At 42.4% G+C, this 57,671-nt stretch carries 57 protein-coding genes, 1 pseudogene and 2 riboswitches (2 of these 60 cut by a window edge); of the genes and pseudogenes, 13 read left to right on the top strand and 45 right to left on the bottom strand.

The window, feature by feature from the left end:
- Together pcrA and pcrB are read right to left on the bottom strand one after the other, a co-directional pair.
- Positions 1 to 1,239, bottom strand: the 5' portion of a protein-coding gene (gene pcrA, locus C6348_RS16675; RefSeq protein WP_106031393.1) for a DNA helicase PcrA. Its footprint begins 984 nt before the window's first position; only the first 1,239 of its 2,223 coding nucleotides appear in the window; its start codon is at positions 1,237 to 1,239; the stop codon falls past the left edge of the window.
- A 57-nt stretch (positions 1,240 to 1,296) separates the two neighbouring features.
- The gene (gene pcrB / locus C6348_RS16680) at positions 1,297 to 1,989 is read right to left on the bottom strand and encodes a heptaprenylglyceryl phosphate synthase (protein ID WP_106038388.1); all 693 of its coding nucleotides are present in this window, start codon (positions 1,987 to 1,989) and stop codon (positions 1,297 to 1,299) included.
- 270 nt (positions 1,990 to 2,259) lie between these two features.
- Here pcrB and C6348_RS16685 point away from each other — a divergent pair, with 270 nt between their 5' ends.
- A complete protein-coding gene (locus C6348_RS16685; protein WP_223251591.1) occupies positions 2,260 to 2,682 on the top strand; it encodes a DUF2283 domain-containing protein in 423 nt (140 codons plus the stop codon).
- On the opposite strand, the gene C6348_RS16690 is transcribed toward C6348_RS16685, so the two are convergent.
- Entirely contained in the window at positions 2,663 to 2,893 is a 231-nt protein-coding gene (locus C6348_RS16690) for a hypothetical protein (protein ID WP_003214314.1), read from the bottom strand. The genes C6348_RS16685 and C6348_RS16690 overlap by 20 nt on opposite strands.
- A 139-nt stretch (positions 2,894 to 3,032) precedes the next feature.
- On the opposite strand from C6348_RS16690, the gene C6348_RS16695 reads away from it, so the two are divergent.
- Positions 3,033 to 4,613, top strand: a complete 1,581-nt coding sequence (locus tag C6348_RS16695) for an FMN-binding glutamate synthase family protein (protein WP_106038386.1) — start codon at positions 3,033 to 3,035, stop codon at positions 4,611 to 4,613.
- 236 nt (positions 4,614 to 4,849) lie between these two features.
- Here C6348_RS16695 and C6348_RS16700 read toward each other — a convergent pair whose 3' ends face one another.
- Together C6348_RS16700 and C6348_RS16705 are read right to left on the bottom strand one after the other, a co-directional pair.
- The gene (locus C6348_RS16700) at positions 4,850 to 5,164 is read right to left on the bottom strand and encodes a YerC/YecD family TrpR-related protein (RefSeq protein ID WP_003214053.1); all 315 of its coding nucleotides are present in this window, start codon (positions 5,162 to 5,164) and stop codon (positions 4,850 to 4,852) included.
- A gap of 551 nt (positions 5,165 to 5,715) precedes the next feature.
- Positions 5,716 to 7,458 carry an adenine deaminase C-terminal domain-containing protein gene (locus tag C6348_RS16705; protein ID WP_106043780.1) on the bottom strand — a complete coding sequence of 581 codons (1,743 nt, stop codon included), beginning with the start codon at positions 7,456 to 7,458 and terminating at the stop codon, positions 5,716 to 5,718.
- Between the two features lie 124 nt (positions 7,459 to 7,582).
- On the opposite strand from C6348_RS16705, the gene C6348_RS16710 reads away from it, so the two are divergent.
- The gene (locus C6348_RS16710) at positions 7,583 to 7,804 is read left to right on the top strand and encodes a YgaP family membrane protein (RefSeq protein WP_060595694.1); all 222 of its coding nucleotides are present in this window, start codon (positions 7,583 to 7,585) and stop codon (positions 7,802 to 7,804) included.
- 40 nt (positions 7,805 to 7,844) lie between these two features.
- On the opposite strand, the gene C6348_RS16715 is transcribed toward C6348_RS16710, so the two are convergent.
- Genes C6348_RS16715 through C6348_RS16730 form a run of 4 tightly spaced genes read right to left on the bottom strand, consistent with a single transcriptional unit; the run spans position 7,845 to position 11,829 of the window.
- Positions 7,845 to 9,110: a peptidase gene (locus tag C6348_RS16715; RefSeq protein ID WP_106043781.1), complete on the bottom strand. Its 1,266-nt coding sequence runs from the start codon at positions 9,108 to 9,110 to the stop codon at positions 7,845 to 7,847.
- A 14-nt stretch (positions 9,111 to 9,124) separates the two neighbouring features.
- Positions 9,125 to 9,790: a 3-oxoacid CoA-transferase subunit B gene (locus tag C6348_RS16720; RefSeq protein WP_066031218.1), complete on the bottom strand. Its 666-nt coding sequence runs from the start codon at positions 9,788 to 9,790 to the stop codon at positions 9,125 to 9,127.
- Entirely contained in the window at positions 9,766 to 10,452 is a 687-nt protein-coding gene (locus tag C6348_RS16725) for a CoA transferase subunit A (protein WP_081311440.1), read from the bottom strand. The genes C6348_RS16720 and C6348_RS16725 overlap by 25 nt, the downstream gene beginning before the upstream one ends.
- Positions 10,453 to 10,464: 12 nt before the next feature.
- Positions 10,465 to 11,829 (bottom strand): aspartate aminotransferase family protein, encoded by a 1,365-nt coding sequence (locus C6348_RS16730; protein WP_066031219.1) that lies wholly within the window; start codon positions 11,827 to 11,829, stop codon positions 10,465 to 10,467.
- Positions 11,830 to 12,020: 191 nt separating this feature from the next.
- On the opposite strand from C6348_RS16730, the gene C6348_RS16735 reads away from it, so the two are divergent.
- The gene (locus C6348_RS16735) at positions 12,021 to 13,679 is read left to right on the top strand and encodes a PucR family transcriptional regulator (protein ID WP_034664756.1); all 1,659 of its coding nucleotides are present in this window, start codon (positions 12,021 to 12,023) and stop codon (positions 13,677 to 13,679) included.
- On the opposite strand, the gene ablB is transcribed toward C6348_RS16735, so the two are convergent.
- From ablB to C6348_RS16830, 19 genes are all read right to left on the bottom strand, one after another.
- Complete coding sequence (gene ablB / locus C6348_RS16740) at positions 13,674 to 14,519, bottom strand: putative beta-lysine N-acetyltransferase (protein ID WP_106043782.1); 846 nt, start codon at positions 14,517 to 14,519, stop codon at positions 13,674 to 13,676. The genes C6348_RS16735 and ablB overlap by 6 nt on opposite strands.
- A 22-nt stretch (positions 14,520 to 14,541) precedes the next feature.
- On the bottom strand, positions 14,542 to 14,733 hold the full coding sequence (locus tag C6348_RS16745; RefSeq protein ID WP_066031222.1) for a hypothetical protein: 192 nt from the start codon (positions 14,731 to 14,733) through the stop codon (positions 14,542 to 14,544).
- A 111-nt stretch (positions 14,734 to 14,844) separates the two neighbouring features.
- Positions 14,845 to 16,119, bottom strand: coding sequence for a phosphoribosylamine--glycine ligase (gene purD / locus C6348_RS16750; RefSeq protein WP_106043783.1), 1,275 nt, complete (start codon positions 16,117 to 16,119; stop codon positions 14,845 to 14,847).
- Between the two features lie 12 nt (positions 16,120 to 16,131).
- Positions 16,132 to 17,670, bottom strand: coding sequence for a bifunctional phosphoribosylaminoimidazolecarboxamide formyltransferase/IMP cyclohydrolase (gene purH, locus C6348_RS16755; protein ID WP_106043784.1), 1,539 nt, complete (start codon positions 17,668 to 17,670; stop codon positions 16,132 to 16,134).
- Between the two features lie 15 nt (positions 17,671 to 17,685).
- The gene (purN, locus tag C6348_RS16760) at positions 17,686 to 18,255 is read right to left on the bottom strand and encodes a phosphoribosylglycinamide formyltransferase (protein WP_106043785.1); all 570 of its coding nucleotides are present in this window, start codon (positions 18,253 to 18,255) and stop codon (positions 17,686 to 17,688) included.
- Positions 18,252 to 19,292 carry a phosphoribosylformylglycinamidine cyclo-ligase gene (purM, locus tag C6348_RS16765; RefSeq protein ID WP_106039488.1) on the bottom strand — a complete coding sequence of 347 codons (1,041 nt, stop codon included), beginning with the start codon at positions 19,290 to 19,292 and terminating at the stop codon, positions 18,252 to 18,254. Before purM ends, purN begins: the two co-directional genes overlap by 4 nt.
- Positions 19,293 to 19,387: 95 nt before the next feature.
- Complete coding sequence (gene purF / locus C6348_RS16770) at positions 19,388 to 20,818, bottom strand: amidophosphoribosyltransferase (RefSeq protein ID WP_095286036.1); 1,431 nt, start codon at positions 20,816 to 20,818, stop codon at positions 19,388 to 19,390.
- On the bottom strand, positions 20,794 to 23,025 hold the full coding sequence (gene purL, locus C6348_RS16775; protein WP_106043786.1) for a phosphoribosylformylglycinamidine synthase subunit PurL: 2,232 nt from the start codon (positions 23,023 to 23,025) through the stop codon (positions 20,794 to 20,796). The genes purF and purL overlap by 25 nt, the downstream gene beginning before the upstream one ends.
- On the bottom strand, positions 23,009 to 23,692 hold the full coding sequence (purQ, locus tag C6348_RS16780; protein ID WP_106038376.1) for a phosphoribosylformylglycinamidine synthase subunit PurQ: 684 nt from the start codon (positions 23,690 to 23,692) through the stop codon (positions 23,009 to 23,011). The genes purL and purQ overlap by 17 nt, the downstream gene beginning before the upstream one ends.
- Positions 23,689 to 23,943 (bottom strand): phosphoribosylformylglycinamidine synthase subunit PurS, encoded by a 255-nt coding sequence (purS, locus tag C6348_RS16785; protein ID WP_003214349.1) that lies wholly within the window; start codon positions 23,941 to 23,943, stop codon positions 23,689 to 23,691. The genes purQ and purS overlap by 4 nt, the downstream gene beginning before the upstream one ends.
- Positions 23,936 to 24,658 carry a phosphoribosylaminoimidazolesuccinocarboxamide synthase gene (gene purC / locus C6348_RS16790; RefSeq protein WP_106038375.1) on the bottom strand — a complete coding sequence of 241 codons (723 nt, stop codon included), beginning with the start codon at positions 24,656 to 24,658 and terminating at the stop codon, positions 23,936 to 23,938. Before purC ends, purS begins: the two co-directional genes overlap by 8 nt.
- A gap of 72 nt (positions 24,659 to 24,730) precedes the next feature.
- Positions 24,731 to 26,026 (bottom strand): adenylosuccinate lyase, encoded by a 1,296-nt coding sequence (purB, locus tag C6348_RS16795; RefSeq protein WP_034664786.1) that lies wholly within the window; start codon positions 26,024 to 26,026, stop codon positions 24,731 to 24,733.
- Positions 26,023 to 27,165 carry a 5-(carboxyamino)imidazole ribonucleotide synthase gene (gene purK, locus C6348_RS16800; RefSeq protein WP_106043787.1) on the bottom strand — a complete coding sequence of 381 codons (1,143 nt, stop codon included), beginning with the start codon at positions 27,163 to 27,165 and terminating at the stop codon, positions 26,023 to 26,025. The genes purB and purK overlap by 4 nt, the downstream gene beginning before the upstream one ends.
- Positions 27,158 to 27,646 (bottom strand): 5-(carboxyamino)imidazole ribonucleotide mutase, encoded by a 489-nt coding sequence (gene purE, locus C6348_RS16805; RefSeq protein WP_058015578.1) that lies wholly within the window; start codon positions 27,644 to 27,646, stop codon positions 27,158 to 27,160. The genes purK and purE overlap by 8 nt, the downstream gene beginning before the upstream one ends.
- Before the next feature lie 169 nt (positions 27,647 to 27,815).
- Positions 27,816 to 27,917, bottom strand: a riboswitch (purine riboswitch).
- A 79-nt stretch (positions 27,918 to 27,996) separates the two neighbouring features.
- Positions 27,997 to 28,197, bottom strand: coding sequence for an NETI motif-containing protein (locus C6348_RS16810; protein WP_060595676.1), 201 nt, complete (start codon positions 28,195 to 28,197; stop codon positions 27,997 to 27,999).
- Positions 28,194 to 28,748, bottom strand: a complete 555-nt coding sequence (locus tag C6348_RS16815; RefSeq protein WP_024424505.1) for a DUF2179 domain-containing protein — start codon at positions 28,746 to 28,748, stop codon at positions 28,194 to 28,196. The genes C6348_RS16810 and C6348_RS16815 overlap by 4 nt, the downstream gene beginning before the upstream one ends.
- Before the next feature lie 202 nt (positions 28,749 to 28,950).
- Positions 28,951 to 29,751, bottom strand: coding sequence for a hypothetical protein (locus tag C6348_RS16820; RefSeq protein ID WP_106043788.1), 801 nt, complete (start codon positions 29,749 to 29,751; stop codon positions 28,951 to 28,953).
- 219 nt (positions 29,752 to 29,970) lie between these two features.
- On the bottom strand, positions 29,971 to 31,296 hold the full coding sequence (locus C6348_RS16825) for an NCS2 family permease (protein ID WP_034664933.1): 1,326 nt from the start codon (positions 31,294 to 31,296) through the stop codon (positions 29,971 to 29,973).
- 145 nt (positions 31,297 to 31,441) lie between these two features.
- A riboswitch (purine riboswitch) is annotated at positions 31,442 to 31,543 on the bottom strand.
- Between the two features lie 115 nt (positions 31,544 to 31,658).
- The gene (locus tag C6348_RS16830; protein WP_106043789.1) at positions 31,659 to 32,555 is read right to left on the bottom strand and encodes a LysR family transcriptional regulator; all 897 of its coding nucleotides are present in this window, start codon (positions 32,553 to 32,555) and stop codon (positions 31,659 to 31,661) included.
- A gap of 101 nt (positions 32,556 to 32,656) precedes the next feature.
- Here C6348_RS16830 and C6348_RS16835 point away from each other — a divergent pair, with 101 nt between their 5' ends.
- Entirely contained in the window at positions 32,657 to 33,844 is a 1,188-nt protein-coding gene (locus C6348_RS16835; RefSeq protein WP_106043790.1) for an MFS transporter, read from the top strand.
- A gap of 18 nt (positions 33,845 to 33,862) precedes the next feature.
- Here C6348_RS16835 and C6348_RS16840 read toward each other — a convergent pair whose 3' ends face one another.
- A complete protein-coding gene (locus C6348_RS16840; protein WP_106043791.1) occupies positions 33,863 to 35,308 on the bottom strand; it encodes a DUF4179 domain-containing protein in 1,446 nt (481 codons plus the stop codon).
- Complete coding sequence (locus tag C6348_RS16845) at positions 35,277 to 35,822, bottom strand: sigma-70 family RNA polymerase sigma factor (protein ID WP_106043792.1); 546 nt, start codon at positions 35,820 to 35,822, stop codon at positions 35,277 to 35,279. The genes C6348_RS16840 and C6348_RS16845 overlap by 32 nt, the downstream gene beginning before the upstream one ends.
- A gap of 179 nt (positions 35,823 to 36,001) precedes the next feature.
- Here C6348_RS16845 and C6348_RS16850 point away from each other — a divergent pair, with 179 nt between their 5' ends.
- Together C6348_RS16850 and C6348_RS16855 are read left to right on the top strand one after the other, a co-directional pair.
- The gene (locus tag C6348_RS16850; protein WP_106043793.1) at positions 36,002 to 36,187 is read left to right on the top strand and encodes a Fe3+ hydroxamate ABC transporter substrate-binding protein; all 186 of its coding nucleotides are present in this window, start codon (positions 36,002 to 36,004) and stop codon (positions 36,185 to 36,187) included.
- Positions 36,188 to 36,191: 4 nt separating this feature from the next.
- Entirely contained in the window at positions 36,192 to 36,758 is a 567-nt protein-coding gene (locus C6348_RS16855) for a GNAT family N-acetyltransferase (RefSeq protein ID WP_106043794.1), read from the top strand.
- Positions 36,759 to 37,255: 497 nt separating this feature from the next.
- On the opposite strand, the gene C6348_RS16860 is transcribed toward C6348_RS16855, so the two are convergent.
- On the bottom strand, positions 37,256 to 38,494 hold the full coding sequence (locus C6348_RS16860) for a hypothetical protein (RefSeq protein ID WP_106043795.1): 1,239 nt from the start codon (positions 38,492 to 38,494) through the stop codon (positions 37,256 to 37,258).
- 109 nt (positions 38,495 to 38,603) lie between these two features.
- A pseudogene (locus tag C6348_RS19330) lies at positions 38,604 to 38,681 on the bottom strand (hypothetical protein); the annotation flags it as partial.
- A 104-nt stretch (positions 38,682 to 38,785) separates the two neighbouring features.
- Here C6348_RS19330 and C6348_RS16865 point away from each other — a divergent pair.
- Positions 38,786 to 39,673 carry a helix-turn-helix domain-containing protein gene (locus C6348_RS16865; RefSeq protein WP_106043796.1) on the top strand — a complete coding sequence of 296 codons (888 nt, stop codon included), beginning with the start codon at positions 38,786 to 38,788 and terminating at the stop codon, positions 39,671 to 39,673.
- Between the two features lie 464 nt (positions 39,674 to 40,137).
- On the opposite strand, the gene C6348_RS16870 is transcribed toward C6348_RS16865, so the two are convergent.
- From C6348_RS16870 to C6348_RS16900, 7 genes are all read right to left on the bottom strand, one after another.
- On the bottom strand, positions 40,138 to 40,635 hold the full coding sequence (locus tag C6348_RS16870) for a hypothetical protein (RefSeq protein WP_106043797.1): 498 nt from the start codon (positions 40,633 to 40,635) through the stop codon (positions 40,138 to 40,140).
- Positions 40,636 to 40,659: 24 nt separating this feature from the next.
- On the bottom strand, positions 40,660 to 41,619 hold the full coding sequence (locus C6348_RS16875) for a DUF6731 family protein (protein ID WP_106043798.1): 960 nt from the start codon (positions 41,617 to 41,619) through the stop codon (positions 40,660 to 40,662).
- Positions 41,620 to 41,962: 343 nt separating this feature from the next.
- Entirely contained in the window at positions 41,963 to 43,504 is a 1,542-nt protein-coding gene (gene guaA, locus C6348_RS16880) for a glutamine-hydrolyzing GMP synthase (protein WP_060595666.1), read from the bottom strand.
- A gap of 186 nt (positions 43,505 to 43,690) precedes the next feature.
- Entirely contained in the window at positions 43,691 to 45,895 is a 2,205-nt protein-coding gene (locus tag C6348_RS16885; RefSeq protein ID WP_106043799.1) for a DUF4129 domain-containing transglutaminase family protein, read from the bottom strand.
- Between the two features lie 9 nt (positions 45,896 to 45,904).
- Positions 45,905 to 47,095 carry a DUF58 domain-containing protein gene (locus tag C6348_RS16890; RefSeq protein WP_106043800.1) on the bottom strand — a complete coding sequence of 397 codons (1,191 nt, stop codon included), beginning with the start codon at positions 47,093 to 47,095 and terminating at the stop codon, positions 45,905 to 45,907.
- Positions 47,092 to 48,054 carry an AAA family ATPase gene (locus tag C6348_RS16895; protein ID WP_060595663.1) on the bottom strand — a complete coding sequence of 321 codons (963 nt, stop codon included), beginning with the start codon at positions 48,052 to 48,054 and terminating at the stop codon, positions 47,092 to 47,094. The genes C6348_RS16890 and C6348_RS16895 overlap by 4 nt, the downstream gene beginning before the upstream one ends.
- A 103-nt stretch (positions 48,055 to 48,157) precedes the next feature.
- Entirely contained in the window at positions 48,158 to 49,057 is a 900-nt protein-coding gene (locus C6348_RS16900) for a cation diffusion facilitator family transporter (protein WP_106038364.1), read from the bottom strand.
- Between the two features lie 481 nt (positions 49,058 to 49,538).
- On the opposite strand from C6348_RS16900, the gene gabP reads away from it, so the two are divergent.
- The 3 genes from gabP to C6348_RS16915 all read left to right on the top strand — a co-directional run bounded on the left by gabP (position 49,539) and on the right by C6348_RS16915 (position 53,194).
- Positions 49,539 to 50,927 carry a GABA permease gene (gene gabP / locus C6348_RS16905; protein WP_106043801.1) on the top strand — a complete coding sequence of 463 codons (1,389 nt, stop codon included), beginning with the start codon at positions 49,539 to 49,541 and terminating at the stop codon, positions 50,925 to 50,927.
- Positions 50,928 to 51,024: 97 nt separating this feature from the next.
- Positions 51,025 to 52,554 carry a multicopper oxidase family protein gene (locus C6348_RS16910; RefSeq protein ID WP_106043802.1) on the top strand — a complete coding sequence of 510 codons (1,530 nt, stop codon included), beginning with the start codon at positions 51,025 to 51,027 and terminating at the stop codon, positions 52,552 to 52,554.
- Between the two features lie 265 nt (positions 52,555 to 52,819).
- Positions 52,820 to 53,194: a carboxymuconolactone decarboxylase family protein gene (locus C6348_RS16915; RefSeq protein ID WP_034664837.1), complete on the top strand. Its 375-nt coding sequence runs from the start codon at positions 52,820 to 52,822 to the stop codon at positions 53,192 to 53,194.
- On the opposite strand, the gene C6348_RS16920 is transcribed toward C6348_RS16915, so the two are convergent.
- The 3 genes from C6348_RS16920 to C6348_RS16930 form a co-directional block, all read right to left on the bottom strand.
- On the bottom strand, positions 53,174 to 53,437 hold the full coding sequence (locus C6348_RS16920; protein WP_106043803.1) for a hypothetical protein: 264 nt from the start codon (positions 53,435 to 53,437) through the stop codon (positions 53,174 to 53,176). The genes C6348_RS16915 and C6348_RS16920 overlap by 21 nt on opposite strands.
- Entirely contained in the window at positions 53,409 to 54,458 is a 1,050-nt protein-coding gene (locus C6348_RS16925) for a hypothetical protein (RefSeq protein ID WP_106043804.1), read from the bottom strand. The genes C6348_RS16920 and C6348_RS16925 overlap by 29 nt, the downstream gene beginning before the upstream one ends.
- A gap of 73 nt (positions 54,459 to 54,531) precedes the next feature.
- A complete protein-coding gene (locus tag C6348_RS16930) occupies positions 54,532 to 54,900 on the bottom strand; it encodes an RlpA-like double-psi beta-barrel domain-containing protein (protein ID WP_003213878.1) in 369 nt (122 codons plus the stop codon).
- A 209-nt stretch (positions 54,901 to 55,109) separates the two neighbouring features.
- Between C6348_RS16930 and C6348_RS16935 the strand changes: the two genes are divergently transcribed.
- The gene (locus tag C6348_RS16935) at positions 55,110 to 55,784 is read left to right on the top strand and encodes a hypothetical protein (RefSeq protein ID WP_106043805.1); all 675 of its coding nucleotides are present in this window, start codon (positions 55,110 to 55,112) and stop codon (positions 55,782 to 55,784) included.
- Positions 55,785 to 55,908: 124 nt separating this feature from the next.
- On the top strand, positions 55,909 to 56,376 hold the full coding sequence (locus C6348_RS16940) for a hypothetical protein (protein WP_106043806.1): 468 nt from the start codon (positions 55,909 to 55,911) through the stop codon (positions 56,374 to 56,376).
- A gap of 62 nt (positions 56,377 to 56,438) precedes the next feature.
- On the opposite strand, the gene C6348_RS16945 is transcribed toward C6348_RS16940, so the two are convergent.
- From C6348_RS16945 to paiA, 3 genes are all read right to left on the bottom strand, one after another.
- Positions 56,439 to 56,855, bottom strand: coding sequence for a hypothetical protein (locus tag C6348_RS16945; RefSeq protein WP_106043807.1), 417 nt, complete (start codon positions 56,853 to 56,855; stop codon positions 56,439 to 56,441).
- Positions 56,856 to 57,020: 165 nt separating this feature from the next.
- Positions 57,021 to 57,632: an FMN-binding negative transcriptional regulator gene (locus C6348_RS16950; RefSeq protein ID WP_106043808.1), complete on the bottom strand. Its 612-nt coding sequence runs from the start codon at positions 57,630 to 57,632 to the stop codon at positions 57,021 to 57,023.
- 21 nt (positions 57,633 to 57,653) lie between these two features.
- Positions 57,654 to 57,671, bottom strand: partial view of a spermidine/spermine N(1)-acetyltransferase gene (gene paiA / locus C6348_RS16955; RefSeq protein ID WP_106043809.1) — the final stretch only. The gene runs 501 nt beyond the window's last position; only the last 18 of its 519 coding nucleotides appear in the window; the start codon falls outside the window, past its right edge; its stop codon occupies positions 57,654 to 57,656.

The raw sequence follows: 57,671 nt of genomic DNA on the forward strand, positions 1-57,671 counted from the left end.
ACGTGCAAAGCTAATGTCGTCATCTGGGTTAGCTACTAGGCGTAAGTAAGCCAAAATGTCCTTGATCTCTTTTCTGTCATAGAACTTCGTGCCGCCGACAATGTTGTATTGAATGTTTGACTTCAATAATGTTTCCTCTATGACACGAGACTGGGCATTGGTTCGATAAAGAATCGCAAAATCGGATAATTTACGCTTACCGCTCTGATGAAGCTGATGAATCTTTCCAGCAACAAATTGACCTTCACCGAATTCATTATCTGCACGGTAATAGGCTATCTTCGCTCCTTCATCATTTTCTGTCCAAAGATTTTTCGGCTTACGGTTCGCATTGTTTTGGATGACTGTATTTGCGGCATGCAGAATACGTTTAGTCGATCTGTAATTTTGCTCAAGCAGAATCACTTCACTGGACGGATAATCTTTTTCAAAGGAGAGAATGTTTGTAATATCCGCTCCGCGCCAGCGGTAAATGGACTGATCCGAGTCACCCACCACACATATATTTTGAAAACGCTGAGCGAGCAGTTTCACAAGCATGTACTGTGCTCTGTTCGTATCCTGATACTCATCGACATGAATGTATTGGAATTTCCGCTGATAGTGTTCTAATACTTCAGGGATCCGTTCAAACAGACGAATCGTCATCATAATAAGATCATCAAAATCGAGTGACTGGTTTTTGAGTAATCGTTTTTGATAATCTGTATAGACGTCGCTGACCACTTGATCATAGAAATCACCGGCTGTTTTGGCATATTCCTCTGCGTCTATGAGTTCGTTTTTTGCACTGCTGATTGAACCTAAAATGCTGCGTGGATCAAACTTTTTAGGATCGATATTTCGTTCTTTTAGAATATTTTTTATGACTGAAAGCTGATCAGATGTGTCTAATATAGAGAAGTTGCGATTTACACCAATACGGTCAATATCGCGTCGTAAAATGCGCACACACATGCTGTGGAACGTAGAGATCCAAATGTCATCGGCACCAGGCCCTAAAATGGCTTGTACACGCTCACGCATTTCACGTGCTGCTTTATTTGTAAACGTAATCGCTAAAATGTTCCACGGAGCCACATGCTTTTCGGCCATTAAGTAGGCAATTCGATGTGTGAGCACCCGTGTCTTTCCGCTTCCTGCTCCTGCCATCAATAATAAAGGTCCATCTGTTGCTTTGACCGCTTCTTTCTGCGCGTCATTCAGCCCTTCTAATAGATGATTCGATATTTCATTCATTCCATTCACCGCCAATTCGAACTTATGTTCTATTTTAACCCGTTTCGTCTTGTTTGACTATGATGACTTTTTGACTGCGTCAACTGTCTTTAATGCTTCTTTGAAATTGTCATAAATGACGTTTCCTACAACAACCACGTCCGCATACTGCGCAAAGTCTTCTGCCTGCTTCGCGTTTTCAATGCCCCCGCCATAAAAAAGGACCGTTTCATGAAGCACTGCTTTTGTTTCTTTCACAAGCTCTATGTCTCCAAGCGTTCCGCTGTATTCTAGATAAAAAATGGGCAGCTTCATCAAATGCTCTGCCACTCTTGCATATGCCCTTACGTCATCGATGTCCAGCGCTGTATTTGCCTCTGTGAGCTTGGCCGCTTTACACTCTTCATTTAAAATAACATAGCCTTCAGGCACGATCTCTTCCATTGACATCAAATCACCGAATTCCTTCATCGCGTCCTTATGAAGCCCAACAATCCAATCAGGATGAGAGCTGTTTAAGACGGTCGGGATGAAATACAGATCGAAGCCCGGCACAATCATCTCATGTGTTGAGATTTCGAGCACACATGGCACAAGAAATCGGCGGACCTTTGACATCAATTGGAGCACATTGTCCTCTGTCACATTGTCACTGCCGCCAATCAATATGGCATCCGTACCAGATTCACAAATCGCCTCCAGCTGTTCATCGGATATTTCTTTATTTGGATCGAGTTTAAAGACATGCTTCCACTCGGTAACATCATACATGAAAAACGTTCCTCCATTCGTTTCATTCCATTTAAATATTATAACAAAATCAGTGACCGCAAAAAATGGGTAACCTCCTTCAGCTAAAAGTTTCATTCTTTTGAAAATGGACGATTTTAACTCTAGATGAGGCTAATGGAGACTATGTGAAGATCCACTTCAAGAGGACTGAGGGAGATAAATATATTAATACTGAACTGAAATGCGAGCTGCTTCGTCTCATCACATGATATTATACAATAAAGGAACATTTTACTATCTAATAAGCAGGTGAATGATTTGAAAAGAACCATCACATATGATCAAACGATCGACATCGGTTACATCTATCTCATCCCGCCTAGAATCGGGACAATCAAAGAAACCATTGAATTAGACGTAAATGAATGTGTGAATGCAGATATTGATAAAGAGGGCCGAGTGACTGGTCTGGAGTTATTTGCAGAAGAAGCCGAGGTTTTGAAGCTTGCACCCGTTTATGAGGACGAGCTTTCGTTACGTTTTACGGATCAGGAAGTTCTCTCAACCTATCATTTGTCAGGCATTGAATTTCAATTCTCGACGCCTGATCACAAAGGGCTGATCGGTTTTACGATTGTCAATCCTCTTCGATATAACGTCAAAAGGAAGACAAGAAAAAACCGTTTTGAATGGTCAAAACGGTTTTTCCAAACTATTGTCTCACTTCATTGAAATAATGGACGGATGTCATGGCCCCTTCATCGACCATCTTGTTGTCTTGAATATCTAACGGATCAGGGTGTCCAGCTTTTTCAGGAATCTTTTCATCTGAGCGGAACATGCTTGCCCATTTTTTGAGATGCTGTTTATTTTTTACTGCTAATAACACAGCACCACCAACCCCTAATCCTGCAAGTACATACGCATTCGGACGCTTATTCATGTATGTTCCCTCCCCTTATGATCTTATTTGTAAGTTACCCCGCCTTTTCATTTCTAAACGTCACCATATGTTGAAGTGGTTTCTCTTTCAATGAAAAGTGGAATAACAACAGCAATGAAAGAGAAAAGAGGGGATCTTCGTGACAACAACTTTCATTGTCATTGGCGCACTATTAGTGATTTGTTTCATCATACCAATCATTTTATTCATCTGGATTTGGATGCGAGATGAAAAACAGGAAGAGCATTCTGTCCTGCGAAATTATCCGGTCATTGGAAAACTGCGGTTTATTTTTGAAAAAATAGGACCTGAGCTTCGTCAATATCTGTTTCTGAATGATCGAGAGGAGCTTCCTTTCTCGAGAAGAGAATACGAGCAAGCTGTCATGTCTGGGAAGTACAAAAACCGGACGATGGGCTTTGGATCAAAACGTGATTTTGACAAGCCTGGTTATTATATCCGCAACGTCCTGTTTCCAAAACAGCGAGATGAATTACGGATCGATCAATCTGAAAAAATCCATACAAAAGTGTATCAGATTGATCAAGACAATTTACTGCGAAGAAGTGAACATATCAAAGAGGTCGAAGCAAAACCTTACTATCTCCATCAAGACGATGTACAAGTGATTGGCGAACACACATGTCAAAAGCCTTTCCGTGTAAAAGGCCTGATTGGTCAGTCTGCCATGAGCTACGGCTCTTTAGGCGACAGGGCCATTACAGCACTATCCTCCGGATTAAAAATGGCCGGCGGTACGTGGATGAACACAGGTGAAGGCGGGCTTTCCCCATATCACCTCAAAGGCGGAGCCGATATCATTTGCCAGATTGGGCCCGGTCTATTTGGCGTGAGAACAGAGGATGGTGCTTTCTCCTTTGACGAATTTAAGAAAAAAAGCGAGCACGAGGAAGTCAAAGCCTTTGAGCTGAAGCTGGCACAAGGAGCAAAAACACGCGGCGGTCATATTGACGGCGAAAAGGTCACCGAAGAAATTGCGAATATCCGTAAATTGCCGCCCCATCAATCCATTGACAGCCCAAACCGATTTGAGATGTTCCACTCCATTCCTGATATGTTTGATTTCATTGAACAGCTGCGAAGTATAGGCGGAAAGCCTGTCGGCATCAAGCTTGTTGTCGGACATAAAGAAAACATTGAAGAGCTTGCAGCGTATATGAAAAAAAGCGGAAAGCATCCTGATTTCATTACAGTGGATGGCGGAGAAGGCGGCACTGGGGCGTCCTTTCATGAATTGGCAGATTCCGCAGGGCTGCCCATTTTCACGGCGCTCCCAATGGTTCATCAAATATTGAAAGAATACGGTGTCAGAGATCAGGTAAAACTCTTTGCTTCCGGCAAACTTCTCTCACCTGATAAAATTGCGATTGCCCTTTCCATGGGTGCTGACTTTGTAAATATCGCACGGGGACTCATGTTTTCAGTCGGATGCATTCGCGCACAAGTGTGCCACACGAATAAATGCCCAGTCGGGGTCGCCACAACGGATCCAAAGCTGCAAAAGGGTTTATCAATTGAAGAAAAGAAATACCGAGTCTGCAATTATATCCTTTCTCTAAGAGAAGGCTTGTTTAATTTATCCGCAGCCGCTGGAATTGAATCTCCCATTCATTTTAATGAGAAACATATTATCTACAGACAAGAAAATGGTCAGACAAGTGAAGTGCCGATGTTTTCAGAGACACAGCCATCTGTCTAGTTTGAGAAAAGGTGCGTTTTCGCACCTTTTTTTCGTTGACATTTTGGCTCAATCGCGTTTAAAGAACTTAGACAAATGATAGGAGATGGAGGATGCGTGAGGTTATAGGCGAGCTAAAATAAAAAACAGGACCGCTTGATTCAGCCAGTCCTTGCTTGTCTTTTCAGCGCTCTTCATAAAAAAACTGTAAACAACTCCATTCTTGTTGAAAAGGATTGTTTACAGTGAAGGCTGTTTTATTTTGTTTCGTCATTTGCCTGCTGTTCTGCTACGCGGTCAAGTGCCATCGTATAGGCATCATTTCCGTAGTTCAAGCAGCGTTTGACACGTGAGATGGTTGCGGTGCTCGCACCTGTTTCCGTCTCAATTTTATGATACGTGTTCCCCTCGCGAAGCATACGCGCTACTTCAAGACGCTGTGATAAAGATTGGATTTCATTGATGGTACACAAATCATCAAAGAATCGATAGCATTCTTCCAGGTCTTTAAGGGATAAGATGGAGTTGAATAACTGATCTAAGCTTTTGCCCCTTAATTTATCAATTTGCATCTTTATACATCTTCTCCTTTACTATTGGCACACCGCTTCGCACGACATTCTATGAAGAAAAGCGGTATCTTTCCTGACTAATTTTTTTCAACCTCAGCAATGAGCTTTGAACGAATCATGACAGGTTTGGTTCTACGCTGGAAATGCCGTCAGTTCTTTCGTAAGCCGAAGCTTCTTTATCGTATACAAATTCGACAAGTTCTGTCATTTTCCTTGTACGACAATCTGACAAACTTGTTTGCTTCCGATATCAAGATCACTTCTGCTTGATTAGGTATGCCCTAAAATACAGGTTGTGCGGAAAGCTCGGCGAGACCACAAACATGCGCCCCGCCTCGCTCAATTATTCAAAATATGTTGGTCGGCCAGCGTAACCGACAGATTCATTTTTCAATTAGGGCATTTCACTCGTCATGTCAAAGCCCTCTGCTTCAACAACTCCACATAAGCATTTTCACTTACATGGCAGCGAAGAGATCCATTGCTCACTTCTGCCCTATAACAGCTGTCAGAAATGTGGCAAAGATGATACAGCTCCACTCTGTTATATTTTAACGCATTATAGACGGAAAGAGTACAGTTTTTTTCATGACATCAAATATTCCTCTTGGTGTCACTCGAATATACGGCAAATGTGTACTTTGGAAAAAGACAAGTGTATCAATTGGGCAATCAAATGGATAGCCTCGCTCAATGAGCAGCTCGCGTAATGTTTGTATCTGCTGAAGAACAGTCTCAAACGGTTCAGCCGATGCACAGCCTGATAATTGCAGCGGGATTTCGTGCAAAATTTTCCCGTTCTCTGTGAGGACGATCCCCCCGCCGATTTCTTTCATTCTCTTATGTGCCAGCATCATGTCCTCTTTATTTTTCCCAATCACTAAAATGTCACCCGTGAGCGAAAATGAGCTGACAAAGCCCTGCACTTTATTTGCAAAACCTTTAAGCATCGTATTCACACGCCACTCGCCTTTTCGGTCAATCAGGCTAAAGAAACTTTGATCATGGTCACAGGACAGCTGGTTCACCGAGTTATCAATCTCCACTGTATAAGGCTCCATGATGACAGCATTTCTCATTTTGACACCTAGCGGCATGGAAAATTGCAAATCACTCATCGTCAGATCATAGCCTAAATCTAATGGAACAAGCCCGCCATTTTTCCATTTAGTTTCTTGAAATTGATGCTGGTTCTCGCCATCTAATTTGAGAATAACCCCTTTAGATATCACCGTTTCAGGATTTGGGTTCATCGGATCATCTAAAATATTCAAAGAAGCCAGCCGGCCGGGACCGACAACACCTAATAGGTCATCAATTTGATAGTATTTTGCAATGTTAAATGTCGCCATATTATACGCATCAATGATAGGCACGCCTTCTTCAAGGGCAATTGAAATCAAACGATTAATCATACCTTCCTCATAAAAATGAGGCGCAGCTCCGTCTGTTGTATAGAAAAAGTGATCATAGTGTCTAAAATCACGCTCGTGCAGTTCTCTTAAAATGTTCACTAAATCTGGGCGGATGGAAGAATGACGAAGTGAGACATGGTAGCCAAGGGACAAGCGTTTTAGCACATCGTCCGCATTCATCGCTTCATGATCACTGTCCGCGCCAAACAGCTTCATTTTTGTTAGCGTTTTCTCGGAAGCTCCGGGGAAATGCCCTTCAATTCGTTTTCTCTGCTTCTTCGTTTCTTGCATGCAATATAAAATGAGATCATCACCGTCCATCAATCTTGGCCAGCTTGTTAATTCGCCGCCTTGAAGGACATCAGGATGATCAATCCATTCCTTGCGATAGTTGATAGGAAGCATCTCATCTTCATATCTGACTTCAGTCTGAAGATCGTATCTAGACCACCAGAAATACTGAAATGGCTGCTGTTTTAATTCACACAGAGTGGAAAGCGCTTTCTTTTCATTGCTCTGCAAAAGAAGAAATAAGTTATCGCTGACCATCGTTGTTGTGCCAAATTGAGACACATATTCTGCAAGTGATTGGGGATTATAAATATGGAACGGATGCGCGTGAGGCTCTATATACCCAGGCACAATGTATTTCCCTTCACAATCAATCACACGTTTAGCTGATTTATTTTGAGGAAGCTCTGCTCCGACATAAACAATTCGATCATCATGTATCCAAATATTTGCCTTCACCCATTGTTTCAAAAATGGGTTTAGCACGAGTCCATTCATTAAAAGGAGTGTTGGAACTATTTTTGAGTCGACTACATCGATTTGTGTGCGGATGTCATTGTTTCTCCAATTAAAAGTACGTTCGGACATTCACATACTCTCCTTCATTTGTATTAGCACTATCGTAACATAACGAACCACGTTACGCATTAATGAAACGTTACAATTTCTTGAAATCACACTTAAAATATTTAAAAAAGGAGATTCACCTTCAATGAAACCTAATCTCGGCTTAATGGAAGCGCTCATTCGAATTGCCTGCGGAATGACAATATGTACTGTGGCTGGTTCTTTATATGCTAGAAAACCATGGAGTAAAATGCTGCTTTTCAGCATCATGTGTGGCGGGATGAAACTGGCATCTGGCATTCTTCGTTTTTGTCCAGTGACGTATATGTGTGAGCAGCAGGACACACATAAAGAGAAGGCTGAGTGAGACAGCCTTCTTTTTTTGTAATTATTTTCCGCCTCTTTCATCACTCCGCTGCTTCACACCATTCCACCATCGTACCTGCGATAATTTCTGCTGCTTCAATCACATGCTCAATGTCGATGGATTCATTCGGAAAATGGGCAAGTTCCGTTGTTCCAGGTCCGAATACAATGATCGGGATACCTGCCGCCTGTGACAGTAATCCGCCGTCTGTTCCCCAAGGAGCGGCTTCGATCTTTGGCGGCTCCTTCTTGACTGCTTCATATTGTTCCTTCAATAGACCTAAAAGTGGATGGTCCGTATCGATTGAGCCTGGAAGCCATCTAGCACCAAACCATTCAACCTCGACAGGATGCTCTTTGAACCATTCATCCTTTTCCCCAAGTCCCATCATCCAATTTTCTAGTTCCTTCTCTGCCTGCTCAACCGTCTCACCTGGCATCACACCAAGTCTTCCCTCCATTGTGACCAGATCTGCTACAGAGGACGGCCAATCACCGCCTTGAATTTTCCCTATATTGATGGGGATCGGAATTGGGATATGCTGAAATAACGGCTCGGTGATGCGCTGATTTCGTTCTTCTTCAAGTGCCGCTATATGCGTAAGAACGATCATACTTTTTTCAATAGCGGAAACGCCGTGATATCTTGTTCCGCCATGAGCTGCCCTTCCTTTAATATGCAGTCTAAACCACTTAGATCCCTGCTGAATCGGAAAGATTTTCATATGACTTGGTTCTGGAATGATGGCCGCATCTGCTGTATACCCTCTCATTATGGCTGCAAGGGTGCCTGCACCGCCGCTTTCTTCTTCGACGACACTATGAAACACAACATCTCCTTTCAGCGGAATCTGAAGCGCATGCAGTGCCTCTAGTGCGAAGAGTAAAGAAACATTTCCGCCTTTCATATCTGTTGCCCCGCGTCCATAAAGTCTCCCGTTTATGATATGCCCGCTGTAGGGCGGATATGTCCATTGTTTCGTATCTCCTGCTGGAACAACATCCACGTGCCCATTTAATAAAATGGATTTGCCGCCGCCTTTCCCCTTCAATCGTCCGGCGACATTGGGACTTCCTTTAAAGGAACGCCTCGGGGAATAGAAATACGGATGTTCCAGCAGGTCTTCTCCGCCAATGTCCCATACATCTACATCAAAACCAATTGCGGAAAGCTTATTTGCTACAATTTGCTGCACATCTTGTTCATTCCCTTGGGTGCTTTCACATTGCACCATTTGCTGAAGAAGCGCAATCGCTTCATCTTGGTGCTCTCTCATCCAGCTTCTGATCCGTGTAATTGGCTGCAAGTCAGTCATCCTTTCTACACAACAGATTTGACATCAGGCGCTAAAATTAATGGGGCCTCTGTCGCCCTTATGACATCTTCCGGCTGAAACGGCGGCATGACTTCACGTAAAATGAGCAGCTGTGATTTGACCTCAATGACTGCCATATCCGTAATAATCAGATCCACACAAGACTTAGCGGTTAAGGGCAGTGTACAGGCAGATTTCACCTTTGACTCACCGTGTTTATCAAGGTGGCTCATCACCACCACAACCTTTTTCGCCTTTTGCGCAAGCTCAATCGCTCCGCCCATCCCCGGTACTCGTTTGCCCGGCACAATCCAATTCGCAAGATCACCCTGACTGCTTACTTCAAGTGCACCTAAAATGGTCATATCAAGCATACCTTTCCGAATGATGCCAAAAGCTGTCGTGCTGTCCATGTATGAACCGCCTTTTGTTAATGTAATGGGAAAACCGCCTGCATTGCACAAATTCGGATCTTCTTCTCCTTGTGCTGGTGAGGCTCCTGCCCCCATAATGCCGTTTTCTGCATGCAGCCACACCCTGTAATGCGCTGGGATGTATTCAGCTGCAAGTGTCGGGATGCCGATCCCTAGATTGACGATCATACCATCTTCAATTTCCTGCGCCGCGCGTTTGGCTATGCGGTGTCTTAAATCGATGTCTCCCATGCCCATGTCCAGTTCACTCCTTTTGATTGCACGATCTGGTTCACAAATACCCCTGGTGTCACGATTTCTTCTGGATGAAGACTGCCCACAGGCACAATCTCTTCCACTTCCGCAATGGTCCAGTCTCCTGCCATCGCCACAATCGGGTTTGTATTCCGTGCACTTTTATCAAAAATCAGATTTCCTGCTTCGTCTGCTTTGAGGGCATTCACAATGGCAATATCCGCTGTTAGCGCAGGCTCAAGGATATATGTGTTCCCGTTTAGCGGAACGAGCTGCTTCTCATCGAGATTGAGGCTATCCATGCCGACATCTGTCACAATGCCTGCCAAGCCCATCCCGCCTGCTCGAATTTTTTCTGCTAGAATGCCTTGCGGGTAAAAATGAACGTCTAGTGTACCTGCCTGCATTTTCTGTCCGGCTATTGGATTTGAGCCAATATGAGAAGCAATGATCTTCTTGACTCTTCCTTCTGTGATCAGCCGGCCAACACCTATTTGCGGGAAGCCTGCATCGTTTCCGATCAATGTCAGATCTTTAATATTGGCTTCTAGGATGGCGTCGATCAATGATGGCGGGGACCCTACGCCGCCAAACCCGCCAAACATGATGGTCATGCCGTCCCTAAAATGCGTGATCACTTCATCAACATTCGCTGTTTTGTTCATCATCTTTCCTCCCTACATCGCAGATGGGAAAAACCCTCGGTTGATGACTTCTTGTTCGACCTGCGTGATTGTCTGCTCAAATAATTGAATGAGTTCATCCATCTCCTGCTGCGTGATGGAAAGCGGCGGTGCAATCATGACCGCTGCACCTCCCACTCCATCCTCTCCAGCGCTTGCTGGGTAAACAAGCAAGCCATTTTGCTTGGCCGTCTCAACGACTAAATGCGTCATTTGAGCATGGGCAGGAAATGGTGTTTTCGATAAGCGGTCTGCGACAAACTCAATGCCAATGAGCAGTCCCTTTCCTCTCACATCTCCTATGATGAAATGGTTTGTTTGCAAATCCTTTAAAGCATTCATTAAATATCGGCCAGACAGATCCGCTCGTTCAGGAAGCTGATGTTTTTTCATATATCGTATGACGGCTAGTGAGACGGCTGCTGAAAGCGGATTGCCGCTATAGGTGTGACCTGCCATCACAGAACCTGAACCGCTCAGAATCGGTGCGATAACATGATCTGCTGAGACGGCTGCCGCAATCGGTGAATAGCCGGCACTCATGCCTTTGCCGAGAACCATAATATCTGGTACGACGCCCCAATGTTCCATCGCAAACATTTTCCCAGTTCGTCCAAAGCCTGTCATGACTTCGTCTGCAATCATTAAAATATCGTTTTCCTCACAGACACGCTTCATCGCTTCAAAATATCCGTCTGGCGGTACAAGCGCCGCTCCCGATGCTCCAACAATCGGCTCTGCAATAAAAGCGGCAATCCTCTCTTTTCCTATACGCTGAATGACGGTTTTAAATTCCTGGACATACCATTCGACCTGCTTGACCTCTTCCTTTGGCAGCCATGAACGATAGCTATATGGCGGAGACAGCACCGGGTGCTTTTCGAGCAATGGTTCAAAGCGCTCTCTCCTTGCAATATGTCCTGACATCGACAGCGCACCGAGTGTGATGCCGTGATAACTCATCCATCTTGAGATAATGTGATTTTTCTCAGCCTTCCCCTGCTCCTGCCAATGCTGAATAGCAATTTTCATAGCAGTTTCCGTTGCCTCTGATCCGCTTCCGACAAAAAAAGACCAGTTCAGGTTACCTGGGCAAAGCGTACTCAATTCATAGGCAAGTTCTTCTGCTGGTTCATTTGTGAATTGCGATCTGTACGTAAAGCTCACTTTTTCCGCTTGCTCTGTCATGGCATCAATGATCTCACGTATGCCATGTCCAATACTTGCCGTGACAGCCCCCGAAGAGCCGTCTAAATATTTTTTCCCGTCCCGATCATATAAATAAATCCCCTCTCCTTTCACAGCCACAGGATAATGCTGATTCAACATCGGTTTGATTAAGTAATCCCGGGTCTCCACTTTGCCATTCCTCCCTCTCTTGTCAGCAGCTGCATCTTTCTTTTTTCATGAATCGCAAGAAAATTTTGTATACTTGTTATAAGATTAGCTTAATCAAGAGGGCAGTCATCCTCCATTCGCCACATGCCCGAATTTCACACGCATTTTTTATACATCGTGTATAAGAGTGTTCAAAAGGAGGTCATGAGTCTATGGCGATTCTCGTCAAAGATGCACTCTCGCTCGATATCATGAAGGGAACAAAGCTGCTCGCTGGAGAAAATGGACTGGACCGACTCATTCAATGGGTGACCATCGTCGAAATCATCGAAGACACGTCAAGACTTTCCGAAGGGGAATTGCTCGTCACAACAGGCTTTGGACTTGCAGACAATCAAGAAAGACGCGCCCGGCTTGAGGAATTGATTCAATCTCACAGGCTTTCAGCCATTGCCATTTATAAAGGCGTATACTTAACGGAAATTCCAACATCACTCATTCAAGCGGCGAAAAATAGCGGCATTCCGCTCATCGAAATTCCGCCGCACATCAATTTCTCAGACATTACAAAAGCCGTCCTAGAACAAATCGTGAGCAGTCAGCTCCATCAGCTTAAATATTCATCAGCGATTCATCAAAGACTCACCCAATTAAATGTAAGGAATAAAAATGTGACGCAAATTACAGATGAACTGGCACATCTCACTGCAGCGAACATCGTCGTGCTTGATGTCTTTTTACATCAAACAGCGGCTCATCTCATCAAAGATGAAGTGACGTACTCTCCTGCCTTTGGCTTTCTGACAGATCGTGAACCAATTGAAACCATGCCCCTTCTTAAGCAGGCAGAGGAGAAAGGCCGGCTCGTCTATGACACGTGCGGAGCGTTTGTCCTCGCCGCATGTCCGGTGATTGCGATGGGGGATATTTTCGGATTTATTGTGTCTTTAAAGAAAAAGGATACGTGGCATCATCTCGACGCGATTGCCATTGAGCATGCCGGGGCAGTGTATGCGATTGAATGGCTGAAGCAAAAGGCCATTCAAGATACAGAAAACCAAATGCAGGGACATTTGTTAGATGATATTTTGCAGCAGCAATATACAGAAGAAAGCTACGTGGTCGAACAAGCAACAAAGCTGCAATATGATATGAGCGAGGAGCAGGTGGTGATCTACTTTCAATTCCAGCATCAGCACACACAGCTCGATCATCAAATGATGCAGCGCCTCTCTCAATTACTCACATCGATATTTGAACGCAGACATATTCCCTTTTTACTAAAGGCAAGGCTCGATTCCATTTTTGTCCTGACACCCGCAGGAAAAAAAGCGTTTCAAGAAGCGGAGTGGTATCGCGCAGCAGAGGAGTGCCGGAGCACTTGGTCGTATTTTTTTCCCGTCCATCCGATTGTCATTGGTATCGGGAGAGCCTATGACCAGATCAGTCTCTTTGCAAAAAGCGCGAAGGAAGCGCAGTATGCAGCAAGGCTCCTTCCGCTTTTAAAAACAGACGAAAGCATCATTCATTATCAAAAGCTCGGCTTATATGGCATGCTTCTTGAAATGAATGAAGCGGGTATGAATTTGCATGATTTTTATGTGGAGCTGTTAAGTCCTTTGCTTTATACGAAAAAACAAGGGGCTGACCTGATCCATACACTCGAAGTGTATTTGGCACACAATGAAAATATTCAAAAATCTGCGGGAGAATTGTTTATTCATAGACATACATTAAGCTACCGGCTGAAACAAATTGAAACGAGAACAGGCTGCAGCCTCAAATCCACTGATGATCGGATGAAGCTGCAGCTCAGTATCATGGCGTACCGTCTATCTGGTCTGCTTGATCAGATGAGAACCATTTCATGATTCATTCGGCGTTTTGACCCATAGATTCATATCTTCAATTTTGTCAAAAATATAGCAGTTGTTTTGGAAGCGCCCGGTATACGTATACCCGAGCTGATAAAACACTTGATTCATCCCATAGGACAGTGCACGTGCAAGAGAATAAAAGACATAGATATGCATCGACTGGAGTTCTTTTTCAAGTGCTAGAATCAAATGATGCATGAATCCTAGTTTTCTGTATGATGGAAGGGTCGCACAATCTGTTAATTCCGCATGGCCATACGGCGCATTGATTTCAGCGGATGCTGCACTCACAATGTGTCCGTCATGTTCAACAACATAAAAGACAGTCCCTTCCGCCATTACCTTTTGGATATAATCTGGCTCGTTCATTGGCGTAGGATACGTTTCAAAGACCGTATCATAGAGCTTTGCCAGCTTGTGAATATCCTTCGGATCGGCTTTCCTCATCACATACTCATCCTGCCATGTGCCTTGGTCTTTTTTCATCTCCTTCGCTTGAATGGATGCGACGATCTTATCTTCCTCCAGCCAATACGAACTGTTCATTCGATCCTCAGTGAGAAAAAGCGACATGCCGTACGCATCACTTCCGAGGAAATAATGAGAAAACACCCCTTCAAGCCGAAAGCCTTTTTCTAAAAAAAGAGGTACATGCTCACGTCTTACTTTCACAATGACCTTAGAAGCCTTGCAGTCCGCCGCTTCCTGAAGAACTGACTGAATGACATCCCGCACCCTTCCGCTATAATCATCTAAACGGATTCGCTCATTAAATGAATCAATACAGATCAAGGCAGAAAAACGCTCGTTTGCAAGTTTCTTCAATTGCACCATACACTCATTCCTCTCTTATGAATCAGTTAATAAAGAACTTCCAAATGGATGAGACAATCGCCATACTCACCAATATAGACATGCTCATATACATCATGGCTGATCTCTTTTTGACTTTGTTTTGCTTTCTTGCTTCATTCATGATGAGATTTGAGAACACGACAAATAAAATAAGTAATACGATTGCAAATAGAATGATTCCTTGAATGACCATACTGCCTCCTCATCAACTCGTGATCCCATACTACTTCTTCATATTCTATCGGCATCCCTTCTCATGAACAAAAAACACCTTTCCATCTCGACAGATAGAAAGGTGTTTTGATTAAATCGATTTCCCCGCAGCCTTCAGTGCACGGGCGCCAATGTCACGGCGGTAAAATAGACCTGGCTGCATGATTTCTTCAACGGCTTCATACACTCTTGATCTTGCCGCTTCAAATGTATCGTCAAATGCGGTTACATTAACTACACGGCCGCCATTTGTGACGAATTGATCGTTTTCTTTTTTTGTTCCTGCGTGGAAGGTCACGACATCAGACACCGTTGTTTGCAAAGCACCGATTGGTGTGCCTTTTGCGTAGTCCTCCGGGTATCCTTCTGAAGCAAGAACGACACTGACAGCGGCAGTGTCTTTCCACTGTAAGTCCACATCTTTTCCGTCCAGAATGTCGAGGAAGACTTGAACTAGATCTGATTCAAGACGAGGGAGAACCACCTGCGTTTCAGGATCACCAAAGCGTGCGTTGAACTCAATGACTTTTGAGCCTTCTGGTGTCAGCATTAAGCCTGCATATAAAATGCCTGTAAACGGACGCTCTTCCTGCACCATTGCGCGAGCCGCCGGTTTGACGACATCTTCCACCGCTTTTTGGACGACTTCTTCTGAAATTTGCGGAACTGGCGAATAAGCCCCCATCCCGCCGGTATTCGGCCCTTTGTCATCTTCAAATGCCCGTTTGTGATCCTGCGCGATCACCATTGGATACACCTTTTCTCCATTGACAAAGGCCATCAGAGAAAATTCTTCCCCTGTTAAAAATTCTTCAATCACAACAGATGCACTCGCATCACCAAACTTTTCATCCTCTAAAAAGTCATGCAGGCAATCGATCGCCTCTTCAAGTGTCATAGCGACTGTCACGCCTTTTCCTGCTGCAAGACCGTCTGCTTTAATGACAATTGGCGCACCCTTTTCTTCCACATAAGCCTTCGCTTCTTCAAACGATGTGAAGGTAGCGTAAGCGGCGGTCGGGATATCATAGTTTTTCATTAAGTCTTTTGCAAATTCCTTTGAGCCCTCAATCACCGCAGCTTTTGCATTTGGTCCAAATACCTTTAGATCTGCCTCTTCAAATGCATCCACTACACCTGCAATTAAAGGAACCTCTGGACCGACAATCGTTAAGTCTATTTCATTATCTTTTGCAAAACGAATTAATGCCTCATGATTACCTTCATCGATTGGGACAAGCTTCGCAGCATCTGTCATTCCATCATTGCCGGGTGCGACAAATACTTGGCTGACAAGTTCACTTTGCTTCACTTTCCATGCGATGGTATGCTCTCTTCCGCCTCTGCCGATAATTAATACGTTCACACTGTCATCCCCTTAATGTTTGAAATGTCTAACGCCAGTGAAGACCATGGCGATGCCGTATTCATCTGCCTTTTGAATCGATTCTTCATCACGAATGGAACCGCCTGGCTGGATGATCGCTGTGACGCCTGCCTTCGCAGCAGCTTCCACTGTATCGCCCATTGGGAAGAATGCATCAGAGCCTAGTGCGCTTCCTTTCGCTTTTTCACCTGCTTGTTCAATCGCAATGTTCGCTGAGCCCACACGGTTCATCTGACCAGCGCCGATACCTGCTGTCATTTGATCCTTGGCGAGGACAATGGCATTTGATTTCACATGCTTGACGACTTTCCATGCAAGCTTTAAATCTTTCCATTCGTCTTCTGTTGGTTCTCTTTTCGTTGGAATAGAGATGGTTGCTTCCTCTAAGCCGTACGTGTCAATATCCTGCACGAGCAGTCCGCCATGGACACTTGTCAGCTGCTTTTCTTTTTTCTCAAGATTCGCTTCTACATCTAGTGTTAATAGACGAAGATTCTTTTTCGCTGTTAACACGTCAAGTGCTTCTTGGCTAAAGGATGGGGCGATAACAATTTCTAAGAAAATCGTATGCAGCACGTCAGCCGTTTGTTTGTCTACTTCACGGTTAAGCGCCACAATGCCGCCAAAAATAGAGGTTTCATCTGCTTTGAATGCACGGTCAAAGGCTTCAGCAATCGTTTCTCCTGTACCAACGCCGCACGGATTCATATGTTTTACAGCCACAGCCGCTGGCTCCGTAAATTCACGTACGATTTGAAGAGCTGCATCTGCATCTTTGATATTGTTATAAGAAAGTTCTTTTCCATGTAATTGCGTTGCAGTAGCCAAAGAGCCTTTGCTTGGAAGAGCATTTTCATAGAAAGTCGCCGCTTGGTGCGGGTTTTCTCCATAACGAAGGGATTGTTTTTTCTCAAACGTGACGGTGAACTGCTCTGGCTCTGTTTCGCCAACATAGTTCGTTAAATAATCTGCAATGAGGGCATCGTAAGCAGCCGTATGACGGAATACCTTCGCCGCAAGCTCACGTTTTTTCTCTAGCGGCACGCCGCCTTCTTTGATCTGCTGAACGACTGTACCATAATCACGAGGATCGACAATCACTGTGACGTCTTGGTGGTTTTTCGATGCCGCACGAAGCATTCCCGGTCCGCCAATATCAATGTTTTCAATCGCTTCTTCATACGTCACATCGTCTTTTGAGATCGTCTCTTTGAATGGATAGAGATTCACGACAACAAGATCAATCGGCTGAATGCCATGCTTTTCAATCTGTGCCATATGCTCATCGTTTTCTCTCACTGCCAATAATCCACCATGAATGTTCGGGTGAAGCGTTTTGAGTCGTCCGTCCATGATTTCAGGGAATCCAGTGACTTCAGAAATCCCAATGACATCAATGCCGTTCTCTTGAAGAAGCTTATGTGTACCTCCAGTTGAAATGACTTCAACACCAAGTTCTGTTAATTCTTTCACAAAAGGTACAAGATTTGTTTTATCGGAAACACTGATTAATGCGCGTTTGATCGTCATGCTTTCGTCACCTCATTAAGATAATTCTAAAAGTGATTTGATCACTTTTGGATATAGTGTGTGTTCTAGTTCATGCATTCTTTTTTCAATCGATTCAAGCTCTTCGCCTTGTTCAATATAAATCGCGGCTTGATCAATAATCGGACCTGTATCCATCCCTTCATCGACAAAATGAACAGTGATGCCTGCCACTTTGACGCCTGCTTGATAGGCTTGTCCGATGGCATCAAGACCTGGGAAGGCTGGCAGCAAAGATGGGTGAATATTCACGATTTTCCCTCTATACGCTTCAAGTAATGTCGGACCGATCAGTCTCATATACCCAGCAAGGAAAACCCATTCTACTTCATGAAGCCTAAGCTGTTCGATGATCGTTTGTTCAAAAGCGGCTTTATTCTGAAAAGCCTTCGGGGTAAAAGCAAAGGAGGCAATGCCCTCTTTCTCAGCACGCTCCAGCACCTTCGCACCCGGTTTATCACAAATCACAATGGCGGCCTCTGCCTGCCACTGTTCTTCTTTTAACGTATCTATAATGGCTTGAAAGTTCGTTCCGCTTCCAGAGGCGAAGATCGCAAACTTCTTCATGAGAGGCTTCCACCGCCGAATGTGACACCTTCTCCTTTTTGAACACGTCCGATGAGAAATGCTTTCTCTCCATCCTGTTCAAGCTCACTAATCACATCCACAAGATCGTCCTCTTTGACAGCTAAGACAAAGCCAATGCCCATATTAAACACGTTGAACATCTCTTCTGCCTTCAACTGACCCTTTTCTTGAATAAAGGAGAAAATTGGTGGCACTGGCCATGAGCCGTTATCAATCTCAACGCCAAGACCTTCAGGCAGCATACGTGGTAAATTTTCAATAAAACCGCCGCCTGTCACATGTGCCATGCCGTCAACTTTGCCGGCTTTCACTTGTTTGAGAACGGGCTTCACATAAATTTTTGTCGGTTCAAGAAGCTCTTCTCCGAGCGGTCTTGTAAAAGGTTCATACGTTTGATGCAGGTCAAGACCAGCGTCTTCCAGCAAGACTTTACGAACGAGAGAGTAGCCATTGCTATGAATTCCGCTTGAGCTGAGTCCAATGAGCAAATGTCCCTCTTTGATGCTGTTTCCTGTCACGATTTCGTCCTTTTCAACGACACCTACCGAAAAACCAGCAATATCATATTCTTCTTCTGTGTAAAGACCTGGCATTTCGGCTGTCTCACCGCCGACAAGTGCTGAACCAGACTGCTCACATCCGTCAGCCACACCTTTGACAATGGATTCAATTTTTAGCGGATCTGCTTTTCCAACGGCTAAGTAATCTAAGAAAAAGAGCGGTTCTGCCCCTTGTGCAAGCACATCGTTGACACACATGGCCACGGCATCGACGCCGATCGTATCGTGTTTATCCATTAAAAAGGCAAGCTTTAATTTCGTTCCGACACCATCTGTTCCTGAAACAAGAACGGGCTTTTTGTATGGCAGCTCAGATAGATCAAACATACCGCCAAATCCACCTAGAGCGCCCATAACACCTGCTCGTTTTGTACGTTCTACGTGTGTTTTCATTCGTTTGACGGCTTCGTACCCTGCTTCGATGTCGACACCGGCGTTTTTATATGCTTCTGACATCCCATTCACTCCTTTTAGCTGCTGCTTTCCATGTATTTTCGGCAGAATGAAAGAGCAGCATATCAACTCATCTTGACTGCTGCTCCTTTATTCGATTATTTCGTCAGGACCGTTTCCTTCACATGCGGAAGAACTGTATCTTCATAAATTTCAGTCGGGTATTTACCAGTAAAGCATGCTAAACACTGACCGCGCTGCGGATCATCATACTTCCTGCCAATCCCGTCCATTAAACCGTCTACAGATAAAAATGCAATGGAGTCTGCACCGATTTCCTGTCTAATTTCTTCCACTGAATGAGAAGAAGCAATCAGCTCTTCGTGTGTGGACGTATCAATTCCATAAAAACATGGATGCGCGATTGGCGGTGAACTAATGCGTACATGGACTTCCGTCGCACCCGCTTCTCTTAGCATCGTGACAATTCTGCGGCTCGTTGTACCGCGTACGATGGAATCATCCACCATCACGACACGTTTTCCTTCGACAACCCCGCGCACAGCAGACAGCTTCATACGTACGCCCTGCTCACGCAATGCTTGAGACGGCTGGATAAACGTCCGGCCGACATAACGGTTCTTAATCAAACCGAGCTCATACGGAATACCTGTTGCTTCGGCATATCCAATCGCTGCAGAAATACTGGAATCTGGTACACCTGTCACAACATCTGCTTCGACATGCGCTTCCTCAGCTAGCTTTTTGCCAAGACTCTTTCTCGCACTATGCACATTGATGCCGTTGATATTGCTGTCAGGTCTTGAGAAATAAATGTATTCCATGCTGCACATGCTGCGGTTAATGTTCATCGAGAAGCGCTCAGATTTCAAGCCTTCATCATTAATGATCAGCATTTCGCCAGGCTCCACATCACGTAAATACGTAGCGCCGACGACATCAAATGCACATGTTTCAGAAGCGACAACATAAGCATCTCCAAGCATACCAAGTGAAAGCGGGCGTAAGCCGTTCGGATCAAGAGCCACGATCATTTCTGTTTCCGTCATGATTAAGAAAGCATATGCTCCTTTCAGCATGGACAGCGCATTTTTGATCTGCTCTTTTAATTCAATATGCCCGCTGCGCTTAATTAAATGAGCCAGCACTTCGGTATCAGAAGAGGTCTGGAAAATGCTCCCTTGGTTCTCTAGCTGCTGCTTTAACTGCGTTGCATTCACTAAGTTTCCATTATGAGCAAGGGCAAGACTGCCGTTGTTTTGCGAGCGGAAGAAGAGGGGCTGCACATTTTCAAAGCCGCCTCCGCCTGCTGTCGCATACCGAACGTGTCCGATCGCCCCTTTTCCTTTCAAATCCTTTAGCTCACCGTTTTGAAAGACTTCCGTAATCAGTCCAAGGCCTTTGTGTGATGTCAGGTTCTCACCATCTGTTGCAATGATTCCCGCACCTTCTTGTCCTCGGTGCTGAAGGCTATGCAATCCGTAATATGTGATTTGCGGGGCTTCTTCGTGTCCCCAAACCCCAAAGACACCACACTCTTCATTTAAGCCTCTGATTTCAGCAAGCATGGGATCGCTCCTTTCCATGCACGTTCAAGCTCGTTGACCGCTGCATGAATCCATTGTTGTCCTTCTTGATTTTTGACGGTAAATACACCATCATTTGTGACCGTTCCGACTTCTTTCGCATCTTTGACAGTCGCAGCAAACGCTTCGCGGTGCTCTGGTCTGACTGTGACAACAAAGCGTGACTGTGTTTCACTGAATAAGGAAGCTTCGCTGTTTAAATCGATTTGGATATCAGCGCCAAGACCGTCTGTTCCAAATGTACTTTCAGCAAGTGCTACACCAAGTCCGCCTTCAGACACATCGTGTGCTGATTGAACGAGACCGTTTTGAATCGCGGCTAGCAGAGCTTCTTGACGCGTGAGCTCTACATCCAAATCAATGTCTGGTGCTTTTCCGTAAATACGGCCTTCTGTCATCTTTTGAAGCTCACTGCCTGCGAATTCTTCCTTCGTCTCACCAATGACGAAAATCACATCGCCAGCCTGCTGGAACGATTGAGTCGTAATATGAGCAGTATCTTCAACCAAACCAACCATTCCAATGACTGGTGTTGGGTAAATCGCTGTTCCATTTGATTCGTTATATAAAGAGACGTTCCCACCGATAACTGGTGTGCTTAGCGTGCGGCATGCTTCGCTAATCCCGTCAGCTGACTTTTCTATTTGCCAGAAAATTTCTGGTTTCTCCGGGTTACCGAAGTTCAGGTTATCTGTCACTGCAAGCGGACGAGCGCCTGAGCAGACAATGTTACGTGCTGCTTCAGCGACTGCGATTTTCCCGCCAACCTCTGGATCAAGGTAGAGATAGCGTGCGTTACAATCTGTTGTCATCGCTAGGGCTTTTTTCGTTCCGCGGATTCTTAGTACGCCCGCATCAGAGCCCGGTGCAACAACCGTATTTGTCCGAACCATGTAGTCGTATTGATCATAAACCCATTCTTTACTTGCAATTGTTGGCTGCTGAAGGAGCTGCTTTAACGTTTCGGCTGCATCTGTGATGGCTGGAGCTTCAACTTTTGTTTCTAAAAACTCACGATAGTATGCAGGCTCACTTGATGGCTTGTGATAAACCGGCGCTTCTTCTGCAAGAGCGTCAACAGGAAGCTCACATACGACTTCACCTTGATGGAGTAAACGAAGCATTTTATCGTCTGTCACATGACCGACTGATACCGCTTCAAGATCGTATTTTTCGAAAATATCAATGATTTCTTGTTCGCGGCCTTTTTCAATGACCAGCAGCATTCTCTCTTGCGATTCAGACAGCATCATTTCGTATGCCGACATACCTGTTTCACGCTGCGGAATGAGATCTAGATTCATCTCGATTCCAGAACCTGCTTTACTTGCCATTTCCGCGCTTGAGCTTGTTAAGCCAGCCGCTCCCATATCTTGAATCCCAACGAGCGCATCGTTTTTGATGACTTCAAGGCACGCTTCAAGCAGCAGCTTTTCCATGAACGGATCGCCGACTTGAACCGCTGAACGTTTTTCTTCTGATTCATCAGAAAATTCTTCAGACGCAAATGTTGCACCGTGAATACCGTCACGTCCCGTTTTAGCACCAACGTACATCACCGTGTTGCCGACACCTTTGGCCTGCCCTTTTTTGATGTCCTCGTGGTTGATTAATCCAACACACATCGCATTTACGAGCGGATTGCCTTCATAGCTTTGATCAAAATGAACCTCTCCGCCGACTGTTGGAATTCCGATACAGTTTCCATAGCCTGCGATCCCTGCCACTACTTCTTCAAACAAGTACTTCACGCGCGGTGAAGTCAGTTCACCAAAACGAAGAGAGTTTAATACAGCAATTGGACGCGCACCCATGGAGAATACATCACGGATAATTCCGCCGACACCTGTAGCCGCTCCTTGATACGGTTCAATCGCAGATGGATGGTTATGTGATTCGATTTTAAATACAACCGCTTGGTTGTCTCCAATATCCACGATTCCAGCGCCTTCCCCAGGACCTTGAAGAACATGCTCTCCTTTTGTCGGGAATTTGCTTAAAACAGGCTTTGAGTTTTTATAACTGCAATGCTCTGACCACATGACAGAAAAAATACCCGTTTCTGTGTAGTTTGGCAGTCTGCCAATAATGGATTCAATTAAAGCGAATTCTTCATCACTCAATCCCATTTGCTGATACAATTTCTCTTCTTTAATTTGCTTGTGACTTGGTTCAAGCAGTAGTGACATGAGTGTCCCTCCAATTTTTCACGATAGATTGAAACAATTTAAGTCCGTCTGCGCTGCCTAGTAATGAATCAACCGCGCGCTCAGGGTGCGGCATCATGCCGAGTACATTGCCCTCTTCATTCGTTATACCTGCAATTCGATTGACACTGCCGTTAATATCGTCTCCGTAAGTGAAAGCGATTTGGCCATTTTGAATGAGCTTCGCTAAAGTGTCTTCATCACAGTAGAAGTTGCCTTCACCGTGTGCTACAGGAATCGTAATGGATTCGCCTTTTTGATAGCCGCTTGTAAATTGCGTTTCGCTGTTCTCTACAATGAGTTCAACTGAACGACAGATAAATTTCAAGTCTTTATTTCGTCTCATCGCACCTGGAAGAATGCCAAGCTCCTGAAGAATTTGGAACCCGTTACAAACACCGAGAACAGGCTTTCCTTCCGCAGCTGCTTTTTTCACCGCCGGCATGATGTTAGAGAAGCGAGCGATCGCACCACATCTTAAGTAATCCCCATAAGAGAAACCGCCTGGTACGAGTACACCGTCAAATCTGTCTAGACTCGTTTCGTCGTGCCATACATATTCAACTTGTTCACCTAACTCATCTTGAATCGCATGGTACATATCGATATCACAGTTAGAGCCAGGCAAGACGATCACTGCAAACTTCACTGTGCGACAACCTCCTCCACCTCATAGCGGTAATCTTCAATCACCGTGTTGGCCAGTAATTTTTCACACATTTCTTTGACGACTGTGTCTAAATCACGATCTGATTTTTCAATGACAAGCTCCATGTATTTCCCGATACGGACATCCTTTACTTCCTGATAAGACATGCTGTGCAAGGCGTGCTGCACGGCACTTCCTTGTGGATCAAGAACGCTCTCTTTTAAGCTGACAAAAATTTTCACTTTATACATGTTTATGGCCTCCAAGTCTTTTGAAAATTTCTTCGTATGCATTTGTTAAGCCGCCCAGGTTTCGTCTGAACACGTCTTTATCAAGCTTTTCGTTTGTATCTTTGTCCCAAAGCCTGCACGTATCAGGTGAAATCTCATCAGCTAGCAAAATACGATTCTCGTGATCTATTCCGAATTCAAGCTTGAAATCAATTAAATTCACATGGCAGTCTGAAAAGATTTGCTTTAACTCTTCATTCACTTGTCTTGTGATCTGTTTCATTTCCTCGACCTGCTCTGGTGTCGCTGCATCTAAAATGTGAATATGATCTTCTGTAATGAGCGGATCGCCGAGTGCATCATCCTTGTAGTAAAACTCGATTAATGGTGTATCCAGTTTTGTTCCCTCTGGAATGCCAAGGCGCTTTGACATACTGCCTGCCACTACATTTCGTACAACCACTTCAAGCGGAACAATCTGCACCTTTTGAATGAGCTGTTCTGTGTCAGAGAGTCGTTTCACAAAGTGATTGTTGATCCCTTTCTCATGCAGCATTTGAAAGATTAAGCTTGAAATTTCGTTATTCAGTCTGCCTTTGCCTTCGATTTCAGCTTTCTTTTCGCCGTTAAATGCTGTCGCTGAGTCTTTATATTCGACATATAAAATATGCTCGTCATCGGTCTGATAGATTTTTTTCGCTTTGCCTTCGTAGAGAAGTTCTTGTTTCACAGTCATTCAGGTTGGCCTCCTAATTTGAATGTTGGCAATTTTCAGGATTGGGCACCTGACAAGCAGGCGGCCCATTTCTTACGCAAGACCTAGACGTTCGAAAATCATATCGACATTTTTCAAGTGATAGTTGTAATCGAAGCAGTCAGCGATTTGTTCAGGTGTTAAGCGTGATGTGATTTTTTCCTCCGCTTCTACTAATGAACGGAATGGCACCTGCTTTTCCCACGCTTCCATCGCCTTCGGCTGAACCGTATCATATGCCTCTTCACGTGCCATGCCTGTATCGATTAATGCAAGAAGAACGCGCTGTGAGTAAATCAAGCCAAGTGTGCGGTCCATGTTGCGTTTCATGTTCTCAGGGAAGACCGTCAAGTTCTTCACGATGTTTGAGAAACGGTTCAGCATATAGTTCAGTGCAATCGTTGCATCTGGTAAAATGATGCGCTCAGCAGAGGAATGAGAAATATCACGCTCATGCCAAAGCGGTACATTTTCATAAGCTGTCAGCATATATCCACGGATGACGCGGGCAATTCCCGTCATATTTTCAGAGCCGATTGGGTTCCGTTTATGCGGCATCGCTGATGATCCTTTTTGTCCTTTTGCGAAGAACTCTTCTACTTCACGTGTTTCACTCTTTTGAAGTCCACGAATTTCAACAGCAAATTTCTCAATGCTTGTTGCGACGAGCGCAAGAGTAGCCATGTAATCTGCATGGCGATCACGCTGCAAGGTTTGGGTTGAAATTGGTGCAGCTTTGATGCCAAGTTTCTCACATACATATTGCTCAACAAACGGGTCGATGTTCGCATATGTGCCAACAGCACCAGAAATTTTGCCGTACTCGATGCCAGCTTTTGCTTGTTTAAAACGTTCTAGGTTACGCTTCATTTCTTCGTACCACAGACCAAGCTTCAGGCCAAATGTTGTCGGTTCAGCGTGTACACCGTGTGTACGGCCCATCATGACGGTATATTTGTGCTCTTTTGCTTTTTCTTTTAGGATGTCAACAAATCTCTCAATGTCCTTGAGCAAGATATCGTTCGCCTGTTTTAATAGATATGAAAGCGCCGTATCCACTACATCTGTAGATGTTAACCCGTAATGAACCCACTTTCTTTCTTCTCCTAGAGATTCAGATACAGCACGCGTAAAGGCTACCACGTCATGGCGCGTGTCTTGTTCAATCTCTAGAATACGATCAATATCAAAGCTTGCATTTTTGCGCATGGTCACAACGTCTTCTTTCGGAATAACACCAAGCTCTGCCCAAGCTTCACAAGCGAGAATTTCTACTTCAAGCCATGCATTAAATTTGTTTTCCTCTGTCCAGATTGCTGACATTTCTGGTCGTGCGTAACGTTCGATCATTTCCCGTTTCCTCCATCTCTTTCAGTCCATATCTTTGTGATGTTTGTCATCCATTCATCATCAAGCTGTTTCATAAATGTCATATGCCCCATTTTGCGGCCGGCTTTTACTTCATGCTTTCCATATAGATAAAGCTTCGCTTCTTTGAGAAGCTCAGGATGCTCTGTTGGGATGTCCACTTCATCGCCTAATAAGTTCACCATCATGCCCTCTGATAAAAGGGCTGTACCGCCAAGCGGCAAACCGCATATCGCGCGAACGTGCTGTTCAAACTGACTCGTCTCACATAAATCGAGCGTATAATGACCAGAATTATGCGGGCGAGGCGCCAGTTCATTGACGAGCAGCTCTCCTTCGTTTGTCAGGAACAGTTCTACAGCAAGTGTACCGACTAGCCCCAGCTTTTCAGCCAGTGTCGTTGCCAGTTCTTTTGCCTTCTTCTGAAAGCGTTCCTCTACCCTTGCAGGCACAATGCTTTGGAACAAAATGTTATGCTTATGAATGTTCTCAGCGACTGGGAATACCGCAATCTCCCCATGAATAGAACGAGTGACGATCACCGAGAGCTCCATTTGAAATGGGACCCAGCTTTCTAAAATACAAGTTTCATGTGTGAGCAATGCTGCTGCTTCATGAAGCTGTCCTTTTTCCTTGATCACATACTGCCCTTTTCCGTCGTAGCCGCCTCTGCATGTTTTCAGCACGGCTGGCAAACCAAGCACGGCCACTGCGTCTTCCAGCTCTTTTTCATCATGAATGATGCGATAAGGCGCGACTTCACAGCCTGCGTCTACAATCCCTTTTTTCTCCGTTTCACGATTTTGAGTTAAAAGAAGAAGTTCACTTCCTTGCGGTAAATTGGCTTCTTCCTTCAATTGATTGAGTGCATCATAATCAATATTTTCAAATTCATATGTCACGACATCGCTGATTTCTGCCAGCTGTCGAATCGCTTCGAGGTCACTATATGCACCTGTGATTTCTGTATCAGCAACCTGTCCACAAGGAGATTGTGCGACTGGATCTAACACAGCTGCCCGGTATCCCATTTGCTTTGCGCTGACGGCCATATATCTGCCAAGCTGTCCTCCGCCGATAATACCGATGGTTGCGTTTGGAAAAATGGTCTGCTTAGCCAAGCTGATCACTGCTTTCTAGTACAGTCTGTTTTGTTTGCTCTCTTCTTTCTTCAAGGCGAGCAGCGATTGTTTCATCAAATGCTGAAATCATTTGCGCGGCAAGTAGCCCTGCATTTGTTGCACCGGCTTTGCCAATCGCCACTGTAGCAACCGGTACACCCCCTGGCATTTGAACGATGGATAATAAGGAATCCAGCCCATTTAGTGCTTTCGATTGTACGGGCACACCAATGACCGGCAGTGTCGTTTTCGCTGCGACCATCCCCGGTAAATGTGCTGCGCCTCCAGCACCGGCAATGATGACTTTTAGTCCTTTACCTCTTGCTTCTGCCGCATATTCAAACATCAAGTCAGGTGTCCGGTGTGCGGATACCACCTGTTTTTCATACGGAATGTCTAATTCCTCTAAGATATCGCACGCATTTTTCATTGTTTCCCAATCAGATGTACTTCCCATGATGACACCTACAAGCGGCTTCATTTTGTCCCCACCTTTAAGCTGATATTCGATTTTGTATCGTTTGACACGCTTCCCAAACCTAAGCAGCTTGTCAAACGCCGAACAAAAAGGCCCGATTTGCATTGCATTGTTAGGAAGCAACACAAACCGGGCCATGGTAAGCGCTGTTCGCTTTTGAAACGCCATGTCAGTTTTGTTCACTATCCTGCATAGTCCAGTCATTTACGGTAACTGGGTAGAAACTTATGGGCCATATTCCCAAGATTATATGAGGCTCGTGTTTTGATTTCATGTTTATCTTAACAACGGATGTTCGTGATGTCAACGGATTTATCGAACAATCTATGAAGTCGTCGTTTTAATGTTCGGATTTAGACTATTTTTCCTTCAAATACGATTTTTTTCCCAATCGGAATGATCTGAATCGACCCATTTTCCTTCTTTTCCTGAAAAATCGGTTCCTCCATTCGACGGACAGGCGAGTAGCCTTCCGCTGCCATCTGGGACAACACTTGATCGATCGACATGTTGTCTTCCACATAGAATTTCTTCTTCTTTGGTTTTGCGGTCATTCTTTAATTCTCCTTTTCTTCACAGCCTTCACCCAGAAGCCGCCGTGAATCGATTTGGGCTCATACGAAATGATAAACGCCTTTGAATCCAGCGTTTTAATCGTTTCATATAATTGCAGTTCATATTTTCTCGGTGTTAAAATTTGCAATGCTGTCCGGTCTCCTTCAAGACCGCCTGCTACCCAGCTGGTGACACCATATCCTTTTTCTCTCAATTGTCTTGGGAGATCGACATCCAATTCTTTTGTGATCACGTTAACAGTTGTGTAGCCAAGTGCCAGCTTCTCTTCAATTTTCATCCCGACAATGATTCCCATCCCATAACCTAGCGCATACGCAATGACATTTTGTATCTGATCTAAGTTATCAAGTACGATACTTAACCCAATGACATAAATAAGCATTTCAATCGTACCAGCAAAAGCAGCTGCGTACCGTCTGCCTTTCATTGTTAAAATCAAACGCATAGTGGAAAAAGAAACATAGACAATATTAATCACTAAAATGATCAAAACCATGGTGAACGCATTGGATAAAAGTTGTTGAAGCACGATTCGAACCCCCTGCACTAAAAATCAAATAAAGCACCCCATATTCTACTAGAGAACATACCTTGATACAATCAAATTTGCGCGAGAAAAACACATATATCTTTCGACAACAAAGGTGGTCTTTGTTACCAAGAGTTTACCCGTTTTTTCCTCTTCTCAACATGAAAACCTCCTTTTTCAAAAAAGGAGGCTTTCAGTGTGTTTATCCAAATCGAACAGGAACAAGTGATGGAATCAAATACTCTCCGACAATGCTCCAGAGTAGTGCAATGATGACAAGCTCCACCAATAAAAAGATCCAGCCCGCATACATCAAATCACCGCGCACCGCTTCATGCTCCGATTGGATCGAGCGAAAGAGAACGACCGCAATCAACTGGAGACCAAAAAACATCATCACAGATAAAATGACCGTCACATATGGAATATTCATCATGGCAAATACAAGCCAAAGGATGGATAAAACCAAAACCGGCACAAGGGCGGCACCAAACTTCATGATCACTTCTTTCAGTGATATGTTTCCTTTTAGCATGTACTTTCCGAGTAACCAGACGGTAAGCATCATCAATGTCAACAGGATGAGTGTAAAGACCGCTATCCTCAAAAAGGCGTCACCAAAAGAGTAATGAATGCCAAAGCCTAATAAACGGGTCTTTGACGCCTTTAATTGAACATAGTTGCCTAAAGCAAAAAACACGCTGCATAACACAATCGAAATCCAGGCGTACTTCATCCGTAATGTTTCCGCTTGATTGATTGCTCGACTCGGTGATTTTAACATCTCAAGTCCATATGAGCCATAGCGCTTAAACGCGCCTCCTACACCTTGCAGCATACGCTGAATGGCAGAACGCTCATCAGCCGCTGCTGCTTTTGCTTTCGAGGTTCTTCCACGTTTTGCGGCACTTCTGCTGAGGCGGGATTGCCTCGTTTCTTGATCTATTGATGGCTCTTCATTTTTTAAGTCTGATGTACTTTGCTCTTCATCTTTTTCTAACATCTCATATCAACTCCTATCCAGCACAATCCTTACAGGCTCATACGAATGACCTGTTCGGATGACTCCTCTTAAAGTAGCGGAGTCTCTCTGTTCAGTCAAGATGCCTTGACGTTCATACGAATAGACGGATAAAGGGCAGCAGAGGTTTTAAAATGGTAAGAAAATAAGACAAAAACAAAAAAACAGCAGCTTCCATGAGCTGCTGTTTCAGGCGAATAATTAATGATTTAAGAACGCAAAGTAAAGAATAAAGATCACAAACAACCCGTACATAATCGGATGTACTTCTTTGGCTTTCCCTTTAAAGATCATCGTAATCGGGTAGAAAATAAAGCCAACCGCGATCCCTGTTGCAATACTGTATGTGAGTGGCATCATAATCATCGTTAAGAAGGCTGGTACGGCAATTTCAAAACGATCCCAGGCAATCTTCGCAAGCGGAGCGACCATCAGTGCACCGACAATGATTAAAGCAGGTGCTGTCACATTCGATGTAACGATGGATAATAGCGGCGAGAAGAACATCGCAAGTAAGAAGAAAATACCTGTTACGACAGCTGCAAATCCAGAACGCGCACCAGCAGCTACACCTGAGCTGGATTCAACATAAGATGTCGTTGTGGATGTTCCAAGGACAGAACCTACAACGATTGAAGATGAATCCGCCAGAAGTGCTCTTCCTGCACGCGGCAGCTCATTATTTTTCATTAAACCAGCTTGGGTTGCAACAGCCACAAGCGTTCCTGCTGTATCAAAGAACCCAACGAATAAGAACGTTAAAATCACGACAAGCATTTGAATTGAGAAAATTTCTGGTAAATGAATCAAGGCTTGGCCAAAGGTTGGAGATAAGCTTGGAATACTTCCCACAATTTGCGTCGGTACTGGTACAAGACCAACGATCATTCCTGCAATAGCTGTCACAAGCATCCCGATGAAGACACCTGCATTCACTCGAAGAACCATTAAAATGACAGTCACAACGATACCAAACACCGTTAATAAGACAGGACCACTGTGAATGTTTCCAATCGAAACGAGCGTATTATCATTATTGGCGATAATGCCAGAGCCTTGCAGACCGACAAACGTAATGAACAAACCAATACCCGCACCAACCGCCAGCTTCAGCTCAGCCGGAATGGCATTGATGATTTTTTCACGGAAACCTGTTAAAGAAAGGGCAACAAAGATCAATCCTGAAACAAACACACCAGAAAGTGCTGCTTCCCATGTGATGCCCATGCCAAGAACAACCGAGAAGGCGAAGAAGGCATTCAAACCCATACCTGGTGCAATCGCAATCGGATACCTGGCAATCAACCCCATCAGAATACACCCTGCGGCAGAGGCTAACGCCGTCGCTGTAAAGACAGCGCCCTGATCAATTCGTAATTTATCTGGAAAATCCGGTACAGACACTAAAGCAAGTGTGATCGGATTGACAAACAAAATGTAAGCCATCGACAAAAATGTGGTTAAACCACCGATGATTTCTCTGCGGTAATTCGTTCCTAACTCATCAAACTGAAAAAACTGTTTCAAAGCCAACTGACTCCCTTCATGTCCTTTTGCTTTAGTCTGTCCCATTCACAAGTCAAATAAAAAACGCCCCAACAGTTTTGGGACGCTTGACTACAAGTGTGAATTCAGACCGTGACATAAAACAAGAACAATGCATGATTTATATCAAACGAGTGTGAATTGACGTAGTCAAGCCATTTACGGTAGCTTGGTAGAAACTTGCGGGCCATATCCCCGCGATTATACGACTTCTATCTATTTGATTTCTGTGTCTATTGTACCAACTTCATTTTTAAAACACAATACGAAAAGCGAACAATTTTCAAAGAAATGTCCGCTTCATTCGTCTTATTACACGAATTTGGAAAATCACATCTAGTTCTTTATACACCCTTCTCTAAATCCTTCTCTTTTACAAAAACCGTTTCGGCCACATGGAAAAACTCTTTCACTGCCGGAGAAGCTTGGGAGAGAGAAGGACAGGCGAGCGCAACCTCACGATGATGAGACACATTCAGCTGACGAATGTGCACAAGCTGCTGCGTTTTCAAAAACAGCTCAGGGCCTATCGTGACACCAAGTCCTTCCCCGACCATACGGGCAATAGTCGTACAATCATGTACTTCAAATAAAGTAGCCGGCTTCAATTGGGCCTCAGAAAAAATATCCTCTACATGTGATTGATACATGCCAGTCGGCATAATAAAAGGTTCATCCGCCAAATCTGTTATGTCTACAATGGGCTGCTGGTGGAATCGATGATTTGAATGATAGGCGACCACCATCTCATCTTTGATCAGCGGCAGCAAGTCGAAGGCTTCATCCGCATGGCCTTTCACAACAAATCCAACATCAATAATGCCAGAATCCAGCCACTCCAATATTTCTTCATACGTCCCCTCATAGAATTTAAATTCGATTTTTGGATGTTTTTTCTGATAGCTCACAAGCAGCTTAGGCAATAAACAAGCAGATGCACTGGCAAATGTTCCGATACGAATCAAGCCTGTTTCAATATTTTTCGTTAACGCAATTTCCTGCTGGATCTTCTCCACCCTATTTAACACTTCTCTAATATGCGGGAGAAGGGTTTGACCGATGTCTGTCAGTATAATGCCCTTTTTTCGGTCGCGAATGAATAAAGACACACCCCACTCCGTTTCTAAACTCGCCACTGCATGACTCACGGCGGACTGCGTCATATTTAATGCTTCAGCTGCTGCGGTAAAACTGCCAAGCTCCACTACTTTTGCGATAATATCAAAGCGAACAAAGCTCATGAGTATTCACTCATCTCCTTCATGAAAAACATCAATTTTACTTATGTTAGCACGGAATTTAAACTAAATACAACGTATCAAAATGAAGGAAGGGTTCAAACATGAAAAACACATCTCATCAGCTATTGATTATTCTTTTAGCTGTCGGTTCATTTGTCACAGGCACTTCAGAATTCGTCGTGTCTGGCATTCTAGATATAATTGCAGTTGATTTACACATCTCCATTCCTGCTGCCGGGCAGCTTATCACCGTTTACTCTCTATTTTATGCAGTAGGCGCTCTCTTTTTAGTCATGGCAACATCGAAATTGAACCGAAAAAAGGTTCTGTTATCGGCTATTTTTGTGTTTATTTTAGGCAATGTGGTCGCCTTTTTTAGCCATCACTTTGTGCTGCTCCTGCTATCCCGGGTCATCATGGCCATGAGCGGCGGCTTATATATTGTCGTCGCCACGAATTATGCAGCACAGATCGCCCCTCCCGAAAAAAAGGGAAGTGCGATGGCGACGGTCATTACTGGTTTTACCGTTTCACTCGTACTTGGTGTTCCTATTGGCACATTTCTATCAGGTCATGTGGATTGGCACTATATTTTTCTCATCATTGCGCTAGGTACTGCTTGTCTCTTGGTTCTGCTTTATCAATTACTGCCACGAATGGAGGGACATTCACATCTGCCATTGAAGCAGCAATTACATCTCCTTCAAGATAGCAGGGTGATCAGCGGCTTAGCCACGACCGTCTTTTGGATCTTAGGCTACACAATGGTATTCGCTTATATCTCTCCTTTATTACGACAGACGGCCGGCTTTTCTCTTGAAATGACAAGTATTGCCTTGCTCGTCTTAGGCATTTCTGCTTTTATTGGCTCACGCTTTGGCGGCTTCGCCGTCGATCAATGGGGACCAAACCGAACGATCTCGATCAGCATCATGATCCAGATGTTGTCTTTATTTACACTCTTCTTTACGCAATTCTCCGCTATCTGGGTCTTGATTACACTCGCCATTTGGGGCATTGCTACATGGACAACAACACCAGCGAAGCAATTTTATCTGATCTCCCTTAAACCCCAAGCATCAGAAACCGTGCTGAGCTTTAATACAGCGATTATGAACATCGGCATGATGCTTGGATCGTCTATGGGCGGCGTGATTATACAGTATACAAATGTAATGAATTTAAGTTGGATTGGCGGGTTAGCTAGCTTTGCAGCGTTGATGTTGATCAGGTATTCGTTCAACCGTAATCGACTGGCGGAACAACAGACAAAAAGCGAACATGTGTAATCATGTTCGCTCTCTTATTTATTGACTAGCTTTTGAAGTTTCTTTTTTGACTGGAATGGTTACCTTTATCGCTTTCTGTGGTGCCAACATATTCAGTTCTGACAAATCAAGGTAAAGCCCATATTCTTTAAAAGAAAAATGGTTTAATGATAAAGTCTCTAAATTCTTATCATCAAATTCAAAGGTGGATTGCATGGAAGCTGTCTTTAAATTCGTCACCTTCGCATGGTTCCCCTTCAAGTAATATCCGCTTTCATAGTCTGCTTGTGGATCGGGCCATGATTTCATCTTTTCAACATCGCCTAATCCAATGAATTCACCTATATTCTCCATCACATCCTGATCTAATTCTTTTTGATCTACTCCAGTAAATTGATAATCAACAATCACAGAACGGTCTTTTTGATCTATCTTATTGATTTTGATTCCGATGCCATGGTGTTTTGTTTTGAACTGAACAGGCAGCTTTGTCTTGAGAGGAATGATGTGGCTGTATTCTCGTTCGTTTCTCACATCTGTGTAAAATGTCAATTCAGTCGCCTTTGGATTGATCGGCTGATTCAAAATTGTCAAATGATCTTTTCTAGTTTTGTCAGAAGTCAGTTGTTTTTTTCTTAAAACGGTTCCAATCTCAAGCTCATACTCATTCCCTAAATTATCCTTCATTCCATCAATACTAACTCTATCATCTTTGGCAAAACCATTGTAATCAATGGCATATTGAATAGCAGAGCCATTCACTCCGTTTTCTACCTTTACATTTCTTATTTGATAACGTCCATTTAAAATAGACACGTCTTTTTGTCCCGCTAGTAAGGTGGTTTTTTGCTTGACCACAGGTAATTTGAAGCGCCAATTTCCTACAATATCCCCAATCTTCGAAATAACAAGCGGTACTTGCTGACCTTGTTTGATCGTTTGTCCATTTGTATAGACTTCCGTCTGCCCAACATAGTGGCCATCTTTTAATTTTTTCAACTCTGTTTTATCATAATTAAGTTGGAAGTTTCCAACGATTTTTTCTGCATTCACTCTATACGATACAGAATCTTCTTTTGTATGGAGATTCTCCACTGTAAACGTATAAACAAGCCGCCCGGCATCATAGTACACACTGTTTACTTTCACAGTCACCCCTCTTGATTCAGCCCCTTCATTGACATGCTTCACCAAATCACTCTGAAAAAGAGACATTCCTACTTTATCGTGAAACATCATATAAAACTGCCCAATAATCGGTACACGTGCCATTGCTGTATTAAGAGAAGGAAAAAGGAAACCTGATGAAAAGTAAAGGACGATGAGAACGAGGACAGAGTATATTGGCGTTCTCCAATTCCATCTGAACCAATGTCTTTTCTTTTCCGCTTTCACATCTCCAATGGCTTGACGAATGGCAGAGGTCACTTCAACCATTGGTACATCTATCTCATCATAAAGCTTTTTCATTTCTTTTCGTTCCATCGACACTCTCCTCCTTCTCCAATGTTTGCTTTAATAACTTTCTTGCTCGATACAAATGAGTTTTAACCGTTCCTTCAGGCACACCCATCTGCTCAGAAATCATCGAAATTGAATAATCTTGAAAATAAAACAACTGAATGACCACCTGGTATTGCTCATCTAACACATCAAGTGCATTTTTTAAATCGAGCTTGTCTTCCAAAAAATCATGACGCTCAACGCTTTCGTGCTGCTGTTCAAACGGAACAACATCTTGCTGTTTTTTCTTCATCGCAAAAATTGTATGAATCAAAATTCTCGTCAGCCAGCTAGAAAAATAAGCTGGTTCTTTCAAGTCAGATAGATGCTTAAACGCTTTAAATACCGTCTCTTGAACAGCATCTAACGAATCCTCTTTATTTCTTGTGTAGAGAAAAGCCGTTTTATATAAACGCTCTTGATACATCAGCATTAATTTCTCAAATGCCAGGACATTCCCTTTTTGTGCTTTTTTAATTAGTCGCACTTGCTTCATCTCACTCACACCTCCTACACCTGTTAGAGCAAGCTTTCTCTCAAACGGTTTCAACAAACGGAAATTTCTTTTACTTAGCATATGTCGGACAAAAATAGAAAAAGTGAAGAATGGAGTCGAAAGAACAAGTTGAATATTTGATATAATGGAAGAAATATCTACAAAAAGGAGTATGTCGATTGTTTCGATTCGAAGAACCAACGTGTGCTAGCTGTCAGAAAAAGATAGAAGGAAACGAAGAAGTGTACGTCAAGCTGATCTATCCAAAGAGAAGAGGAATGACAGAGGTAAAGGCTTGGCTGAGAAATGAAGGGGTTTTTTATTGTAAGGCATGTACAGAACAAAAGACATCGCATGGAGGATAACCAAATGAACAAAATCACCTTTCCACAAACATTTCCAACAATACATACCAAAAGACTAATCTTAAAACAAGCAACGATCGAAGACGCTGAGGATATGCACATCTATTTATCCAATGAAACCGTGTGCCGATACATGGGCATTGATGCACATGAAACCATCGAGGACACAAAAGGAGAAATCAAGTGGTATGAGAATATCTTCAAAGAACAAACAGGCATCCGGTGGGGCATTTCTTTAAAAGATGATCCTGCGATCATCGGCAGCTGTGGATTTCTTAATTTGGAAAAACAGCACTGCCGCACGGAAATCGGCTATGAATTACATCACGATCATTGGAGAAAAGGGATTATGAGTGAAGCGATCGCTGCGGTGTTACGATATGGGTTTCAGGAGATGAACCTGAATCGGATTGAAGCCATCATTGATCCAGCAAATACGTCTTCTGTTCAATTATTGGAGAACTTTGATTTTGTACGAGAGGGTTTATTGAGAGAGTATGATCTTGGTCAACATGGGTTTGATGATGTGTTTATGTATTCGATTTTGAAGAGGGATTTTGAAACAAAATAGAATTCATTAAGTCTTGCATATTCATTTGATCATACTATATAAAGTCATAACGGACCAAGGAAAAACAAATACTTTTTTCATTCAAAATCACAACCCGAATATGCTCCGTCACATTTACGAGCTAAACCCATATATTGAAAACTTGTCTAGCAAATGGAACATTCAGCACCCTTTCTCCCTCGGAAAGATTCGGAGAAGAAAGGTGTGCTAAAGTGCTATTACAACGAAATTTTATATATAAAAAGTGTCTATAGAATGATAAAACCCTAAAGTAACAAATGTCTCCAATACTGAATGGCATGTAACCTATATAAGTAAATAATCGAGAAATAAACCAGTAGCAAAACATACACGTTCATATCAATCAGAAATATAAAGTAGTTCTTGTCATCGGTTCGAGGAGTGTGATTCAACAGCTTGGAGAATCACTAGAGTCAAGAAAAAGGGCGTCATTGGGAGATTTCAAGAACTATTTTGTAACTTCAAGTGATTTTGAACTACTTCCTTAATTCACTAAATATTTTTTTATATGAGGAGAAAATAGAGTATACAATTATTTTTCTTTTCAACCAAGCTGTAAACTGTGTTTTTATTGAATAATTTGGAATATCTAATTTAACCTCGTTATCTTTGATTATTTTTGAAGTTATATCATTATTTAATAAAAGATTTTCATAATCTTCTCCGCCGTAATACGAGCATGCAACTAAATTCTTATATTCCATTGGGTATTCTTCTTTAATTAATTTTCTATAAATAGATTTTGCTTTCAATTTATTTTTCGTTATTTTTCTATTAATTAATAAACCACCTATAATATAAGATATTGTAAATGCAGTTATTCCTAAACTTATCATTGAATTCAACTGACTCGAAACTTCTTTCAACAAAAAGTGATTAATCACATCTACTAGATCAGGATTATCCAAAATAATGTTTTTTAATGTATCCGAGATGTCAGTCTCTTTTTTTACAGTTTCAATAGTTAATAAATATTTTCCGGATTTGATATAACTAGAAAAATAGAACAACAAAATTGGACTTAACAGTGCAGCTGAAATTGTTGTAAATGAACTAATTAATACTGTCTTTCCATTTAATTTCCTTAAAATATGAACTGGAAAAGCATATGTTAACGCAGAATACAGTATCACTGTAGTAAATAAGTAAGTCAAAAATCCAACGAAATAAGGTAAAGAATTAATTATTGGATGCAAAAAGAAAAAGTAGATGAAAGCATTAATAATTGGTATCAAAACATATGTAGCTGTTGTATATTTATAAACTAAACCTGCTATTATACCCCCATAACCAATAATTAATACAAAACTGATGCTGATGATAGTGAATAAATTCACAATTTCTGATTTACCTAAAAAATGTTCAAGTAAACTTCGTATTGCTATGATGTTAACTAATGAAATAAAAAATGTCCCCACCGCTGCATCACGGAATAAATTAAAGATATACTGTCTCTTCTCTAAATCAATATATTTATTATCATCTGTAATATAATAATATTTTAATTGATTTAACTTTTTCAGCTCAACAAAGAGAGTATTGATGTTTCTAGTAATGGGTTTTCTATTCACCCAAATTAGCCATAAACTAATTAATACAACATAAATACTAGACAACAAATACAATTTTTTTGACAATAAAAAAATTAGTATACACAAATAAATAAAAAGAATTAATGTATTGAATGAATTTCCAGCTCTACTTTCTCTTTTCATATAAATTCCTCCTACTAATACTAATTAAAATATAAAGCAAAAAGTAAATACTTCTCCATTTATTTTATCGACTACTCTTTTTTATGTTCAAGAAAGATTTCTTAGTGTAAATCGCATCCGCTTCCCGTACGATTTCAAGTTCTTCTTCAGAAATTCCACCCAGTACGCGGATACCTAGTCCTGAACCCACGACTAAAAGGTCAGTTCTAAAATCGCAACACAGCACAAAAAGTCAAGTTTCCTAAAGAGCATTTCCGCTATACTAAACTCGTAAGGCAAGGAGGTGCTCGATTGTCCTATCAAGAACATGAAAAAACGATTCAAGAAACTTTAAATTATATTGAACAACACCTGAAAGATGATTTGCCGCTTCAAACTCTAGCGAAACACGCTGGTTATTCTAGGTTTCACTTTCACCGTGTGTTCAAAAAAGTGATTAAGAAGTCAGTTGTTGATTATATACGGGAACGACGGATGACCCAAGCGGCGAAGGATTTAATTCATACGGACCAACGGGCGATTGATATCGCATTGCAGTATCGATTTAGTTCACAGGAATCCTTCACTAGAGCCTTTAAGAAGATATATGACATGTCACCCGCACGTTATCGGAAATTATTAAGGAATGTCATTGATGAGGAGGAAACAAATATGGCTGCAAATAAAAACACACCTACTGGCTGGATTATGACGGGGGACACCCCATCTGACTATGAAACAGGTTTGGATGACAGAATTGTACACAGTGGTACTTACTCCGCTTATCTGAAATCAAAAGATGAAAAAGCTCGAGGTTTCACGACATTGATGCAGCAAATTAAGTCTGAGCGTTACCGAGGGGAACGCCTTCAATTTTCTGCTTTTGTCAAAAGCGAAGATGTGAAAGGCTCAGCTGGTTTATGGATGAGAATGGACCATTCTTCAGGTGAAGTTCTTGCGTTTGACAATATGATGAACCGTCCAATTACAGGAACAAACGGATGGAATCATTTTAGTGTAGTACTAGATGTTCCAGTAAAAAGTGAAGTCATTGCGTTTGGCATTTTACTACAAGGTCCAGGTCAAATTTGGATGGACGAACTTAGTTTTAAAACTGTAGATGAAAGTGTGCCAGTGACAGAACAAAATACTGTGGATGATTTAGAGGATGAACCAGTGAATTTAAATTTTGAAGGCTAGCAGACTGAAGTGAAGAGGAGATTGATTGCCATGAAAAAAATTGGTGCGATTTTATTGTTCGCTGTGAATTCACTTACCTTTATTTGTGGCCTCGGATTTTTATTTGGTGAATATGACGGGGATACTAGATTAAATCAGAAGTAGTTTATTATAAGATGAAAAAAAGACTTTTAAATAAAAGGATTGCACATAGCAAGTATGTCTCTCCATTACACAAAATTAATAACCTATAACGAAATGAAATAAAAACCTCTACCAATATTTTTTCTGATAGAGGTTTTTTGGCAAGGAATTGTATGTTTCAAGATGGTTTTTAACTTTTTTAATCCTTATCAATCAAAGTTCCCAATTCAAATGAAGTTACCGTAATATTACCACTCAATCTGAAAAACGAACATATCCTTGTAAAACTGAGTGAACGTAGAATCTGCATTTCCAACAAAAACTTTTATTGAAAAATATACTCATCTCATTTTATGTCTAGTTTCAACATCCGCGGTAGCTAGATTCATCACTGTATTAATACTGTACAGTATTCCAAGAGTTACACTAACAGTGAGATATGACCAAAGCAGTATACCGATAACTATTACATAGATATTCGATATAGGACCACCTATTGCTATAGCTAGATTAATTAAAATGTAATAAATGCAATCTGCTATTTGGCGTCTGAGCTCTTTATAAAGATGATCGTGTAAATTCGGAAAAAAATTCTTCAAACGTGCCATTACTGGGCTAGATTTCAAAGTAACCAAAAGTGTTAAAAATACACCTTCTACTGTTAATATCCCAACAGCAAAAGAAATCAAACTCCCTGTATTTTCTCTTATATTGGGTAGATAGCCTAAAAAATATAAAATGATAGGTAAACATGAAAGGAGGGAATTAACAAGAAACCTTTTTCGTTCCCAGTATTTCCAAAATGTTTTTAATACTTTAGAAAATGGTTTACCTTTCATGTTGTACACCTCCATTTTATAGCTCTATTCCATTAAAGGTTGTAATATCCTTCCTATCGCACTACGTTGCGCAGGATATTCATTCATAAATTCTCTGTGTATGTATTCGTGCCCTATAACCATACCTCGATTTTCAACATGAAGACTAATTACATTCGTAAGCTTAGGTTCTAATAGGTCTACAACATCTATTGGGGACTCTATATCCTGACGTGCGGTAATTTCAACTTTAGGTTTACTATTTGATCTATTAAATCCATAAATTATTTCCTGAATAAGATCAGCATCTAAACTTTCTGATTTAGGGGCACGACCAACTGATAAAGTTAATTCAAAATTAACACCAGAAGCTCTTCCAATTAGCCCGGAGACTTCCTCTAGAGAACCATTATCCGCCAGTGAATCAGCCATTAGATTACTACCTCTAACTACAACCTTCCTGAATATTTCCGAATTCCCTATTTTTTCAATACGGGAACTATCAATTATAGGTCTTAGTGAAACCATTAATGGAATTTGGTCTTCCTCCTCCAATCTTTCTTTATATCTATTTCTTATCTCTGTTAAAAAGACCTCAATCTGTGCAAGATTTAAACTGTAGATATTTGACTGTATTGCCACAGTACAATATCTAGGGTCAAAAACCACAGTTACAAATTCTCCGATATATTCGTCATCTTCTAGTCCTAAATCTTCTTTAGGATTTCCAATTTTCTTCTTGGCAATATTTGTTTCTCGTAACTTAGCTATTTGAAAAGAGTAAATTCCATCAGGATCATTTAGTATAGTATATCTATCAAACTCCCCAATGTATTCCCCTACGTTAACCACTCCATCAAGTGGATTATTTATAACTGATAAGTAATTAAGAATTTCTGTCATATCCCATGAAGCTGTTACATCTCTTCCTTGCATATTTTCCGGCATGTCGATTGGAACCAAATCAATTGAAAAATAGTTAAATCTAACCTTTTTTAACGGCATTTGTTACTCCCTCTCTTTTGAATTAGTAGGTGTTTTATCCATTATACTGCCATAATCCTACAATTATAAAGAGAATGTATGTTCTTATTATAAGGAAAATATTAAAAATAAGCAATAGAACTTTAACAATAAAAAGCATTTTAAAGATATAAAAGAAAAAAGCAGACCTTTGCAGATCTGCTCATAACTCTCCATATTCCTTAGCATGTTCAAAAAAGGTTAAGAAATACTTTTTTTGTGGGTATTTGGTGAGTAACCATTTATTTTTAAGTCCTATTCAGGAATTATCACTTTCTATAAGCATTAATAAATAGGGTTTCCCTAAACAAATTGTTCTATACTCTTACTCCCACTCAATCGTAGCAGGCGGCTTACTCGTAATATCATACACCACGCGGTTAATATGCTTCACTTCATTTACGATACGAGTCGAGATCTTTTCAAGTACATCCCAAGGGATTCTTGCCCAGTCACTCGTCATACCATCAATAGAGGTAACAGCACGGATGCCGATTGTGTAGTCGTATGTTCTTGCGTCACCCATAACACCTACGCTGCGGATGTCTGGGAGAACCGTGAAGTATTGCCAGATGTCGCGCTCAAGGCCGAAGTTGGCAATTTCTTCGCGTAGAATCGCATCCGATTCACGGACGATTTCTAGTTTTTCTTCAGAAATTTCACCTAGTACACGGATACCTAGTCCTGGACCTGGGAATGGCTGTCTCCAGACGATGTCGTCAGGAATGCCCAGCTCTGAACCTAGGGCACGGACTTCATCCTTGAATAGTGTATTCAAAGGCTCAATCAATTCGAACTGCATGTCTTCTGGAAGACCGCCTACGTTGTGATGAGATTTGATTGTTTGTGCCGTTGCTGTTCCGCTCTCAATAATGTCTGTATAAAGTGTTCCTTGTGCTAAGTAGTCGATTCCTTTTAGCTTGTCCGATTCATCATCGAATACATAGATGAATTCGTTACCGATGATTTTACGTTTTTGCTCAGGATCAGACACACCTTTTAGCTTGTTTAAGAAACGATCTTTCGCATCTACTTTAATCACGTTCATGTTGAAACCTTCGCTAAATGTTTTCATAACCCCTTCTGCTTCGCCTTTGCGAAGAAGACCGTGGTCAACGAAAATACATGTCAGCTGATCGCCGATTGCTTTGTGGATCAATACAGCCACAACAGATGAATCCACACCGCCGCTTAGTGCGCACAATACTTGTTTGTCGCCTACTGTTTCACGGATTTTCTGCATTTCGATTTCAATGAAGTTCTCCATTGACCATTTGCCATCGCAGTCACACACGCCGAAGACAAAGTTTTTCAATAGATCATTTCCGTACTCAGAGTGACGAACCTCTGGGTGGAACTGAACGCCATAGAAATTCTTCTCAGCTAAGCTCATCGCTGAGTTTGGACAATGTGCACTTGTTGCATCAACTGTAAAGCCTTCTGGCACTTCAACAACGAGGTCACCATGGCTCATCCAAACGACTTGATCAGTCGGAAGGTCTTTGAATAATGCAGGTGTTCCATTAATGTGGATATCTGCTTTTCCATATTCACGCTGGCTTGCCGCTTCTACTTTCCCGCCTAAATAGTGAGTCATGAGCTGCATGCCGTAGCAAATGCCTAGAACCGGAATGTCTAGATCAAAAATCTTTTCATCACAGCGGAAAGATCCTTCATCATAAACACTGTTCGGTCCGCCAGAAAGGATGATTCCTTTAGGCGCCATTTCTTTAATTTCTTCAGCAGTTAAAGTGTGCGGATGAAGCTCACTATACACACCAAATTCACGAATACGGCGTGTGATCAGCTGATTGTACTGACTGCCGAAATCTAGAACCAAAATCATTTCATTTACTAAATTTGTCATGGTGTCACCTCTATGTCCAATATAGTTTTTTATAAACGCACAGAAAAAATGAGAGGAGAAAACCTGCTCTCAGTGTGAATCACGCTTTTGAAGCGCACAGACTCACATCCGAACGCTTCAATTTCATGTATTTTAGAAGGTTTTAATATTCACCTATTCTAACAACAGGAAGGTACGGGGTCAAGACTATCTCCTGTTTATTAAATTTTCCCATAACTTTGCCGATTGCCGCCAAAGCACCGACGCATCCTCTCGTCGATAGAGTGCCCGCTCATAGAGCTGCGTCAGCTCTGACATGCGATGATCTCCATGCTTGTCATCGATCAATGAAGCGAATTCTCTTAGCGTCATGCCAGGTTTTTTCTCAATTCCCCTGCGCTTCAGCTGCTTTAATAGAGCAGCATACGCATAGAAGAATGCTTCCTCCTCTGGCAGACGTTTCACCTTTCTCACAATAAAGAATGGCAGCCACCTTGCTCTGAATCGATAAAGCAGCCAGCTCATCAACCCTAGAAGGACCATAGATCCTGCCGCAAATCCCAAGATTGAACCAACATGCACCATACTTGGCTTTGCTTGTGCTGTTTGTTTCTTTGGTTCTGCCGGCTGCTCTGTCTCCTGCTGCTGCGGCTGTTCTGCTTGCTGATCTTCGCTTGCATCAGAGCTAGGCTGATCTTCTTCCTTTTGATCATCATCTGTTTGATCACTTGAAACGGCTTCATTCGTAAATGTCTCTGGGTTCGTAAATCCTTTTGTCGGTTCGAAGGTGACCCAGCCTCTGTTTGGAAAATAAACCTCTACCCATGAATGCGCATTGTTATTGGTCACTTCATACACATTGTTTCCATCCATCTGTGTTTCATATAACTGACCTGACGTATATCCTTTCACCCATCTCGCCGGAATCCCGATCGAACGAAGCATCACAATCATAGAGGATGAAAAGTTATCACAGTAGCCGATCATCGTATCAAATAAAAATTGGTCTACATAATCTTCATTACGACCAGGCACAGCGACATTTTGCGTTTCATATGAAAACTTCGCAGATCCTAAATAATCCTCGATCGCTTTGGCTTTATCATACATATTATCCTTCGTTTCCGTTAAGCTGTTTGCCAGCGTCTTCACACGCTCTGGCAATGAGGAAGGAAGCTGCAAGTATTCACGGCCAACCTCCTGATTTACCTGCTTCTTTGTTGGCACTTTAATCCTCTGCAAATCCTCAAGGATAAATGTAGGAGACAAGAAGGTGACTTGGTAGTTCCCTAAATTTTTCGGCGGATTTTGACTGGATGGGACAATTTTTTCTGTTTTCCCCATCATTTGCAGCGGAATATTTTCCATTGGCATCAGTGTGATCGTCCCAATCGGATAGACAGCATGATTAAATCGATAGTCCGTTTCCATATCGACTCTCGTTTCATGCACCTCTGTTTTCACACGCTCGGTAAACCACCGATTTGGCACATCATCGTCCTTTAGCCGAGTAGGCTTTGTATCATTTGAGGCATCCTCCCAGCCCTTTCCTGTGTAGATGCTTTTTGTTTCGACACGAAAGTAAGACGGCTCCTTTCCGCTCCATTTAAAGACCGGTGTGCGGTCCTCACTAAACGGTCCGCCAAGCGCTGAATCATCTGCACTATATCCCACCTTATTCTGCCCGGCTGCGTTATCTTGATTCGTCACCGCCTTAAAAAACGGGACAGGATCAGGCCATTTCGGATCAGACTTTGGCAAAGAAGCGCCGAGTGCCGCTGATAGAAGAACGAGCGCCAGCATGGGCAAAAACCATTTTAGACGCGCCTTCTGTGACACCCGGATGCCTTCAGCCGAACGCAGTCGATCGAAATACAGCAACCCAAGCAAACAAAAACCAAACACCATAATGCGAACGATCGCAAAGGCAGCATCATATGGCGTAAACGTATCCAGAATCGTGACATACACAATCGTCATGAGTAAAAAGAAAAAGATACGCTGCTGATAGACCACCCAATAATGAAGCAAGTAGACAAGCAGCCATAGCAAAATATAAAACAATAATGTGCGGAAGGACGGGTACATGTCACTCCACATGCCTGTGCTCATGAAGGTGATATTATCTTTGATATCAGCAAATAATGCAGCCGGATAGCTTGGCTCTGCTTGATAAAAGATCAAATATAAGGCGAGCAAGATCATGCCGGTACAAATAGGAAACGTCACATACCACTTCAAACGAAAGAATGTAAACAAACACGTAAGCCCTATAAAAATGATGAAATAAGACGTATGACTCGTCTCTGTAAAGTCTTGAAGCGGACGAAGCCACTCCCAAAGCAGCAGAAATGCTACAGCATAATAGATGAACAACTCAAAACGGCTTTGCCGCTGATGCGTATCCAGCATAAATGTTTGTCACCTCACAGTTCTTTCGTGCAGCCGGTCTTCAAATAAAAGGGTCGTGCGTATTCCAGATGCCTTGAGCCGGTCTACAAGCTGTTTTTCTTTTGTCGTGAAGCGATCCAAAGCTCTCTTCACTAAAAGAACAGTGATGTTCTTTCTGTTTCGATTTCCAAGCAGGCTCGCAGCAAGCTCTTCTTGCAGCTGACCCGTGACGACATATTTTCCAGAGTGCTGGTACTCACTCGCTGCTAACGCCTTATATTCTTGTGCGCGAGAAGGTTGATGCTGCACCCTTGTTAAATAATAGAGCATGTCCTGTAAATGAAGTTCTCCTTGATCCACTCGAAAGGCATGCTGATCTCCTAGAGGTACAAAACCTGAAGGCACCCCTTTTTTCACTGCCGTTTGGAGAACAGAAGCTGCAATAGACACGACGGTCTCAAAAACCGCTTCATCTGTAAAATCAGCAAACACGACAAGATCCTTTGTTTGTTTCTGTTCAAATTCCTTCGTCATCAGCTGACCTCTTCTAGCCGTCGTCTTCCAGTCCACCCAAGCAAAACGGTCTCCTTGCTGGTATTCCCGCACGCCTGTTGTCACATGGGCCGGTTCATTGAACCACGAGTGAACCGCTTTGCCTCCATTTTCATTCACTGACTCAGCAGACTCCACCTGAAGATCGAGCATTTTGGGATAGACAAGCAGCTTTTTTTCTAACGGAATGATCACTTCTTTCTCCACAAAACCAAACATATCACCCGTTTTGATTCGAACCGCTGACAAATGATGTTCCCCGCGCTTGGCATCATTCAATTGATAGGAAAAACGCCACGTTTTCCGAAACCAAGGAAACAGCAATTGCTTCATTTCAATTTGTTCCTGTAAATGAAAGGTGTCCGGCGGATCATCCTCAATCAAGACATAAACGTATGGAAATGGATTTGTCCGCTTGATTTCAAGGTCAACGGACAGCACGTCTCCCGCCTTCAAGCGGGTTTGCTGTAATGTCCTTTTGGCTGTCGCTCGCAGCGGAACGAGCGCAAACAGCAAAGCATACAAAGTATATGGTAAAAATGCATAAAAAAGGAACCAACTCACAAAGCCTCCCTGAAACATGGCATAACAAAAGGCTGCCGCAGTGAGGATGATGAGCATCATTACCCGTAACCATAATGAAACAGCGAAACGATGACGTGACTTCATTGAGTCATCGACTTTTGAACTGGCACGCCAATTTGCTCAAGCATTTGTCGCAGCAGTGTCTCCGCCTTCTTCCCTTCATACGTCGCTTCTGATGTCAAAATCATTCGATGCGGCAATGTATATGGCGCCAAATACTGTACATCATCAGGAATCACATAATCTCGCTGATTCAACAGTGCATACGCCTGAGCCGCTTTCATGAGGGCGATCGATCCCCTTGGACTCACACCTAAATAAACAGATGGATGTTGACGCGTCGCTTGAGCGATTTCCACAATATATTCTTTAATGGATGCATCCACATGAATGGTCTGAACAGCTTGCTGCAACGCATGGATATGATCCTTTGTCATCACTGCTTGGAGCGTATTAATCGGGGACTGCTTTTCCTGCAAATTGAGCACCTCCAGCTCCTCCAGCATGGTCGGATATCCCATCTGCAGCTTGAATAAAAACCGGTCCATTTGCGCTTCTGGCAGCGGATAGGTCCCTTCATATTCCACTGGATTCTGCGTCGCCATGACGAAAAAAGGATCCGCAAGCGGCATTGTTTCTCCGTCCACTGTGACACTGCCTTCCTCCATCGCTTCGAGCAATGCCGACTGTGTTTTAGGAGAGGTCCGGTTGATCTCATCAGCCAAAATAATCTGCCCCATAATCGGTCCTTGCCTAAATTCAAATTCATTTGTCTTTTTATTATAAATCGACACACCTGTTACATCTGAAGGCAAAAGGTCAGGAGTGAATTGGATTCGCTTAAACTCACAGCCAATGGATTTTGCCAAAGCACGAACCATCATCGTCTTCCCAACACCAGGCACATCCTCTAGTAGCACATGCCCCTTCGCCAAAATCGCAACAAGGCTTAATATCGCAATGTCTTTTTTCCCAACCATGACTTTATTGATGTTATCTACGATTTTTTGTAAATCTGAATGCATCGGTTCATCAAATGCCATCCTGATCCTCCTATCACGTTTCCGTTAAATTTCATATAGTCTAACTTTACCATACAACGCGCATTTGCATAAAACATCAGCATGTAGAAAAAAAGAAGCCTTCTCACGATGGAAAAGACTTCTTCTCTTCTTTTGTCTCACCTGCTGGCTCCATATGAACATGAGAGTGTAAAATATCATGTTCCTTCTTCATTCTACGTTCGATCTCATCTGCAATATCATGGCTTTCTGCAATGTTCAAGTGCGGCTCGACCTCCACTACTACATCCACATGGACCGTACTTCCGAGATACCGTGCCTTAATATCTTTCAAATCGCCCACTCCAGGTGTTGCTTCAATGGTCTCTTTATATTTGGACATATCTTTTATATGAAAACCGTCCGTTAACGAATGAGAGGCATCTCTGAATATCTCCCACGCCGTTTTACAAATAATGAGGCCAATGACAAACGCTGCAAGCGTATCAATCCATGCCAGCTGAAATTGAGAGGCGATAATCCCTACAAATGTTCCAATACTCACATACGCATCTGATTTATTATCAGCTGCTGCTGCATGAAGAGCCTGGCTATTGATCCGTTTGGACAGATTGCGGTTGTAAATATACACACCATACATCACCACAGCACTTCCTGCTGCCGTCCAAGCTGCGATCATATCAGGCGTTTGATGCTCAGATGAGAAGAGCGACTGGCCTGCACTCAGCAAAACCTGAAGTCCAACAAGCATCATAATAAAGGACGCCACAAGAGACGCAATATTCTCTGCTCTAAAATGACCGTATGGATGATCTTCATCAGGCGGCTTTTGAGAAATACGCAGCCCAATCAACACAGCAAGGGATGCAATAATATCCGTCGTATTATTCAATCCATCTGCCGAAAGAGCCTCTGAATGAAACACATACCCAATTAGAAGTTTCACCGCTGATAAGATCACATAGGCAATGATGCTGACCCAAGCACCTGTTTCACCTTGTCTTAATTCGTTATAGCGCTCCATGTCGAACCGCGCCTCCTCACACATCACTTTTCTATTATTTATCTTACAAAGCAAAGCCCGTGTGGGTCTACAGCAACATGATTCGCTTGTGTCAGCAAAATAGGATACATAGAAATGTGTTGACCTAAGTAAACTTATTTTTATAAGGTCAATTGACCTCAAGACCTACTCCCATCAACCTTTTTCCAATTCACTCTGTGATGAACATCTGGCAATATCACTCTTTCTAGAAAATTGTCAGAATAATTTTATTTTGAGAGACAACTTCTCCCCATCCTATCTTATGCAATTTTTAAGAATGAACTGAGGAAAAAGAGGGAACATAATCTCTCAAATCCTTTATACTTTTTAACATCATGTTAAGAGGTTTGAAATGTCAGTTTGATAACCTGTCCAATGCTGAATGACAATTCAGTATGATAAAATTTAAAATATTCTAAAAACAATTTCTCTATGAAGAGAAATGTTTGGAGGTAAAGACATGTCCAACATGACAAACGGTCTTCAAAAAAATCTGAAAACAAGACATATTTCAATGATCTCCATTGCTGGGGTTATTGGCGCAGGGCTATTTGTTGGTAGCGGCGCTGTCATTCATTCTGCAGGGCCTGGAGCCATTCTTTCCTATTCTTTTGCCGGACTTCTAGTGATCTTTATTATGAGAATGCTTGGAGAAATGGCATGTGCTTATCCGACAAGCGGTTCCTTCTCACAATATGCGAGCGATGCCATCGGTCCATGGGCCGGATTTACAATCGGCTGGCTTTACTGGTTCTTCTGGGTGATCGTCATCGCAATCGAAGCCATTGCCGGTGCTGCCATTATTCAGTATTGGTATGGAGATGCATCTGTTTGGCTCACAAGTCTTATCCTCACTATCCTCTTAACATTAACGAATATCTTTTCTGTTAAATCTTTTGGCGAATTTGAATACTGGTTCTCATTAATAAAAGTCGTCAGCATTATTCTCTTTCTACTCATCGGTTTTGCATTTATCTTTGGTTTTGGCGGTCATCATACTGCAGGTCTTGCCAATTTAACGGGGAACGGCGGTTTCCTTCCAAATGGATTCAGCTCTGTTTTACTCGGAATTGTCGTCGTCATCTTTTCCTTCATGGGAACCGAGATTGTAGCAATAGCGGCCGGAGAATCAGCAGACCCAGTCAAGTCTGTGACAACAGCTACCCGCTCTGTTGTATGGCGTATCATCGTGTTCTACGTCGGATCCATCGCTGTCGTTGTGACCTTGCTTCCATGGAATTCAGCGAGTATTTTAACAAGCCCGTTCGTTGCGGTATTAGAATACATCGGCGTCCCATCAGCAGCTCAAGTCATGAACGTCATTGTTTTAACAGCCGTTCTATCTTGCTTAAACTCCGGATTGTACACAACGTCCAGAATGCTTTATTCATTAGCGGAAAGAGGCGAAGCACCGAAACGCTTTATGAAAATCAGCAAACGTGGTGTTCCTGTAGCGGCTACAGTCGCAGGCACCTTCTTTTCCTACATTGCCGTCATGATGAACTACTTTTATCCTGAAACCATCTTTTTGTTCTTAGTCAATGCATCCGGCGCCATTGCCCTTCTTGTCTACTTGGTCATTGCTGTTTCACAATTAAGAATGCGCCGTAAAATCGAAAAAGAAAATCCAGAGCAGCTCAAAATCAAAATGTGGCTGTTCCCATATCTCACGTACTTTACCATTTTGGTCATTTGCGCCATCTTGGCATCGATGCTGTTTATCGAATCAATGAGACCACAGCTCATTTTGACAAGTATCATTACCTTCGGTGTGCTTGCCGCTTATTTCGTCTTTAAACCGAATAAAAAAGTGCCTGCAAATGCAGCGCTTGAAAATAAACACCCGTAATGCTCCCGCTGAAAAGCGGGTTTTTTTATTTTATTCACCTATTTTGATGTCCGCACTTATACTGTATCAAATTGAATTTAAGTGAGGATTAGTCAACATGAACCTAGAAAAATTTGTTGACGAGCTGCCAATTCCAGAAGTCGCGGAGCCCGTCAAAAAGAACCCAAGACAAACGTATTATGAAATCGCTATGGAGGAGGTATTTCTAAAAGTTCATAGAGACCTGCCCCCAACCAAGCTATGGACCTATAATGGCAGTTTGCCTGGTCCAACCATTCAAGCGAATCGAAATGAAAAAGTCAAAGTGAAATGGATGAACAAATTGCCGTTGAAGCATTTCCTGCCGGTCGATCACACCATTCATGCCGGCCATCATGATGAACCAGAAGTCAAAACGGTCGTTCATCTGCATGGCGGCGTCACACCAGCAAGCAGTGACGGCTATCCAGAGGCTTGGTTTTCACGAGACTTTGAAGCAACCGGCCCCTTCTTTGAACGAGAGGTATACGTATACCCAAATCATCAGCAAGCCTGCACATTATGGTATCACGATCATGCGATGGCATTGACACGATTAAATGTGTACGCCGGCTTAACTGGGTTTTATTTGATCTCTGATGCGTTTGAAAAGTCCTTAGAGCTGCCGAAAGATGACTATGACATTCCTTTAATGATCATGGACCGTACGTTTCAGGAGGATGGCTCACTGTTTTATCCTAGCAGACCAAACGACACGCCAGAAGACAGTGACCTACCAGACCCATCCATCGTGCCCTTTTTTTGTGGAGAAACGATTTTAGTCAATGGAAAAGTATGGCCTTATTTAGAAGTAGAGCCGCGAAAATACCGCTTTCGTATCTTAAATGCGTCCAATACTAGAACTTACGAGCTGCATCTAGATAACGACGCCACAATCTTGCAAATTGGTTCCGATGGGGGCTTTTTGCCAAGACCTGTTCGCCATCAATCCTTTAGCATCGCACCTGCTGAACGTTTCGATGTCATCATCGACTTTTCAGCTTACGAAAACAAAACGATCACTCTCAAAAATACAGCCGGCTGCGGACAGGATGTGAATCCTGAAACAGATGCGAACATTATGCAATTCAAAGTCACACGTCCGCTAAAAGGGAGAGTACCTAAAACATTACGTCCGATTTTCAAACCGCTGCCAACGCTTCGGCCAAGTCAAGCTGATAGAGAGCGTACACTCACACTTAGCGGCACGCAGGATAAATACGGCCGCCCTATCCTATTGTTGGATAATCAATTTTGGAATGACCCTGTCACCGAAAATCCTCGTCTTGGCAGTCTAGAGGTTTGGTCCATCGTCAATCCAACCAGGGGCACACACCCTATTCATTTGCACCTTGTTCAATTTAGGGTTTTAGACAGAAGACCATTTGATACAGAAGTCTATCAATCGACAGGAGAAATCGTGTATACAGGACCAAACGAAGCGCCTCCTTTACATGAACAAGGCTACAAGGACACCATTCAGGCGCATGCAGGTGAAGTCATTCGGATCGTTGCTCGATTTGTTCCATACAGCGGCCGATATGTGTGGCATTGTCATATTTTAGAGCATGAAGATTATGACATGATGAGGCCGATGGATATCATTTAATAAAAATGAAACCACTCTTCCCGTAAATGCGTAGAAACTTGTATAAAACTTCTGATACACCAAAGGGCTAACGGACATCCATTCATTAGCCCTTTCAAAATGGAATAATAAATCGCATGAATGGTTTCTTTGAGCATTCAACACTTAAAATGTTGACGCAGCAAACCGATAATACTACTATATACCCATTGCATCTATCAAAAGGCACATAAGCCACAATGAACGAACAAATGGAAAATTGCGATAAAAAACGGAGGAGTTCAATTTGAATGAAGAAAAAGAGACTTGCCAGGTCACACAAGAAACAGCGGCAGGTAACATAGAGAAGCTTTCAATTCAGGAAAACGAGAGCATTTGGTCAAATATTGAACAGCTAACAATTGAACTCGGTGAACAAAAAGAATTCAACCACTTCATTTTAGATGAAAAACAAAAGGCCATCAGCACATTATCTGCCCTCATTACAAAAGGCGATTGTGATGAAGAATTAAAGACTCATTTTGAACAAGCATTACATATCGGACTTTCTGTCATAGAGATCATGGAGATTATTAAGCACTGTACAAAAGTTGCTGGATTCCCTCACTCCATTAATGCCCTGTTTATCTTTCAAAACTTACTAGACAATAACACCAAATAAATCAGTGAAAACGAGAAGCCTTCTGTCCTCTCGTTTTTTATGTACACTCATATTACTCTCTTTCTTTTCCTCTGTCACATAAGCAAAATACGAAAATACCACACGTTTCCTGCTTAAAAATTGCTTTCCCTTCCATGAATTCCTCAATTTCACCATCATTTCAAGCGGCAAAATAAAAAAATGTCCAGTTATATCAAATAACTGAACGTACCCTTTATCGATTGACAGTGAAATTGTTAACAATTCCGCCATCCTTCTCCCAAGCGGCTTCCACTGTTTTCTTCTTGATATTGTATTCAAATATCGTTCTTACCTTTGCTTTTCGTCCGGTGTCATCCTTTAATTCCTTTGCGTTTTTAGCAACACCTAAGAAATAAACAGAAGATCCGTCCGTAGAAAATTGCGGCTGTGCGGCACTTAAAATATGCATATCCTCACTGTTCTTAACGAGTGTCGTCTGTTTTCCTGTTTCTACATCAAGCATTTTAATAGAGGATACTTCTTTTTCGTTTCGCACCTTCACTTCTGTATAAATCAATGTCTTATGATCTGGTGAAAATGAAATATCATTGATCGTTTGCGAGATACGTGTAATACGCTTCCCCTTCGCACCTGTTTGAAGGGTGATCTTCATGGTCGTTGGTTCAGGGTCTCTTCCCTTTTCATTCGCTTCATCGATTTTCTTGTAATCTTCTTTTAAGGAATAATGCTGGATTGCCAGAAGGTTTGACGTCGGATCATAAGCAAAAGAACTCACAGTATCATCCTTGCTTTTTTCTGGATATAACACCTTCATTTTTTGTGTATTCAAATCATAAGAAGCGACATAAAATTGTTCGCCAGAATCCTTGTTATACCTGAGATATAACTGCTTCCCGTCCCCAGACAGCCTCATACTGTCGATGGAATCATCACTCGTAAACAGCGTTTTTTCTTCATCTGTTTTCACATTCAATTCTCGAATACTCACTTTTTGCGTGTCTTCATCCGTATACGTGTAATATAAAAGCTGTTTCGTAGAATCATAAGCAATCGAAGGATATGCTGTCAGTTTCTCCGTATGAAGCGCCCGGTCATGCAGGTAATACGTATTGTTTAACTGTTGATCTGTAAATGAAACGAGCAATTCGTCTTTTGCATCTTGATTTGTTTTCACTTTTCCTGCATGCTTTGCCTCTTGACCCGGCTTCATCATGAAGAAAATGACTGCCGCAATCACTGCGACTCCGATGACCGTGATGATCCACCATGTTGATTTTTTCATTGCCTTTCAGACCCTCTCTACAAGAAAAGAAGCCAGAAAATGAACTTTTCCCGCTTCTTTGCATGACTATGTATTAATAAGTGTAATGCCCTTTTACGACACCTTTACTTGTTTTATACCCTAGTGCTTTGAATGCTTTTGGACTGACGTCTAATACAGCGTTTGGCATTCTGCCTACATCATATTTATATACTGTAATCACTTTATGTGGTTTCGCTTTTGTTGTCACTCTAAGTTTTGTACCTTTTTTCGGTACGTCAAATCCCATTTTAGTTGCTGCATCCCAATGACCGAGTTTTTTTCCATCTGCGCCCTTTTTACCGACACCATTATACCAAGTAATATTGCCGCTTACTTTTTTTGCACTTGCTCCATGTGAGAAACTAAACGCCAAAAATAAACTAGCTACTGTTACGATTGTCGCGATAAGCTTTTTATTCATTAAAAAATCCTCCGTATTTGGTTTCTGCACTTATTATACATGAAGATGCCCCCAGTTATTTTACAGTCACATTACAAATCGAATACAAGTTGACCACTTTATGACCGATTTTGTTCACAAAAAATACCAAAATCGGCCAGAACAATGTAAGCAGCCCCTCTCTTTCATTTTATATAATAAAAGTGAATCCAATTTAAGGAGGAATTTTTATGAAAAAGTGGTTCATCGTTTTGAGTGTAAGTTTGGCCTTCGTTTTGATGCTATCAAGTATCCCTGCCTCAGCAGCTGGTCCCCGTCACGGTGCGATTGTGACACAAACGGATGAAGCCAAATGGTCAGGTATCTCTGCTGATATTGTGCTGCCGAAAACAGCCACTATTAAAAATGGCTATGCGGACTGGTACCTCGGTCTCGGCTCTGCCGTTGTAGAGAGCGGTATTTCAAAAACGCCTTCTGGCTATAAGGTCTTTCTTGGCAGCGGCTCACAAGGCGGCAGTCAATACTGGAACAGTGAGTACGATAAGAGCATTACGGATGGTGCACGTGTCAACTTAAAGCTCATCAACAATGGTGATGGCACAGTGTCACTATACGTCAATGGGAAATTGCGCTATAAGCAGCCTGTTTTCAACCCTAGTCGTCTGAAAAATCTCGATGTCGTCAAAATGGTTCACGGCGTCCAAGATAATGGAACAAACAGCTACTCACAAGCAAGTTTCTCGAATGTACAGCTTCGTGCGAATACTTCAGGAAGTGTCTATAAAAAATGGGATGGAACAATCAAATCATCGCTTTTACGTAAAAATTTAGAGTCTGGTGCTGCGGCTCCTAAATTCACCGTCATTTCTTCTATTCCATTAAGTACAAGCCTTTCAGCACAATAAGAAAAAAGCGCCCTATTTTGGGTGCTTTTTATTGTTCACAGCTTATCAACACTTCTCTTTTAATCAAAACAAGGATTCGTGGTAACATAAACATACATACTTCGAAGAAAAAAGGAGAACAAACGTGAGAAAAAGTCTACTTGTTTTCATGAGCCTAGTTGCAAGTCTCTTCATTCTAGCAGCTTGCTCGAATACGACGAAAGAACAAAAAACAGAATCTAAGGCACTTCCAACGATTAATGACCGCATTCAAAATGAAACGAAAGAAGTCATGGAGCAGTCTAAGCTCGTGAAAGACACAGCCATCACCGTTGATCAAAAGAAAAAAGTCATTTCTTTAAACGTAACCGCTTCATCTGATACCAATAGTGATTACGCTGAAGTCATCGGTTTAAACTTTGCCAAGACGCTGGCCATTGGGGCATCAACTGAAAAAGAAAACAACCTGCACAAACCAGAAAATGACAGCCTTGGCGCCCTTTATTCCTTTTACGATCTAAACATCACCGTGAAACAAGAAAGCGGCAAAGTGCTAGCAAAAGGAAAGAAAAAAACAAATGAAACAAAAATTACCTGGGAAAGAGCCCAGTAATTTATGGTTTTTTACGTTGAAAAAAGCTTGTAGAGGACCTCTCTACAAGCCTTTTTTCATGTTTATTCAGTCAAATCGTCTCTCATCGCATCTACCAGTGTGTGAATATCTGAGTGAGTCCTTGATGCTAATCGTACCAACAAATCATCTATACACTCATACAAATGATGTTCCCTCAAAATATACTCCTTATAAAATGGAATGACAAAGAAATAGAGCAAATCAGCCAATTCAAGTGCAACGTTATCGTCATCCTCATCTTCTAACGCCTGTCCAACACTTTCAATCAACCAAATCAAATCTGCTTTCTTTTCAATCGGGACATACATCAGTAAATGAATATCATCCGTATCCTTCGTTTGTAAAATCCGCTCAGCCGCTTCCTTTGACAGCGCCCCAATTTCTGTAGAAGATATATTAACAACCGCTAATTCATCCTCTGATCTCACTTGATTCATTTGCAGCAAGTTTTGGTCCATCTCGACTCACTCCCCATTCTCAGATACCTTTATTATAAGGAATTGATCTGATTTTTTATGGAAATAGTGGATTTTTTTATGTAATTTTAAAGAAAATGTGACATTATAAGCCAAGATATCTCATATCTCTCAAAAAAAAGCACTCTTGATCATAGAGTGCTTTTCTCATACATCCTTTACTCTCTTTTTCATCGCCTCAGCCATTTCCACGTCACCCTCTGCTTCCAACTTTTCAATGATGTGAGCATAATCCCTTTCATGGCGATTTTGGCTTAGTTTAAAAGCAGCCTGAACTTCATCAATGATGATTTTAAAGCCCACAATCCCTTTCATTTGTTTCTCTAACAGTTCATCAGACAATGTATCCCATAAAACAGGCTGTTCTCTGTGACTTTCGTATGTTTCCAGCATCGTGGTTAATTCTTTTACCAGTTCCCCTTTTTCTAACAGCACAGCCTTTCCATATACATGGACAGCCTGATAATTCCATGTCGGTACGGCTTCTTTTTCATACCATGAAGAGGATATATAGGCATGCGGTCCTTGAAAGATGACGAGCACCTTCTCATTTTCTTCAAACGTTTTCCACTGTGGATTTCCAATCGCCATATGCCCTGTAATCAAATACGAATCTTCAACTTGATGAAAACTCACTGGAATATGTGTCGCAATGGGTTTTTCATCCGTTGTGGTCACAACTGTTGCAAATGAATGTAATTGAATAAATGCTTTTACTTCTTCCATATCTTTCACTTGAAAAAAAGATGGAATATGCATATTCCCTTCCCCCTTATTGATTCAGCTAAGTGTTTTGGT

The organism is Bacillus sp. YBWC18 (genome assembly GCF_002998775.1).
Classification (GTDB): Bacteria; Bacillota; Bacilli; order Bacillales; family Bacillaceae; genus Bacillus.

Coding starts and splice junctions, on each gene's coding strand:
- pcrB (WP_106038388.1), bottom strand. CDS start 1,989: ATGTATGATGTTACCGAGTGGAAGCATGTCTTTAAACTCGATCCAAAT.
- C6348_RS16690 (WP_003214314.1), bottom strand. CDS start 2,893: ATGAATAAGCGTCCGAATGCGTATGTACTTGCAGGATTAGGGGTTGGT.
- C6348_RS16700 (WP_003214053.1), bottom strand. CDS start 5,164: ATGCAAATTGATAAATTAAGGGGCAAAAGCTTAGATCAGTTATTCAAC.
- C6348_RS16705 (WP_106043780.1), bottom strand. CDS start 7,458: ATGTCCGAACGTACTTTTAATTGGAGAAACAATGACATCCGCACACAA.
- C6348_RS16710 (WP_060595694.1), top strand. CDS start 7,583: ATGAAACCTAATCTCGGCTTAATGGAAGCGCTCATTCGAATTGCCTGC.
- C6348_RS16720 (WP_066031218.1), bottom strand. CDS start 9,790: ATGGGCATGGGAGACATCGATTTAAGACACCGCATAGCCAAACGCGCG.
- C6348_RS16725 (WP_081311440.1), bottom strand. CDS start 10,452: ATGAACAAAACAGCGAATGTTGATGAAGTGATCACGCATTTTAGGGAC.
- C6348_RS16735 (WP_034664756.1), top strand. CDS start 12,021: ATGGCGATTCTCGTCAAAGATGCACTCTCGCTCGATATCATGAAGGGA.
- ablB (WP_106043782.1), bottom strand. CDS start 14,519: ATGGTGCAATTGAAGAAACTTGCAAACGAGCGTTTTTCTGCCTTGATC.
- C6348_RS16745 (WP_066031222.1), bottom strand. CDS start 14,733: ATGGTCATTCAAGGAATCATTCTATTTGCAATCGTATTACTTATTTTA.
- purH (WP_106043784.1), bottom strand. CDS start 17,670: ATGACGATCAAACGCGCATTAATCAGTGTTTCCGATAAAACAAATCTT.
- purN (WP_106043785.1), bottom strand. CDS start 18,255: ATGAAGAAGTTTGCGATCTTCGCCTCTGGAAGCGGAACGAACTTTCAA.
- purM (WP_106039488.1), bottom strand. CDS start 19,292: ATGTCAGAAGCATATAAAAACGCCGGTGTCGACATCGAAGCAGGGTAC.
- purF (WP_095286036.1), bottom strand. CDS start 20,818: ATGCTTGCTGAAATCAGAGGCTTAAATGAAGAGTGTGGTGTCTTTGGG.
- purL (WP_106043786.1), bottom strand. CDS start 23,025: ATGTCACTACTGCTTGAACCAAGTCACAAGCAAATTAAAGAAGAGAAA.
- purS (WP_003214349.1), bottom strand. CDS start 23,943: ATGTATAAAGTGAAAATTTTTGTCAGCTTAAAAGAGAGCGTTCTTGAT.
- purC (WP_106038375.1), bottom strand. CDS start 24,658: ATGACTGTGAAACAAGAACTTCTCTACGAAGGCAAAGCGAAAAAAATC.
- purB (WP_034664786.1), bottom strand. CDS start 26,026: ATGATCGAACGTTACGCACGACCAGAAATGTCAGCAATCTGGACAGAG.
- purE (WP_058015578.1), bottom strand. CDS start 27,646: ATGAAGCCGCTTGTAGGTGTCATCATGGGAAGTACATCTGATTGGGAA.
- C6348_RS16810 (WP_060595676.1), bottom strand. CDS start 28,197: ATGACCGCAAAACCAAAGAAGAAGAAATTCTATGTGGAAGACAACATG.
- C6348_RS16820 (WP_106043788.1), bottom strand. CDS start 29,751: ATGTTAGAAAAAGATGAAGAGCAAAGTACATCAGACTTAAAAAATGAA.
- C6348_RS16830 (WP_106043789.1), bottom strand. CDS start 32,555: ATGAGCTTTGTTCGCTTTGATATTATCGCAAAAGTAGTGGAGCTTGGC.
- C6348_RS16835 (WP_106043790.1), top strand. CDS start 32,657: ATGAAAAACACATCTCATCAGCTATTGATTATTCTTTTAGCTGTCGGT.
- C6348_RS16840 (WP_106043791.1), bottom strand. CDS start 35,308: ATGGAACGAAAAGAAATGAAAAAGCTTTATGATGAGATAGATGTACCA.
- C6348_RS16845 (WP_106043792.1), bottom strand. CDS start 35,822: ATGAAGCAAGTGCGACTAATTAAAAAAGCACAAAAAGGGAATGTCCTG.
- C6348_RS16855 (WP_106043794.1), top strand. CDS start 36,192: ATGAACAAAATCACCTTTCCACAAACATTTCCAACAATACATACCAAA.
- C6348_RS16860 (WP_106043795.1), bottom strand. CDS start 38,494: ATGAAAAGAGAAAGTAGAGCTGGAAATTCATTCAATACATTAATTCTT.
- C6348_RS16870 (WP_106043797.1), bottom strand. CDS start 40,635: ATGAAAGGTAAACCATTTTCTAAAGTATTAAAAACATTTTGGAAATAC.
- C6348_RS16875 (WP_106043798.1), bottom strand. CDS start 41,619: ATGCCGTTAAAAAAGGTTAGATTTAACTATTTTTCAATTGATTTGGTT.
- guaA (WP_060595666.1), bottom strand. CDS start 43,504: ATGACAAATTTAGTAAATGAAATGATTTTGGTTCTAGATTTCGGCAGT.
- C6348_RS16885 (WP_106043799.1), bottom strand. CDS start 45,895: ATGCTGGATACGCATCAGCGGCAAAGCCGTTTTGAGTTGTTCATCTAT.
- C6348_RS16890 (WP_106043800.1), bottom strand. CDS start 47,095: ATGAAGTCACGTCATCGTTTCGCTGTTTCATTATGGTTACGGGTAATG.
- C6348_RS16895 (WP_060595663.1), bottom strand. CDS start 48,054: ATGGCATTTGATGAACCGATGCATTCAGATTTACAAAAAATCGTAGAT.
- C6348_RS16900 (WP_106038364.1), bottom strand. CDS start 49,057: ATGGAGCGCTATAACGAATTAAGACAAGGTGAAACAGGTGCTTGGGTC.
- gabP (WP_106043801.1), top strand. CDS start 49,539: ATGTCCAACATGACAAACGGTCTTCAAAAAAATCTGAAAACAAGACAT.
- C6348_RS16910 (WP_106043802.1), top strand. CDS start 51,025: ATGAACCTAGAAAAATTTGTTGACGAGCTGCCAATTCCAGAAGTCGCG.
- C6348_RS16925 (WP_106043804.1), bottom strand. CDS start 54,458: ATGAAAAAATCAACATGGTGGATCATCACGGTCATCGGAGTCGCAGTG.
- C6348_RS16930 (WP_003213878.1), bottom strand. CDS start 54,900: ATGAATAAAAAGCTTATCGCGACAATCGTAACAGTAGCTAGTTTATTT.
- C6348_RS16935 (WP_106043805.1), top strand. CDS start 55,110: ATGAAAAAGTGGTTCATCGTTTTGAGTGTAAGTTTGGCCTTCGTTTTG.
- C6348_RS16945 (WP_106043807.1), bottom strand. CDS start 56,855: ATGGACCAAAACTTGCTGCAAATGAATCAAGTGAGATCAGAGGATGAA.
- C6348_RS16950 (WP_106043808.1), bottom strand. CDS start 57,632: ATGCATATTCCATCTTTTTTTCAAGTGAAAGATATGGAAGAAGTAAAA.